A 56,583-nucleotide genomic window follows, 5' to 3' on the forward strand; every position below is an offset into this window, starting at 1 on the left:
GCTTCGCGCTGGCCTGGCCGCTCGCGGCGCTGGTGGCCGGCCTGTTCGCCATTGCCTATTTCGAAGATCAACAACGCACCGCAGAACTCGCCGATATCGACGCGGCCATGCTGAGCGACGACCTGCCGCTCACGGCCTATCTCGATCACGGGTTCAATGCGTACCTGACGCGCGCGCACTAAATAAAGCGGGGGATTGACGGGGTGAGTTACAAGCGCGGCCTGGCCGTTGTCATTGGATGCGTGGTCACGGCTTTGGTGTCGTATGCGGCGACGTATCCGCGCTTTCACCCCGAGGCATCCGCCCCGGATTCGGCGCTCGCGCCTGCCGCTCCCGCCCAGGGTCAGGCCGCGACGTCCGACGCCGCTGCGACGGCAGCGGCCACGCCCGCCGCGCCGGCCAACGACAATTCCGATAACCCGCTCTCCTGGACACGTCTGACCGACGCGCAGCGCACCGCGCTCGCGCCTTTCGCCAGCGAATGGGACAAGTTCAGCGATGCGCGCAAGCGTAAATGGCTGCGCATTGCCGCGCGTTATCCGAAGATGACGCCCGATGTGCAGAAGCGCCTGCAGGATCGCATGACCGAGTGGGTGCGCATGACACCCGAGCAGCGCCGCGTCGCACGCGAGAACTATCAGGTCTCGAAGGAACTGCCGCCGCAGGCCCGCCAGCGCGCCTGGAAGGCCTATCAGGAACTGTCCGAAGACCAGAAGGCCAAGCTCGCCGCCAGCGAACGCAAGCGTCGCACCGTCGTGAGCGCCCCGCCGAGCGGCAACAAGAGCGAGATCCGCGATATCGAGCGACTCGTGAACGAGCGCGAGCGTCGCGCACGCGCCCGTACGGCGTCCGGCGCTTCCGGACCGGGCAGCACGACTGCGCCGGCCGTCCCCGGCCAGCCCGGCACGTCCGGACAACTCGCCGAACCGCCCGCGACCGCGATGGCCGCCAGCATTCCGGCCGCAGGCAGCTTCGAACCGGCGATTCCGATTCCGGTTTCACCCGCCGAAGCGCCCGCCGCGTTCAAGGGCTCCTGAGCGCCTGATCGCGTCTCATCACGTTTCCCCGCGTTTATCGTCGCCGCGCTTCGCGGTTATGCTCACGGTGTCCCGTCGCTCCCGTTGATAACGCGCCACCGTGACCGAACACGCCACCGCAGTGCCCGCCGTCACCACCGCCGATGCTCGCGCGCCGCTTCCGGCCGCGTCGCCCATTGCCCCCGTCTCCCTGCGCCGACGCCTTGCCGCGCTCGTCTACGAAAGCGTGCTGCTATTCGGCGTGGTCTTCCTCGCGGGCCTCGCCTTCAGCCTCGTTCTCCAGCAGCGCAACGGCTACACGTATCACCGGTTGATGGCCGTATGGATCGCCTTTGTGGCCGGCGTGTATTTCGTCGGCTTCTGGCGACATGGCGGGCAGACCTTGCCGATGAAAACCTGGCGCCTGCGCGTAGTCGGCCCGGATGGCGAGCCGCCCACGATCGCGCGCGCCACGCTGCGCTACTTCGCCGCCTGGCTCTGGTTCCTGCCGCCGCTCGCACTGCATCCGCTGCTGCACCTCACTGTCCCGCATACGCTCGTGCTAGCGGCGCTCTGGTTCGCGCTCTGGGCTGCCAGCGCCCGGCTGAGCCGCGAGCGGCAATTTCCCCACGACCGGATCGCCGGCACGCGCATCGTTTCCGTGCTGCGCGCACCGCGCTGAACGTCCGCCAGGCCATCGTTTAACCGCGCCGTAGTCAGCGCACCACGTCATCAAAGCGTCACGCGGCCACGGGTGAAAGTGGCGTGCGCACGCATCGTCGCGGCGCGACCTAAGCCCCGCGCGGCTGCGGCCGCAGCCGCCCAACGCTGGCCGCGATCCCGTAACAAGACCTTCTTGTGAATGTCACGGCGCCGTCACGGCCTCATGGCGCAATGCGCGTATTGCAACCTGCCGCGTGAGCCATGGCCCAGAAGACGACCGCGACCCCACTTTTCCGGCAGACCTCCGGTCAGGACAGCGATCCCGCCGCCTTCCACTCCGGTCCGAGCGTCGCTGCGTTCACCACGCCGCCGCTACCGATCAAGGACACCGGTTCCTCCGATTCGCACGACGACGATCACCCCGCCCCGCATCGCTACCGCACGATCTGGCTATCGGATATTCACCTCGGCACCAATGGCTGCCAGGCGAACTATCTGCTCGACTTCCTGCGTCACAACGAGTCGGAATATCTGTACCTCGTCGGCGACATCATCGACGGCTGGCAGCTGCGCAAAGGCTGGTTCTGGCCGCAGGCGCACAACGACGTCGTGCAGAAGGTGCTGCGCAAGGCGCGCAAGGGCACCCAGGTGGTCTACATCCCCGGCAATCACGACGAAGGCGCGCGCCAGTTCCACAATCTCGCGTTCGGCGATATCCATGTGCGCGAAGAAGCGTTCCACACCACGCTCGCCGGCAAGCGCCTGTGGGTCGTGCACGGCGATCTGTTCGACGGCGTGATCCAGCATGCCAAGTGGCTCGCCTATCTGGGCGACTCGGCATACACGCTGATCCTCGTGCTCAACCGCTGGTTCAACCGCGTGCGCGCGCGGTTCGGCTTCAACTACTGGTCGCTCTCGCAGTACCTCAAGCATCAGGTCAAGAACGCGGTGAACTTCATCTCCTCGTTCGAACGCGTGATGACCGACGAAGCGCGTCGGCGCGGCTGTGACGGCGTGGTCTGCGGCCACATCCACAAGGCGGAGATCCGCGAGATCGACGGCGTGCTGTATTGCAACGATGGCGACTGGGTCGAGAGCCTTTCGGCGCTGGTCGAAACCTTCGAGGGCGAGCTGCGCATCGTCTACTGGACCGTGATGAAGTCGCCGGAAGCACAGGGCGCACCGCGCAAGGCGCGCGTGAGCGCGGCCTGAAGCGACACATCGCCCTGATTCTCAGCATTCGCTAACCCACTGCAACACCCGAACCCCGAGGGCCGACGACCGATGAAAGTGATGATCGTGACCGATGCATGGGAGCCGCAGGTCAACGGCGTGGTACGGACCCTGAAGAACACGACGCGCGAGCTGATCGCGCTCGGCCATCAGGTCGATCTGCTCACGCCACTGGAATTCCGCACGATGCCGTGCCCGACCTATCCCGAGATCAAGCTCTCGCTGTTCCCCAAGCGCCATCTGCGCGAGCGCATCGACGCCTTCGGCCCCGACGCGATTCACGTCGCCACTGAAGGGCCGCTCGGCCTCGCCGCGCGCAAATACGCGATCGAGCACGACCTGCCGTTCACGACCGCCTACCACACGCGCTTTCCCGAGTACGTCCAGGCGCGCTTTGGCATTCCGCTGTCGGCCACCTACCGCTTCCTGCGCTGGTTCCACAAGCCTTCGCTCGCCGTGATGGCGCCCACGCCCGTCGTGAAAACCGATCTCGAAAAATTCGGCTTCACCAATGTCGTGCTGTGGACGCGCGGCGTCGATCTGGAAATCTTCGAGCCGATGGATTCGAAGGTGCTCAACACGGCCCGCCCGATCTTCCTCTACGTGGGCCGCGTGGCCGTGGAGAAGAACGTCGAGGCGTTCCTCAAGCTCGATCTGCCGGGCTCGAAGTGGGTCTGCGGCGAAGGCCCGGCGCTCGCCGAACTGAAATCGCGCTATCCGCAGGCGAACTATCTGGGCGTGCTGAGCCAGCCGGAACTCGCCAAGGTCTACGCCGCCGCCGACGTGTTCGTGTTCCCGAGCAAAACCGATACCTTCGGCCTCGTGCTGCTCGAAGCGCTGGCCTGCGGCACGCCGGTGGCCGCCTACCCGGTGACGGGTCCGATCGACGTGCTCGAAGGCGGCAGCGCGGGCGCGATGAACAACGATCTGCGCGAAGCGTGTCTGGAAGCGCTCAAGATCGAACGCTCGACGGCGCGCGCCTGGGCCGAACGCTTCTCGTGGCGCGCCGCGTCCGAGCAGTTCGCCTCGCATCTCAAGCCGCGCACGCGCGCGTCGATGCAGGAAAGCAGCGCCGCGGCCTGAGCCACGCCCCCCCCCAGCTACGGACCGGAGTACGACGATGAACCGGCCCTGCGCCACCTCTGCCTCCCCCGTCTCTTCGATGCCGTCGACCGCCGACGGCATCGAAGACGAACAGGACGTGCTGACTGAACAGGCCGACGCCCCCGGTCACCCGGGCGCGGCATCATCAGACGTTTCCGGCGCAACGGGAAACAACGCGTGCGATACTGCGGCTTCAACCCGCACCGTTATGGCCCCACGTCCTTCGACACCATCGCACGCCTCTGCCGCGCCTCGCGATTCCGAGACGCCGCAAGCCACCCAGCCACCGACGCACGGCGGACCCACGTCCGTCCACGCGACCGGTGCCGCCAACGCGCCGCAGAATCCGCCCACCCCTCACAGGCCGGCGCAGGCCGAGCCGCCCGAGCCGCCGCATCTGCACGAACCGCTCGGCCCGGACGATCCGCTCGCGCCGCTGCCGTTCAACCCGTACAAGGGCAACCGCGGCATCACGCGCGCGTGGAAGGCGCTTCAGTACTCGATCAAGGGTTTTCGCACCGCGATCCACAACGAAAGCGCGTTCCGCCAGGAACTCACGCTCGCGGCCATCATGGTGCCGATCGGCATTTTCGTGCCGGTGGAACCGGTCGAGCGCGTGCTGCTGCTGGGATCGGTGATGCTGGTGCTGATCGTCGAGCTGCTCAATTCGAGCATCGAGAACGCCGTCGACCGCATCGGTCTCGAACGCAACGAACTCTCGGGCCGCGCCAAGGATCTTGGCAGCGCGGCGGTGACGGTCGCGCTCGTCACCTGCGTGATGACCTGGGGCTTGATCCTCGTGCCGCGTTTCGGCCCGACGCTGCTGCACTGGATCGGCGCGCGCTGACGGCACTGCACGGACTACACCGCGTGCGCAGGCGGCAAGCTCGCCTGCGCACGCCGATTTTCTTCATTCCCCGTTGGCCCCCTTCTCGCCCCTGGCGTCGGTTTATAATCGAACGACAGTCTTAAAAAACGACCAACCGCGTCCGGGCACCCACGCAGCAGCTTTGCAGCTATCTCAGGCTGCGGCGTTGTTCGCCCGACGCCGTACTTTCAGGGCCGGACGACATGGATGCCAAACCTCCCCGCCGCACACGTGAACGGATACTCGAACTGTCGTTGAAACTCTTCAACGAGATCGGCGAGCCCAACGTCACCACGACGACCATCGCCGAGGAAATGGAGATCAGTCCAGGCAACCTGTACTACCACTTCCGCAACAAAGACGACATCATCAACAGCATCTTCAGCCAGTTCGAGCAGGAGATCGACAAGCGTCTGCGCTTCCCGGACGACCATCGCGCCACCATCGACGAGATGTGGGCGTATCTGCAATACATGGTCGATTTCACGTGGCGCTACCGCTTTCTCTATCGCGACCTGAACGACCTGCTGGCGCGAAACCGCACGCTGGAGATGCACTTCAAGCAGATCATCAGCCACAAGGTGGCGTTCGCGAAGCAGTTCTGCGACCAGTTGAAGGAAGACGGCGAGATGGTCGCGACGCCGGAAGAAATCGCGGTGATCTCGACCAACATCGGCGTGATCGCCACGTACTGGCTTTCGTACCAGTTCGTGATGAACCCGCGCAAGTACAACGATCAGGAAGCGATCCGCGTCGAGTTGCACCAGGTGAGCGTGCAGATCGTTTCGCTGATGGCGCCGTATCTGCGCGGCCGCGCGAAGCAGCTGTTCGACGATCTGGTGTCGGGCAAGCACCCGCAGCGCGAGTTCTACGACTATCTGCCGCCGCGCGACGGCGCACCGAAGGACAGCAAGGAAACCCGCGAATGAAAGCCGTCTGCGTGTATTGCGGCTCCTCGTATGGAGCCAAACCGGTTTATAACGAAGCGGCGCAGGCGTTCGGTCGCGCGCTCGTGCAAGCCGATCTGGGCCTCGTCTACGGCGGCGGCAAGGTCGGCTTGATGGGCGTGATCGCCGATACCGTGATGGCCGAAGGCGGCCGCGCGATCGGCGTGATTCCCGAACTGCTGGTGGACAAGGAAGTGGGCCATAACGGCCTGACCGAACTGCACGTCGTGCCCGACATGCACCACCGCAAGAAGATGATGGCCGATCTTTCGGACGGTTTCGTTGCGCTGCCTGGCGGCGCGGGCACGCTCGAAGAACTGTTCGAAGTGTTCACGTGGGCGCAGCTCGGCTATCACCGCAAGCCGGTCGGCATCCTCAATATCGACGGCTTCTACGATCCGCTCATCACCCTGCTCGAACACACGGTCAGCGAGGGTTTCATGCGCCAGACCTACCTGGACATGCTGCAGATCGACAGCGATCCGGCCGCGCTGATCGGCAAGCTGCAGCGCTACCACGCGCCCGCAGCCGACAAGTGGGCGGTTCAGCGCGACAACGTTTAAGGCGCTGGGTTGAGGCGCAAAAGCCGGGAGAAAGTGCGATGGGCAAAGTCGTTCTGATCACCGGCGCGAGCCGCGGCATTGGCCGCGCCTGCGCCCGGCTGCTGGGCGCGCGCGGCTGGACCGTGGGCGTCAACTATCTGCATAACGCCCCGGCCGCCGAGGAAACCGCCGCCGAAGTGGGCCGCGCCGGCGGCCACGCACGCGTGCTGCACGGCGATGTGGCGAACGAGGCCGATGTGATCGCGATGTTCGATGCGCTCGAATCGGCCTATGGGCGCATCGATGCGCTCGTCAATAACGCGGGCATCGTCGCGCCCGGCAGCCAGGTCGCCGATATGGACGCCGCGCGTCTGAAACGCATGTTCGACGTGAACGTGTTCGGCGCGTTCCTGTGCGCGCGCGAAGCGGCGCGACGCATGTCGAAAGACCGCGGCGGCGACGGCGGCGCCATCGTCAATGTGTCGTCGGCGGCGTCGCGGCTGGGTTCGCCCAATGAGTACGTCGACTATGCGGCCTCCAAAGGCGCGGTCGATACCATGACGATCGGCCTCGCCAAGGAACTGGGCCCGCAGGGCGTACGCGTCAATGCGGTGCGTCCCGGCCTGATCGATACGGAAATCCACGCCAGCGGCGGACGCCCGGAGCGCGCCGCCGTGCTGGGCGCGCAGACGCCGCTCGGCCGTCCCGGCGGCGCGGACGAAGTCGCGGAAACCATCGTCTGGCTGTTGAGCGATGCGGCGTCCTACGTGACCGGCGCGTTGCTCGACGTGAGCGGCGGTCGCTGATTCGCCGCCCGATCTAGAACCGCGAGCCGGGCTGACGCAAAAACGCAGCCTCGGCTTCGCTGCTTTCACGGCCTAGCTGCGCATTGCGATGCGGAAAGCGACCGAAACGCGCGATGACATCGGCGTGGCGCTGCGCATAATCGAAATACCCCTTCGCCTGCGGATGCTCCGCCAGCGCACCGAATAGCCGCAGCGACTCGCGCTGCGCCTCGGCGGATTCGGCGTGTTCAAACGGCAGATAAGCGAAGGCGCGATGCTCGACGGTGGGCAGACGCAGATCGTCGCCGTTTGCGACCATGGCTTGCGCGATGGCAAGTGCCCGCTCATCGGCGGCGAAGGCGCGCGGCGTGTCGCGATGACAGTTGCGCGAGAACTGGTCGAGCACGATCACCAGCGCCAGCGCGCCTTCGGGCGTCGCGCACCAGCCATCGAGCGCGCCTGCACAGGCGGCGTCGAGCAGCGCGCCAAAGCGTTCACGCAACAACGCATCGAACGCCGCATCCTTCTTGAACCACATCTTGCGCTCGCGGCCATACTCCGCCGAATCCAGCACGCCGAACCAGAAGTCGAGCACCTCGCGGGCGCGCGGATCGAGCGCGTTCGACGTCATTCCACGAGTTCCAGCACGAGCCTGCGCGTGCGCGCGCTTTTCTTCTCCAGCTTCGCCACCCGCAGGCCGCCGATTTCGCGTGTGTTCTGCACGTGCGTGCCCCCGCACGGCTGCAGATCGACGCCTTCGATGCGCAACAGGCGCACGCGCCCCAAGCCCATGGGCGGCTTCACGCTCATCGTGCGGACGAGTTCGGGTCGCTGCGCCATGTCTTCATCGGTGATCCATTCGGTCGCCACCGCATGCGCGCCCGCGACCAGTTCCGCGAGGCGCGCCTCAACCTGCTCGCGCTCGATCGGTTCGACCGTGGCGAAATCCAGGCGCGCGTAATCGGCCGTGATGCTGCAGCCGTCCACGGCGTAGGGCAGCACGGCACACATCAGATGGCTGGCCGTATGCAGACGCATATGCCGATGGCGGCGCGTCCAGTCGATCTCGGCGCGCACGCGTTCGCCCACGGCGAGGCGCGCGATCAGCGCTTCCTGGCCAGGCGCGGGAAGATGCAGCGCGTCGTCGGGCGTCGCGCCTTCGAATTTCGCCTTGCGGGTATCGGCGATCTGGATGCGCGTGCCGTCCGCCAGCACCAGCGCGCCGGTGTCGCCCGCCTGTCCGCCGCCCAGCGGATAGAACACCGTCTGGTCGAGTTGCACGCCCTCCTCGCCCACGGCGAGCACGGTGGCGTCGCAGTGCGTCAGATAGGCGTCTTCGCGGAAAAGCGCGCGGGTGCGCGTGGGCGTGGCAGTCGTCATGGGGCGGTCTCCGGTTTGTCGTCGCCTTTCGGGCGCAGACGTCCATTATCGCGACGCGCGCGCAGTCGCAAAATACAGCCGAAACCGCCCATGCCCGGACTGTACCGGTCAGCTAACCGGGCCAGTCCGCAGCGAGACTTCAATCAACCCGGACGGTTGCGCATCCAGTCGGCGGTTTCGAAGAACGAATGCAGCAGGCGCTCGCGCAGCGGCTCGTCCAGGTCGATGTCCTGCATCGCCCACGCCATGCAGCGCAGCCATTGATCGCGCTCCGACGATCCAATCGCAAACGGCAGATGGCGCGCGCGCAGGCGCGGGTGGCCAAAGCGCGAAATATAGTGATCGGGGCCGCCCATCCAGCCGCACAGGAACCAGAAGGTCTTGTCGCGCGAGCCATCGAGCGTTTGCGGATGCAACGCGCGGATGCCTGCGAACTCGGGTTCGAGGTCCATCAGGTCGTAAAAGCGGTCGACGAGCTCGCGCAAGCGCGCCTCGCCGCCGACGAGTTCGAAGGCCGTGGGTTGTTGCGGCGCTTCGTCGGCTGGATCGGTCATACAGGGGAATCGGTACGGAAAACGGGGGCGGCAACGCGTTCAGGGATGCCGGGCAAGCGACCATTTTCGCATAGCCCAGGCGGCGCGACCTGCGCCGCCCCACCTTCCTCAAGCCCCTCAAGCGTCCCGCAGCGACTGCAACGCCGGCCGCGCCAGCACATGACGCAGACTGATCCAGCCGCCCACGCCCGCGCACGCCACGCCCGCGACGATGCCGGCAGGAATGAGCCACGGATCGAAGGGGAGATAGAACTCGAACACGCGCGTCGCCAGCACCGAGCCGACGATCTGCGCGCCCACCGCCGCCATCAAACCCGCGAGCGCGCCCACGGCCACGAATTCGGCGATCTGCACCGAGCGCACCTGGGCATGCGACGCGCCCAGCGCACGCAGCAGCGCCGATTCGCGCATGCGCTCGTCGCGCGTGCCCGCGAGCGCCGCGTAGAGCACCAGCACGCCCGCCGCGAGCGTAAAGAGAAACAGGAACTGCACCGCGCCGATCACCTGCTCAAGCATCCGCTGGATCTGCGCGAGAATCGGCCCGACGTCGATGGCGGTCACGTTCGGATACTGCGCGACCAGCCCGTCGATCACGGGGCGCTGCGACTCGGGCAGATGGAAACTCGTGATGAAGGTGGCCGGGAAATCGTGCAGCAACGCGGGCGGCATCAGCACGAAAAAGTTGACCTTGAACGAACCCCAGTCGAGCTTGCGCACGCTCGTCACGGGCGCGGTCACTTCGAGGCCGGTCACATCGAACGTCAGCACGTCGCCGGGCTTCACGTTGAGGATCTTCGCCAGGCCCTGCTCGATGGAAAGCTGCGGCGTGGCCGAATCGCCGTACCAGGAACCGGCTTCGATGCGGTTGTCGTCGGGCAACTGCGTGGTGTACGAGAGATTGAATTCGCGATCGACCAGACGTCGCGCATCTTCGCTCTTGTACTGGTCGGGATTCACGGGCTTGCCGTTGATCGTCGTGAGGCGGCCGCGCACCATCGGCTCCAGATCAGGATCGGCGATGCCATGTGCGCCCAGCCACGCGGCCACGGCGTCACGCTGCGCGGGCTGGATATCGATGAGGAATTCGTTGGGCGCGTCGGGCGGCGTGGATTTGCGCCAGCCGTCGATCAGATCGTTGCGCGTCATCGCGATCAGCAGCAGGCACATCAGGCCGATAGCGAGCGACGTGATCTGCAGCGCGCTCGCCCCGGGCCTGCGTTCCAGCGACGCCAGCGCATAGCGCCAGCCCACGCCCGCGCGCGAATCCAGACCATTGCGCTGGCTGCGCGCCACGCGCGCCGCGCCCCACAGCGCCACCCGCGCGATGACCGCGAACACCAGCAGCCCGAGCGCGAAACCGCCCGCCACGATTCCACCGAGCTTCAGTTCGCCTGCCGCCAATACCAACAGACCCGCAAACAGCACGATGCCGATGGCGTAGGCGGCCCAGGCGGTGCGGCTTTCGTCACCCCATTCGCGGCGCAACACGCGCACGGGCGGGACGCGCGTGAGCGGCAACAGCGGCGGCAACGCAAAGCCGAGCAGCAGCACCAGTCCCGCCGCGACGCCTTCGAGCGCGGGCAGCGGCCCCGGATACGGCAGCGCCACGTCGATCAGCGTACCCAGCCAGGCGAGCAGCGCGAGATGCCCCGCATAACCGAGCGCCACGCCCACCACCCCGCCGACCAGACCGAGGCCCGTGAATTCGAGCACGAAGATCGCGCGCAGCGTGCGCTGGCTTGCGCCGAGGCATCGCATCGCCGCGCAGGTGTCCAGATGGCGGCGCGTGTAGCGGTGCGCGGCCATCGCGATCGCCACCGCCGCCAGCAGCGCGGTCAGCAGCGAGACGAGCGTGAGGAAGTGGCGCGCGCGTTCGAGCGTCTGGCGAACCTGCGGCTGGCCGTCCTTGAGCGATTCGAGCGCGACGCCGCGCATCTTGGCGCGTGTCTTGTCGCCATCGACCTGTTCTCGCGCCCACGCAGAGAACCGCGCGACGGCGGGATCGGCGCCCGCCACCAGCAGCCGATAAGTGACACGGCTGCCATAGCCGGTGAGGCCCGTCGACGGCAGATCGGCCGCGTTGAGCATCAGACGCGGCGAGAAGTTGACGAAAGAGAAACCGCGATCGAGTTCGCGCGTGATGATCGCGCCGACCGTCAGCGTTCGGGTGCCGACCTTGACCGTGCCGCCCACATGAAGCTTGAGCGCGTCGAGCAGTTCGTCGTCGACCCAGACGGTGCCGGGCGGCGGAATGCCCTGCGCTTCATGGTCCGGCGCGCCGGGCGCGGACGCAATGCGCAGTGCGCCGCGCAATGGATAGCCCGGCGACACCGATTTGACAGCGGCAAGGCGCGCGGGCGTCTGCCCCGCCGCATCCGCAGCCGGAACGGTCACCATGCTCGGGAAAATCGCCGTGGTCGCGGTTTGCAGGGAAAGCGATTGCGCCGCGCGCGCGAACATCGGATCGAGCGGATGATCGGCACGCACGATGAAATCGGCGGCGATCATGCGTTTGGCGTCGCGCTCCAGCCCGCGTTGCAGCCGATCGGCGAGAAAACCCACGCTGGACAGCGCCGCCACGGCCAGCACCAGCGCCAGCAGCAACATGGTCAACTCACCCGCTCGCCAGTCGCGCGCGCTCATGCGCGCGGCGAGGCGCACGAGATCGAACCAGCTCAGGAAAGCGCGTGCGGGGACTGCCGCAGCAGAAGACGACGATGCAGACGGAGAAGGATTAGCGCCGTTCAATCGTGACGGCTCCGCAGTGAAAAGCGCGTGACCATATGCGTCGCCATGCCGCGAAAGCCGCCCTGCACGCCGCGCCACAGTCGCGGCAGCGCCCAGGTCGCCACCAGCAGGAAAGCCAACAGCATCACCAGGAACAGCAAGGGCACAAAAAACGCCAGCAGCACGCCAACGAAGGTCATGCCGTCCTCGGCGCTGGAGGTGACGACGTTCGACACCGGTTCAGGGGACAGATTGATGAGTGCGCGCGTGCCGGCCTTGGCCAGATGCGCGGTGCCGGCGAGCGTGCCGCCTGCCAGCGCGGCAATCGTCAGCACGGCCGGATCGGCGTGGCCGAGCGCACCGGCCGCCAGCACGGCGCCGGCCGGAATGCGGATAAAGGTATGCACGGCATCCCACAGCGAATCGAGCGCGGGGATTTTATCGGCGAGGAATTCGAGAACGGTGAACGCGGCGGCGAAGCCAATCACCCAGGGCGAAGACAGGATCGCGAGCGTATCGGGTAGATGGATGACGCCCAGGCGCTGCATCACGCCGGCCATCAGAACCGTCAGGTAGAGGCGCAGGCCGCTGCCCCAGGACAGGCCTGCGGCGAGAGATAAGGGTTCCAGCATGACTGCCTCCTCGCGCGAGGCTCGCGCGGCGCCGTTCCCCACGAAACGAGGCGTAGCGCGGCGTCCAGATTTGTCCGGCGCGGCCTAGAAAGCCGGGGACAAAAAGACAGCGGCGCTCGCGGCGTCCGCGGCGCTTGGGTGTTATCGGGTGGTGACCGTCTCATTATAGCCACGCACGCTGCGCCGCCGCAGTGCGCTTTTTGCGTTCTGGTGCGCCGAAACCACGCCTTTCACCCGATAAATGGCGCGAAAATGCGCGCCGCATCACACTGCGGCGCTCATCATCCGCCGGTTCCGCTCAGATCAGGCAGCCGACGAAAGCTTGAGACCGACAAGGCCGGCCACGATCAGCAACGCGCTCAGCACACGGGCCACGCTGACGGCTTCACCCATCACGACGATACCGAGCACGAACGCGCCAACCGCGCCAATACCCGTCCAGACCGCATACGCGGTACCCAGCGGCAACTGGCGCATGGCCAGCGCGAGCAGCCAGAAACTGCCGAGCGCCGTCACGATCGTAAACACCGACCAGCCGAGCCGCGTAAAACCTTCGGAAGATTTGAGACCGGTAGCCCACGCCACTTCGAGCAGGCCGGCAATGAGGAGATAGAGCCAGGGCATCAGGAACGCTCCATAAGCAAAATGGGGCCGTCCCCGAAAAAAAGAAGCGCAAGGTCGTCCTTACGCTTCTGTAAGTATAGCAAAGGGCGTCAAGCCCGGCTCACTGCACGCCCACGAGCCGATAACCCACGCCCGTTTCGGTGATGATGTGCTCGGGCTGGGCGGGATCGCGCTCCAGTTTCTGACGCAGATGCGCCATGTAGATCCGCAGATAGTGGCTGCTCTCCACATGCGACGGGCCCCAGACCTCGCGCAGCAGTTGCCGGTGCGTGAGCACGCGGCCCGCGTCGCGCACGAGCGTGGCGAGCAGCCGGTATTCGATCGGCGTGAGATGCACGGGCGCGCCCTCTCGGGTCACCTGGCGCAATCCCAGATCGACCGTCACCGCGCCAAAACTCACCTGCGGCTCCTCGTTCGCACCGCCCCGATTGCGGCGGCGCAGATGCGCACGGATACGCGCGAGCAGTTCGGATACGCCAAACGGCTTGGTCAGATAATCGTCCGCGCCTGCATCCAGTGCGGCGACTTTCTCGCTCTCCTGGGTGCGCGCGGACAGCACGATCACCGGCAGATCGCTCCAGCCGCGCAGTTCGCGGATCACGTCGAGACCGTCGGTATCCGGCAAACCCAGATCGACGATGACGAGATCGGGCTTGCGCGTGGCCGCTTCCACCAGCCCTTGCTTGCCGGTTTCGGCGTCATAGACGGCGATGCCCTCGCCTTCCAGCGACGCGCGCACGAAACGGCGGATCTGCTTTTCGTCTTCGATCAGAACAACGGCGAGACTCGGGTCACTCATGGGCGGCATTCGAATCGAGAGGTTTGGTAGTGGCAGCTTGGGGTGCTTGCGCTAGCGCGTCGTCGTGCGAGGCGTCATGCGCTTCGTCGTGTGCTTCGTCGTCTGCTTCGTCATGCGCTTCGTCCGGAACATCGGCGGGCAGCGGCGGTGGCTCTTCGACCGGCAGCGCGAACCAGAACGACGCGCCCAGCACATGGCCATCGGCATCGACGCGATTGGTCGCGCCGATTGTACCGCCGTGCGCCTCCACGATCGCGCGGCAGATCGCGAGTCCCAGGCCGATGCCAGGCTTGGCCGATTCCTTCTCGCCGCGCGTGAACTTCTCGAACACGCGCTCGCCCATGCCAGGCGGCAGGCCCGGTCCGCGATCGTCGATGCTCACGCGCACGAAGGGCTGGCCGCCCTCCTCGATGCGGCGCGCGGCGATGGTCAGCGGCGTATCGGCGGGCGTGTATTTCGCGGCGTTTTCCAGCAGATTCGAGAACAGCCGCTCCATCAGCACGGCGTCGAGCTGCAGCAGCGGCAGGTCTTCTTCGAGCTTCACCTGCACCGGATGGCGCGCCAGCACACGACGGCACGCCGCCAGCGCCGCGCCCACCGTTTCTTCCAGCAGCGTCCACTGGCGATTGAGCTTGAGACTGCCCGCCTGCAGGCGCGCCATGTCGAGCAGATTCGTGACGATGCCGGTCATGCGCAGCGCCTCATCGTGGATCGCCTCGATCAGTTCGCCCTCGCGCGCATTCTGCGGATCGGGCGCTTCGGTGCTCGGCTCGTGCGTCTGCGCCAGCATCGACGAAAAACCGACGATGGTCGTGAGCGGCGTGCGCAGATCGTGCGAGATCGCCGAGAGCAGCGAATTGCGCAACCGTTCGGACTCCATGTTGACGAGCGCGTCGCGCGCGATCTCCACGTAGTGCACGCGCTCTAGCGCCAGCGCGATCTGCGCGGCGAAGGCGTCGAGCATGCGCTGCTGCTCCGGCACCTGCAATTCGCGCGCGTCGCGCGTCACCACGGCCAGCACGCCGCGCGTGCGCATCGGCGCTTTCAGCGGCAGATAGCGCGCCGCCGCCGCGGGCAAGGTGTCGGTGCCGTGGCCGGCGGGCTTTTGCTGGTCGTAGACCCACTGTCCCACGTCGATATCGAGACTCGATGCGTCCAGCATGATCTGCGGATCGGGGTCCTCGATCTTCTGCTGGACCTTGTCGGCGCTATCGGGCAGCAGGATCGCCACGCGCGCGCCGAACACTTCGCTCACATGGCGGCTGCCGATCGCGACGATCTGCTCGGTCGCCAGCGCCGCCGCCAGTTCGCGCGCCATCGCGTACATCGCGCCGGTGCGCTGTTCGCGCCGCTGCGCGACGCTCGCTTCGCGACGCAGGCTCGACGTGAGATGGCTGATGACCAGCGACGTCAGCAGCATGCCAACAAAGGTCAGCAGATATTGCGTGTCGCTCACCGAAAACGACAGGCGCGGCGGCACGAAGAAAAAGTCGTAGGCCGCCACGCTCGCGAACGAGAGCAGCACGCCGGGACCGCGCCCGAGCTTCGTCGCCGTAAAAATCACGCCGAGCAGATACAGCATCACCAGATTGGCCAGCGCGATGCGCTCGTTCAACTGGTTCGCCACCAGCGTGATGCAGGCGCAGATCACCATCGCGGCCAGATAGGCGCGCGGCGGCGAGCGGTTCGCGCCGCCCTGCCCGATCGCCGCGCGCCAGGCGTTGGCCGCGCGCGCGGCCGCCGAGCCGCCTTCGAGTTCGCGGCCGTTGAGGCGGTCGATTTCGTTGCCGGTAGCTCGCACCAGCGTCAGATCGGCGTCGCCCGCTTTTTCGCCCAGGCGCTCGCCGAACGGACGCCTGAGCCAGCGCGACAGCCCCGAGCGCAGCGACGCGCCCGCGATCAGCTTCGAGACATTGCGCAGCCGCGCGTAACCGGCGAGCGTGACGGCGGCATCTTCGCCCGCCAGCGTCGAAGTTTCCGCGCCCAGTTCCGAGGCGAGCTTGAGCGCGCCCAGCGTGCGCTCGCGGATCGCGTCCGGCAGACGCTGGAGCCTGGGCGTTTCCACATACACGGCAATCCAGTCGGCGCGCAGGCTCGCGGCCAGCCGCGCCGCCGCGCGCACCAGCGCGGGCGCTTCCGGTCCCGGGCCGATGCACACCAGCAGCCGCTCGCGCGCCTGCCAGACATGCTGGATCGAGCGGTCGGCGCGGTACTCGTGCATCTGCGCATCGACACGGTCGGCGGTGCGGCGCAGCGCCAGCTCGCGCAGCGCAATCAGATTGCCCTTGCGGAAGAAGTTGCGCACCGCGCGCTCGGCCTGGGCGGGCAGATAGACCTTGCCGTCGCGCATGCGGTCGAGCAGTTCCTCCGCCGGCAGGTCAACCAGCGTGACCTCGTCCGCGCCGTCGAACACGCGGTCGGGCACTGTCTCCCACACGCGGATGCCGGTGATCTGCCCCACCACGTCGTTGAGGCTTTCCAGATGCTGGACGTTGACGGTGGTGTACACGTCGATGCCCGCGTCGAGCAGTTCGTAGACGTCCTGCCAGCGTTTGAGGTGGCGCGCGCCGGGCACGTTCGAATGCGCGAGTTCGTCCACCAGCACGAGTTGCGGCTTGCGCGCGAGCGCGGCGTCCAGATCGAATTCGTCGAGCATGCGCCCGCGATACGCCAGACGCTGGCGCGGCATCACGTCGAGGCCATTGGTGAGCGCCGCAGTTTCGCTGCGCCCGTGCGTTTCGACGATGCCGACCACCACGTCCACGCCGTCTTCGGCGCGGCGGCGTGCGGCCTGCAACATCGCATAGGTTTTGCCGACGCCCGCCGAGGCGCCGAAGAACACCTTCAGCTTGCCGCGGCGGCGTTTTTCTTCCTCGCGCTGCAGGCGGTCGAGGAGTTCGTCGGGATCGGGGCGGTTCATGCGGTTTTATGCCGGTTTTGTGCCGATTGATACATCGAAGTCATACGTTGCGCGCCAAAAGTCGATCCTCTCACTGCGGCACCAGAATGGCAAACCGCACGCCGCTTGCACGGCGTGCGGCGCACCCGTCTTGAGCCAGGACGCTTAGCTGACGTCCTTGCCGTCGAGCGCCAGATTCAGCTCCAGCACATTCACGCGCGGCTCGCCGAACAGGCCAAACTGGCGACCCTTCGTGTAGCGATCCACCAGCGCCTGCACCTCGCTCGGGTTGACGTTGCGCGCCTTGGCCACGCGTGCGACCTGGTACGCGGCGGCAGCCGGCGAAATCTCCGGATCGAGACCGCTGGCCGACGAGGTCACGAGATCGGCGGGAATCGGCTGCGAGACGTCGGTGCCCGCGGCTTTCAGGGCGTCGATGCGGCCTTTGACTTCATCGGCGAGCGCCGGGTTGGTCGGGCCGAGATTCGAGCCGCCCGAGCTTTGCGCGTTGTACGGCATCGGCGAAGTCGCCGACAGACGGCCCCAGAAATACTGGGGCGCGTCGAACTGCTGGCCGATCAGCTCGCTGCCCACCACCTTGCCGCCCACTTCCACGAGGCTGCCGTTGACCTGGCGATGGAACACCGCCTGGCCGAACGCCGTCATCACGGCGGGATAGACGAGACCGGTGATCGCCGAGAGCACGACGAACAGCACGATCAGAGGACGAAATTGCGCTTTCATATGCATTCCTGTCTAAAAAATCACGCGCGCGGCTCAAACCCAACCGAAGGCGGTCAGCACCATATCGATCAGCTTGATACACGGGAACGGCAACAGAATGCCGCCCAGGCCGTAAATCAGCAGATTGCGGCGCAGCAGCGTCGCGGCGCCGAGCGGACGGTACTTCACGCCCTTGAGCGCGAGCGGAATCAGCATCACGATAATCAGCGCGTTGAAAATCACCGCCGAAAGAATCGCCGATGCCGGCGAAGTCAGATGCATCACGTCGAGCACGCGCAGTTGCGGATACGTCGAAGCAAACGCGGCCGGAATGATCGCGAAATACTTGGCGACGTCGTTGGCAATCGAGAACGTCGTGAGCGAGCCGCGCGTCATCAACATCTGCTTGCCGATCTCGACGATCTCGATCAGCTTGGTCGGGTTCGAATCGAGGTCGACCATGTTGCCCGCTTCCTTCGCGGCCTGCGTACCCGTGTTCATCGCCACGGCCACGTCGGCCTGGGCGAGCGCCGGGGCGTCGTTGGTGCCGTCGCCCGTCATCGCCACCAGCTTGCCTTGCGCCTGATGCTCGCGGATGGTCGCCAGCTTCGTTTCCGGCGTAGCTTGTGCGAGGAAGTCGTCCACGCCCGCTTCGGCGGCGATCGCGGCGGCGGTCAGGCGGTTGTCGCCCGTCACCATCACGGTCTTGATGCCCATCTTGCGCAGTTCGGCGAAACGCTCCTTGATGCCGCCCTTCACCACGTCCTTCAGCTCGATCACGCCCAGCACGCGCGCCACGCCGTCGTTGAGTTCGGCGACCACCAGCGGCGTGCTGCCACGGCGCGCGACGTCATCGACGGCCGTGCTCACTTCCGACGGGAAGCGGCCATTGTGCTGCTCGACGTAATGCTTGATCGCATCGGCGGCGCCCTTGCGGATCTCGCGGCCCGGCATGTCCACGCCGCTCATGCGCGTCTGCGCGCTGAAGGCGAGGAACACGGCGTGCAGCGCCGCCATGTCGCGCTGGCGAATGTTGAAGCGCTGCTTGGCGAGCACGACGATGCTGCGGCCTTCCGGCGTTTCATCGGCGAGCGAGGCGAGTTGCGCGGCGTCCGCGAGCGCTTCCTCGTTCACGCCCGGCGCGGACACGAACTGCGATGCCTGACGGTTGCCCAGGGTGATCGTGCCGGTCTTGTCGAGCAGCAGCACGTCCACGTCGCCGGCGGCTTCCACGGCGCGGCCCGAGGTGGCGATCACGTTGGCCTGCATCATGCGGCTCATGCCCGCCACGCCAATCGCCGACAGCAGCCCGCCGATGGTGGTCGGAATCAGGCACACCAGCAGCGCGGTCAGCGCCGTGATGGTGACCACGTGCCCCATCTTCGCGGCTTCGACCGAGAACATCGAGAACGGCAGCAGTGTGGCGGTGGCCAGCAACAGCACGATGGACAGCGCGACCAGCAGAATCGTCAGCGCGATTTCGTTCGGCGTTTTCTGGCGCTTGGCGCCTTCGACCATCGCGATCATGCGGTCGAGGAAGGCTTCGCCAGGATTGGCCGTCACACGCACGACGATCCAGTCCGACAGCACGCGCGTACCGCCCGTGACCGACGAAAAGTCGCCGCCCGACTCGCGGATCACCGGCGCGGATTCACCCGTGATCGCGGATTCGTCAACCGAGGCGACGCCTTCGACCACTTCGCCATCGGCCGGAATCACGTCGCCGGTTTCGACCAGCACCACGTCGCCCTTGCGCAGATCGGTGGCGGTGGTGATGCGGATCGGCGACTTCGGATGCGGCTCGTTGAGCTTCTTCGCCATCACGTCGCGCTTGGCCTGGCGCAGCGATGCGGCCTGTGCCTTCGAGCGGCCTTCGGCCAGCGCTTCGGCGAAGTTCGCGAACAGCACCGTGAACCACAGCCACAGCGCGACCGCGAGAATGAAGCCCGCGGGCGCTTCGGCCTGGCCCATCAGCGCCGCGATCCAGAGGATCGTCGTGAGCACGCTGCCCACGTAGACGCAGAACATCACCGGGTTGCGCAACTGGGTGCGCGGCTTGAGTTTCCTGAACGAATCCACGATGGCCGGACGCACCAGCGCCGGATCGAACATGGACCGTGTTGCACTATGTTGTGTCATGTCGAAAAGTCCCCGTTCAATGCACGCCGAGCATGATCAGATGCTCGACACCCGGACCGAGCGCGAGCGCCGGCACATAGGTGAGCGCGCCCACCAGCAGCACGCAGCCGAGCAGCAGCACGACGAACAGCGGTCCGTGCGTGGGCAGCGTGCCGCCCGTCACGGCAATACGCTTCTTGCTCGCAAGCGAACCCGCGATGGCGAGCACCGGCACGATGGTGCCGAAGCGGCCGAACCACATCGCGATACCCAGCAGCCAGTTGTAGAACGGCGTGCTGACGGTCAGGCCCGCGAACGCGCTGCCGTTGTTGTTGGCGGCGGAGCTGAACGCGTAGAGGATTTCGGAGAAGCCATGCGCGCCCGGATTGGCGATGCCGGCCTTGCCCGCATCGGAGAGCACCGCAATCGAGGTGCCGAGCAGCACCAGCAGCGGCGTGAGCAGAATCACGATCGACACCATCTTCATCTCGAACGATTCGATCTTCTTGCCCACGTATTCCGGCGTGCGCCCGATCATCAGACCGGCCACGAACACGGCGAGCAGCGCGAACACCAGCATGCCGTACAGACCCGAACCCACCCCGCCGAAGATCACTTCGCCCAGCTGGATGAAGAGCATCGGCACGAGGCCGCCAATCGGCGTGAGCGAATCGTGCATGGCGTTAACCGCACCGCACGAAGCCGCCGTGGTCGCTACCACGAAGATGCCAGTCTGCGCGATGCCAAAGCGCGTTTCCTTGCCTTCCATGTTGCCGCCCGCCTGCAGCGCGCTGGCGTGCTGATCGACGTTGAGCGTCGTGAGCATCGGGTTGCCTGCCTGTTCGGCCGACAGTTCCACACCCACCGCTACGGCGAACGCAATCGTCATCACCGCGAGCACAGCGATGCCCTGCCTGCGGTCGCCCACCACATTGCCAAACACGAAGCACAGCGCCGCCGGAATGATCAGGATCGCCAACATTTCGACGAAGTTCGAGAACGGCGTCGGGTTTTCATACGGATGCGCGGAGTTCGCGTTGAAGAAGCCGCCGCCGTTGGTGCCGAGCATCTTGATCGCTTCCTGCGAAGCGACCGGGCCCATCGCAAGCGTCTGCGTCGTCACTTTCGTATCGACGGTGACGGGGTTGCCCTTGGCGTCCTTGATCGCGTTGCCTTGAGCGTCGAGCTTCGGTGCGGCGTAGGTCGTGGTTTGCAGCGTCGGCACGTCCTGATACGACTTGAAGTTCTGGATCATGCCCTGGCTCATCAGCAGCCCGGCGATGAGCGCCGACATCGGCACGAGGATGTACAGCGTCGTGCGCGTGAGGTCGACCCAGAAGTTGCCGATGGTTTGCACCGAATGGCGCGCGAAACCGCGGATCAGCGCGATCACCACCACAATGCCCGTCGCCGCCGAAAGGAAGTTCTGCACGGTCAGGCCGAGCATCTGCGTGAGATAGCTCACGGTCTGCTCGGGCGTGTAGTCCTGCCAGTTCGTATTGGTGACGAAGCTCACCGCCGTGTTGAACGCGCCGTCCGGCGTCATCGCGCTGAACGCCTGCGGATTGCCGGGCAGCCAGCCTTGCACGCGCAGCAGCACGTAAAGAAAGCCCACGCCCAGCACGTTGAACGAGATGGTGGCGAGCGCATAACGCTTCCAGTTCATCTCCGCGTTGGGATCGACGCCCGCGATGCGGTACAGCAGATTCTCCACGGGCGCGAACAGACGCACGACGCGCGAGCGCCCGTCGAGCACGCGCGTGATGTAGCCCGCGACCGGCACCGCCAGCGCAAGCAGAACGACGAGGAAAATACCCGTCTGCAGCAGATTATTGGCGTTCATTCGATCTCCTCCGCGCGCAGCAGCGCATGGACGAGATAGACGAACAGCAACAGCGTCGCCGCTCCCGACAGCCAGAAGATCCAGGTCATGAGCGCGCTCCCGTGGCCGTCTGATCGGCGCGACGGTACTGCATGAGCTTCCCGCAGCCGGCGATCAACGCGTAGGTGAGTGCGGCGAAGACCGCCAGCCCCCCGATATACAGCACATCCATTGTCGTGTTCTCCATTGATGGATGGCGGTAAGGTAAGGTTTATCGCGTTAAATCCGGATCAAAGCTTGGGGGGCGCGTATAAAAAACGCGTAAACAGGGCGTGTTTAGCCCGGAAATCACGCGGCGGCGGCGTCGAGAATCGCGTGAACGATGGGGCCGAGCGCGCTTGCGCGTGCGGCATCGCCGTTGGTATCGGCAGCGACGACGGCCGTCGTCAGCCACAGCGCACTGTAAAAATGCATCGCGCGGCGCGCTTCGCCCTGCGGCTGCCATCGATCGATGAGCGCGGCACCATAGGCGCGCGCAGCCTCGCTCTCCTGCACCGCCAGTTGCGCGAGCGTGTTACCGACCGCGAGCAGCGGATCGCCATAACAGGCGAAGTCCAGGTCGATCAGGCCACTCAATTGATCGCGATCGACGATGACGTTTTTCGTCGTCACATCGTCGAGAAAGCAGACCGGCTGGACCGACTGGAAATACGGTTCCAGATCGCGTCGCAAACCGCGCAGACGCACCCGCAGCAGATTGAGCGGCGTGGGCGGCTCGTCGAGCGGTTCTTCGACGGGACGCCCGAACATATCGCTCCAGCTTTTGCCCAGCGCCGGCCGCCCGATCGGCGCCCAGCCGAAGCCCTGTCCACGCGGCAACGCCGCCACACGTTGCTGACAGGCCGCCACCTTGTCGGCAAGCGCAGCGGCATGCGCGGCCTGCATCTGCGGCAGTTCGAAGGCGAGATCGCGCCCCGGCAGCCAGTTCATCACGACATATGACCCGCCCGACGACGCCCCGCCCGACGCCAGCACTGACTGAACCGGCACACCCAGTTCGCGCAGCGCGTTGAGGTTATGCGCGGTGTACGCGAACGCGCCGCGCAGCGGACTCATGCGCAGCACCACGGTCCGTCCGCCAGCCAGATCGACGCGAAAAACGACATTGCCGCTTTGCGACAAGGTTTGCTTTTCGAGCGACACCGCTTCGGCCTGCATCGCAGTCCGAATGATTATTTGCGCTTGTGCGAGCGCGCTGGATTCTTCGGCCGCTTGCGCAGTGGGCGCACTCGCGGCCGGAAGCGCTTCGAGCGGGCACGACGCTGGATTAATCGACATGAAAGAAAGCCCCCGATTTCATTGTGTAATCGGCACTGCCGCCGAATTGCGACGCAGTGTAGGGAGCCATCTTTTGGATCGGCTTTCGGTTGAAATTACATGTATTACCCGCCGTGACGATGCACCGCCGATGCTCGCTCAAGCATTACGGAACATTTCGTAGCGTTACCATTTATGAGAAGGCTGACGCATTCTGGTAAGGATCAGGCCTTCTTTACAGGCATATTCTTTCCTTACGAAAGTTTTATTAAGCCAGTGCGTGCACGGAGAAAGGGAATCTGGAAATAAGAAAGGCGCGCATGACTAGCATGCGCGCCCTGTTTTATTCCACCTTGAAATGGATCGATTTACGGCGTCAAGATCGTCGACCCCGTGGTGCGACGCGCTTCCAGATCGGCATGCGCCTCTCCCACGTCCTTGAGCGCATAACGCTGGTTGATCGAGGTCTTCACCTTGCCCGATGCAATCACCTCGAACAGTTCCGCCGTCATCGCTTCGTAGTCGCTGCGTTTGGCGATGTACGAGAACAGCGTCGGGCGCGTGAAGAACAGCGAGCCGCGCGAAGAGAATTCCGACGAGTCGATCGGCGGCAACGGACCCGACGCATTGCCAAAGCTCACGAACATACCCAGCGGCGCGAGGCAGTCGAGCGACTTCACATACGTATCCTTGCCGATCGAGTCGTACACCACCGGCACGCCCGCGCCATTCGTGATCTCGCGCACGCGCGCGGTGAAGTCCTCGCGCGTGTAGACGATCGGGTGATCGCAGCCGTGCGCCCTGGCGATTTCAGCCTTTTCATCGGAGCCCACCGTGCCGATGACCGTCGCGCCCAGCGCCTTGGCCCACTGGCACACGATCAGGCCCACGCCACCCGCGGCCGCCTGGATCAGGATCGTGTCGCCAGCCTTCACGCGATACGTGCGGCGCAGCAGATATTGCGCGGTGAGACCCTGGAGCATGACGGACGCGGCCTGCTCGTCGCTGATCGTATCGGGCAGACGGATCACCTGGTCGGCGCGCAGCACGCGCTCCTGCGCGTAAGCGCCGGGCGGGCGGCCCACATAGGCCACGCGCTCGCCTGCTTTCACGCCCGTCACCCCCGGGCCAACCGCCACCACGTCGCCCGCCGCTTCCATGCCGAGCCCGGCGGGCAGCTGCTGCGGATACAGCCCGGAGCGGAAATATACGTCGATGTAGTTGAGGCCGCACGCGCTCTGCTTCACGCGGATTTCGCCCTCGCCCGGCTCGCCCACTTCGACATCGACCCATTGCATTACTTCGGGGCCGCCAGTTCGGTCGTATCGGATTGCCTTGGTCATCATGTCTCCAGTCAAGAGATGGTCAGCGCCTGCGCACGCCGCACTCAGATCACGTCTTTCATCCGCAGCGTGAGCGCGTCGAGAATCATGCGCGCGGTGGAAATGTTGGTCGCACACGGCACGTCGTGCACGTCGCAGGCGCGCACGAGCGCGTTGATATCGGGTTCGTGAGGCTGCGGCGTCATGGGGTCGCGCAGGAAAATCACCACGTCGACATTGCCTTCGGCCAGGCGCGCGCCGATCTGCAGATCGCCGCCATGCGGGCCGGAGAGAAACCGTTCGACTTGCAGGCCGTGCGCGGCAGCGATACGGCCGCCCGTCGTGCCGGTCGCGAGCAGGACGCAGCGGCGCAACGTATCGACGTATTCGCCCGTCAGTTTGACGATGTCGTCTTTCTTGTGATCGTGCGCGATCAGTGCGACGCGGGTAAGCATGGGTTCGGCTCCTGGCTGTGTTTATCCGATTGGACGAGTCGTGCGCATCCTCGCACGTCAGAAGGTGCCCGGATAGGCGCCGCCGTCGATGAGCCAGTTCTGCCCCGTGATATAGCCCGCGTGGACGCTGCACAGGAACGCGCAGGCGCGGCCGAACTCGTCCGGCGTGCCGAAGCGCCCGGCCGGAATCGCCTTCATGCGGCGCGCGCGCACTTCTTCCAGCGACAGATCGCTCTTGCCAGCCTGGGCGGCGATCGTGGTCTTGATGCGATCGGTGTCGAACACGCCCGGCAGCAGGTTGTTGATCGTCACGCCCGTGCTCGCCACCTGGCGCGCCACGCCCGCGACGAAACCCGTAAGGCCCGAGCGCGCGCCATTCGACAGACCCAGCACGTCGATGGGCGCCTTCACAGAAGAACTGGTGATATTGACGATGCGCCCGAACCCGCGCGCGGTCATATCGTCGATCACGGCCTGGATCAGCGCGATCGGCGTGAGCATGTTGGCGTCGAGCGCGGCGAGCCACTGCTCGCGCGTGAAGCTGCGGAAGTCGCCCGGCGGCGGGCCGCCCGCATTGTTCACCAGAATATCCGGCGACGGACACGCCGCCAGCGCCTGGGCGCGCCCCGCTTCCGTGGTGATGTCGCAGGCCACGGCCTTGACCTCGACGCCGGTGCTCGCGCGGATCTGCGCGGCGGTTTCTTCGAGCGTGCTTTGCGTGCGCGCCACGATCGTCACGTTGACGCCTTCGGCGGCCAGCGCCTCGGCGCAGCCGCGCCCCAATCCTTTGCTGGCCGCGCACACCAGCGCGGTGCGTCCTGCGATACCCATGTCCATGGAGATCTTCCTCGTCGCTTGACTGCGGTTCTTGAATTCGATATCGGCGTCGGTCTGGCGGCGTCGCCCACCCCGCCCGATTTTTGCGATTCTAGAAGAATCGGCCAAAGCGCGTAGGGCGCGCCCCAGGAAGCCACTGCCCGCCGTTCCTGGATCAGTTCGTGGGTCGGTTCGCGCCGGCTTCCCGTATACTTGCGGCTGTAGCGCGGCCCGGCGCTGCCGCGAGCCGCCCCGGACTCCCCGTCCGACCCGCCTGCCGCGCGGCGGGCCCGCCCGAATCCCCCGATATCTCTTGCAGCCTTGTGCGCCCCGCCATGAAACAGGACAGCCGTTTTCCGAATCTCTTCATCCTCGATCACCCGCTGATCCAGCACAAGCTCACCCATATGCGCGACAAGGACACGTCCACGCGCACGTTCCGCGAGCTGCTGCGCGAGATCACCCTGCTGATGGGTTATGAAATCACGCGCGATCTGCCGGTCGCGTCGCGCCGCGTGCAGACGCCGCTCGTCGAAGTCGACGCGCCCGTGATTGCCGGCAAGAAGCTCGCCATCGTGCCGGTGCTGCGCGCGGGCGTGGGCATGTCGGACGGCCTGCTGGAGCTGGTGCCGTCGGCGCGCGTGGGCCACATCGGCGTGTATCGCGCCGACGACCACCGCCCAGTCGAATACCTGGTGCGCCTGCCGGACCTGGAAGACCGCACCTTCATCCTGTGCGATCCGATGGTCGCCACCGGCTACTCGGCTGCGCACGCCATCGACGTACTCAAGCAGCGCGGCGTGCCGGGCGATCGCATCCTGTTCCTCGCGCTGGTGGCCGCGCCCGAAGGCGTGGAGGTGTTCCAGAAGGCGCATCCGGACGTCAAGCTGTACGTGGCTTCGCTGGATTCGCATCTGGACAGCCACGCGTACATCATCCCGGGTCTGGGCGACGCGGGCGACCGCCTGTTCGGCACCAAGAACTGAGCTTTTCGGGGCTTAACAGGGCCAAACGGCCCCGGCGCGCGTGGATTGCCTGGGCCGAATGGCGAATCCGCGCGCAATCTCCCGGACCGCCGCAGCCGCGCAGGTGCGGCGTGATAAAATTCAGGTCCACCTGACGGTCGCGACGGCTAAAGCGCTACAACCCGGCTACAACCCAGGCTGCAACCGGGACGGCGGTCCGCGCCCAGAGCGCGCGAGCGCCCCGAGCCGCCCTCGCACACCGGGCGCGCAGGTCCTCCCGCGCTGCGAAGCACTGCGCAACGCACGGCGCACCGGCCCCAGGCGGACAGACACTCGAAGACATTGAGGCCGCATGGCGCGCGAAGCGCACCGTGCCGCGCCCTGTCATCGTGACTTGAGCACTGCGGCTTCGACACTGCAGCAACGACAATTGCACCATGCACGCAAGTAGCGTGCGACGGAGAAAGGTATGGCGGGTCATTCGAAATGGGCCAACATCAAGCACAAGAAAGCCGCTGCTGACGCGAAGCGCGGCAAGATCTGGACGCGCCTGATCAAGGAAATCCAGGTGGCGGCGCGCATGGGCGGGGGCGATATCGACACCAACCCGCGTCTGCGTCTGGCCGTCGACAAGGCTTATGACGCCAACATGCCCAAGGACAACATCAACCGCGCGATCCAGCGCGGCGTGGGCGGCGTCGATGGCGCGAACTACGAAGAAATCCGCTACGAAGGCTACGGCATCGGCGGCGCGGCTGTGATCGTCGACACCATGACGGACAACCGCACCCGCACGGTCGCGGAAGTGCGTCACGCGTTCTCGAAGTTCGGCGGCAATATGGGCACGGACGGCTCGGTTGCATTCATGTTCGATCACGTCGGCCAGTTCGTGTTCGCGCCGGGCACCCCGGAAGACGACCTCATGAACGCCGCGCTGGAAGCGGGCGCTGAAGACGTCGTGACCAACGAAGACGGCTCGATCGAAGTGGTCTGCCCGCCGTTCGAGTTCCAGAAGGTCAAGGACGCGCTCGAAGCCGCCGGCTTCAAGGCCGAAATGGCCGAAGTCACGATGAAGCCGCAGACCGAAGTCGAATTCACGGGCGACGACGCCGTGAAGATGCAGAAGCTGCTGGACGCGCTCGAAAACCTGGACGACGTCCAGGAGGTCTACACCAACGCGTCGATCGCCGACGAATAACGGCATCGGCGCGGCGCCGCGGCACGTTTCACGCCGCCGCGCGCCCCTCGCTTTTCACGGCTGACGCATCGTGCGTCAGCCGCAACTGTTTCTGGTTCTGGTCTTTCGGGGATTCTCATGAAGTTACTCGTCGTCGGTTCTGGCGGCCGCGAACATGCACTGGCGTGGAAACTCGCCCAGGCGCAACGCGTGCAGCTCGTCTACGTCGCACCGGGCAACGGCGGCACCGCGCAGGACGAGCGGCTGCGTAACGTCGATATCACGGACATCAACGAGCTCGCCGATTTCGCCGAGCGCGAACAGGTGGCCTTCACCGTGGTCGGCCCGGAAGCGCCGCTCGCAGCGGGCATCGTCAACGTGTTCCGTTCGCGCGGCCTGAAGGTGTTCGGCCCCACGAAGGAAGCCGCGCAGCTCGAAAGCTCGAAGGATTTCGCCAAGGCGTTCATGAAGCGCCACAACATCCCGACCGCCGCCTACGAGACGTTCTCGGACGCCGCCGCCGCGCACGCCTACGTCGACACGCACGGCGCGCCGATCGTCATCAAGGCTGACGGCCTGGCTGCGGGTAAGGGCGTAGTGGTGGCGATGTCGCTGGAAGAAGCGCATCAGGCGATCGATTCGATGCTGGCCGACAACAAGCTCGGCGACGCCGGCGCCCGTGTCGTGATCGAGGAATTCCTCGCGGGCGAAGAAGCGAGCTTCATCGTCATGGTCGACGGCAAGCACGTGCTGGCGCTGGCGTCGAGCCAGGACCACAAGCGTCTGCAGGACGCCGATCAGGGCCCGAACACGGGCGGCATGGGCGCCTACTCGCCCGCGCCCATCGTCACGCCGCAGCTGCACGCACGCGTGATGCGCGAAATCATCCTGCCGACGGTCGCGGGCATGGAGAAGGAAGGCATCCGCTTCACGGGCTTCCTGTACGCCGGTCTGATGATCGACGCGCAAGGCAACCCCAAGACGCTCGAATTCAACTGCCGCATGGGCGACCCGGAAACTCAGCCGATCATGGCGCGCCTGAAGGGCGACTTCTCGAAGGTGTTCGAGCACGCCATCGCCGGCACGCTCGACCAGGTCGAACTGGAATGGGACCGCCGCACGGCGCTGGGCGTGGTGCTGGCCGCGCACAACTATCCGGAAACGCCGCGCAAGGGCGACCGCATCAGCGACATCCCGGCGGAAACGGCCGATTCGGTCACCTTCCATGCGGGCACGCAGTTCGTCGACGGCAAGCTCGTGACCTCGGGCGGCCGTGTGCTGTGCGTGGTCGGTCTGGCCGATTCGGTGCGCAGCGCGCAGAACGTGGCGTATGAAACGGTGAACCGCATCTCGTTCGATGGCATGCAGTATCGCCACGATATCGGCTACCGCGCCGCGGGACGCAAGCAGTAAGTGTGACGGGTGCTGGCTCGCGGCTTGTGTCGCGGGCCAGCACCCGGCTCGCGGTGTGCCCATGCGGCTTGATGTTGCCGCCTGAATACCGCAGGACGCATGGGCACGCCGCGCGGTTGGGCTGATCTCCGTGATCGGCAACCCCGCGAACTCTCGAACGCCATCCGGCCCCAACAGGCGGCCGGAACGCCGCTCCAGGGCCGCACAAGGGGCTAAACCCGCGCAGATCGGCGTAAACTTCAGCAGAACGGATACTTTTTCGGTATCCGAACGCCGACAAAACCGCGCCACGCGCGGACTGCATTCCGAATCCGAAGCATTTCTGGCGCCGCACTGGCTTCAAGCCTCGCGCGTCCCTTTCATCGATGACCGAAACGATTCAATCCGGCGCGACGCCCGACGGCGCGACGCATGACAGCACTGCAGTGCGCAGCTGGCTTTCCGGCCTGCAGACGCGCATCGCCGACGCGCTCGGCGAATTCGACGGCACGCCTTTCGCGACCGACGTCTGGCAACGCGCGCCCGGCGAAAAGCTGCGCGGCGGCGGCTGCACGCGCATCCTCGAAAACGGCCAGTTCTTCGAGCGCGGCGGCATCGGCTTCTCGGACGTTCAGGGCGACGCCCTGCCGCCCTCGGCCACCGCCGCCCGTCCCGAGCTGGTCGGGCGCGGTTTCGAGGCGATGGGCGTGTCGCTCGTCATGCATCCGCGCAACCCGTTCTGCCCGACCGTGCACATGAACGTGCGCCTCCTGATGGCCACCAAGGCCGGCGAAGCGCCGGTGTTCTGGTTCGGCGGCGGCATGGATCTGACGCCCTACTACGGCTTCGAGGAAGACGCGCAGCATTTCCATCGCGTGTGCCGCGACGCGCTCGCGCCTTACGGCGACACGCTCTACCCGCGCTTCAAGCGCTGGTGCGACGAATACTTCTTCCTCAAGCACCGCAACGAAGCGCGCGGCGTCGGCGGCATCTTCTACGACGATTACGCCGATGGCGGCTTCGACCAGGCGTTCGCCATGATGCGCAGCGTCGGCGACGGCTTCCTGAAGGCCTATCTGCCGATCATCGAAAAGCGCCGCGTCACGCCCTATGGCGAAGCGGAGCGCGAATTCCAGGCGTACCGGCGCGGCCGCTACGTCGAATTCAACCTCGTCTGGGATCGCGGCACGCACTTCGGTCTGCAAAGCGGCGGGCGCACGGAATCCATCCTCATGTCGATGCCGCCGGGCGCGAGCTGGCGCTACGACTGGCAGCCGCAGGCAGGCACGCCGGAAGCGCGTCTTTACAGCGACTTCCTGCCGGTGCGCGACTGGATCTGACACCGTGACGACTTCGACAGTCATTCCGGCCTCGCAGGCGCCTGCCGCGCTTGAACGCCGTGTCGGCCTGCTCGGCGGCACCTTCGATCCGATCCACGACGGCCATCTCGCGCTCGCAAGCCATTTCGCGCGCGTGCTCGATCTGACCGAAGTGATCCTGCTGCCCGCCGGCCAGCCCTGGCAGAAGCCAGGCGTGAGCCCGGCCGCGCATCGCCTCGCGATGACGCGTCTGGCCGCCGCCACGCTCGACCTGCCGGGCGTGACGATCACCGTCGACGCCGACGAGATCGAGCACGACGGCCCCACCTACACGGTGGAAACGCTGCGTCGCTGGCGCGCAAAAAGCGCAAGCAACGCAAACGCCGCGCTCACGCTGCTGATGGGTGCGGATCAGCTGCTGCATCTGGATTCGTGGCACGAATGGCGCGAGCTGTTCGCGCTGGCGCATCTGGGCGTGGCGAGCCGTCCCGGTTTCGATTTCGCGGCGCTGCCGCCCGAAGTGGGCACGGCGGTTGCCGCACGCCGCGCCGACGCCGCCACGCTCGCGGCCACGCGCTGCGGCCATCTGCTGATCGACGAGACGCTTGCGCTCGATGTCTCGGCGACGGAAATCCGGCACGCGATTGGAACGAACAACGCGCCCGATAAAAACGGCGCGCAAACAACGACACCCGGCGGCCTGGCCGCCGGGAAGGTCCCCGCAACCGTGTGGGACTATATTCATCAACATCATCTGTACAGGCACCACGGGTAAATATGGACATCCGCAAACTTCAACGCACCATCGTCGACGCTCTGGAAGACGTCAAGGCGCAAGACATCCGCGTCTTCAACACGAGCCATCTGACCGAACTGTTCGACCGCGTGGTCGTCGCAAGCGGCACCTCGAACCGTCAGACCAAGGCGCTCGCCAATAGCGTGCGCGAAGCGGTCAAGGAAGCCGGCGGCGACATCGTCAGCACGGAAGGCGAAGACATCGGCGAATGGGTGCTGGTCGATTGCGGCGACGCGGTCGTGCACATCCTGCAACCGGCGCTGCGCCAGTACTACAACCTCGAAGAAATCTGGGGCGACAAGCCGGTGCGCCTGAAGCTGGCGGCCAACACGGGCTTCGTGGGCGCGCGTCCGAGCGAGCCGATGGACGAGGAAGACGAGGACGACGCTCCGGTCGCGGCCAAGAAGCCCGCCCGCAAGACGGCTGCGCGCAAGACCGCCAAGTAAGCGCCGCACTTTCGCACTGCCTGGCATATGAAACTGCACATCGTCGCCGTCGGCCACAAGATGCCGGACTGGATCGCCGAAGGCTTCGAGGAGTACACGAAGCGCATGCCGCCCGAGCTGCGCATCGAGTTGCGCGAAGTGAAGCCCGAGCAGCGCTCGTCGGGCCGGTCCGCCGAAAGCGTGATGGCCGCCGAGCGCACGCGCATTGAAGCGGCCTTGCCGAAGAACGCGCGCATCGTCGCGCTCGATGAACGCGGCAAGGACTGGACCACGATGCAGCTCGCCCAGGCGCTGCCCGGCTGGCAGCAGGACGGGCGCGACGTGGCCTTCCTGATCGGCGGCGCGGACGGGCTCGACCCGCAGCTCAAGGCGCGCGCCGACACGCTGCTGCGCCTGTCCTCCCTCACCCTGCCGCATGCGATGGTGCGCGTGCTGCTCGCCGAGCAGCTTTACCGCGCCTGGACCATCACGCAGAATCACCCCTATCATCGCGTTTAAGCGCGCCTGAAGCACGTAGCGGGCCATGCACGCCGCATCGCGGTGCGCACGGCCGGTACGCGCACGTCCAGGCGCTGATCCGAACTCCGTCTTCTCTGACGTCACTACGCCCGATGAACCATTCCGCGACTTATCCGTTCGTCTATCTGGCATCGCAAAGCCCGCGCCGCCAGGAACTGCTGCAGCAGCTCGGCGTGCGTTTCGAGCTGCTGCTGCCGCGTCCCGACGAAGACGCTGAAGCGCTCGAAGCGGTGCTGCCCGGCGAGACCGCCGCCGTCTACGTCGAGCGCGTATGCGCCGCCAAGGCCGACGCCGCGCGCGCCCGGCTGGTGGCGGGCGCGCATGCCCACGCGCCGATCCTCACCGCCGATACGACCGTGAGCATCGACGGCCACATCCTCGGCAAGCCGCACGACGCCGCCGACGCCTACGCGATGCTCGAACGCCTCGTCGGGCGCGAACACGAAGTGCTCACCGCCGTGGCCGTGGTCAACGCCGAAGGCGTGTGCCTGCCAGTGGCGGTGTCGCGCTCGCACGTGCGCTTCGCACCCGCCCTGCCCGCCGCCATCGCCCACTATGTGGCCAGCAAGGAGCCGTTCGGCAAGGCCGGCGCCTACGGCATCCAGGGCCGCGCCGCCGAATTCATCGAGCGAATCGACGGTTCCTATTCGGGTATCATGGGTTTGCCGCTTTTCGAAACAGCCGCCCTCCTGCGCGCCGCGGGCATCGACTTCTAAAACCAATCATGAATGAAGAAATCCTGATCAACGTCACGCCTCAGGAGACGCGTGTCGCGTTGGTCCAGCAAGGCGCAGTACAGGAGCTTCACGTCGAGCGCACGCTGTCGCGCGGACGCGTCGGCAACGTCTATCTCGGCAAGGTCGTGCGCGTGCTGCCGGGCATGCAGTCCGCGTTCATCGACATCGGTCTGGAGCGCGCCGCCTTCCTGCACGTGGCCGATATCTGGCATCCGCGCCTCGCGGGCGAACCGCATACGAGCGCCCATCATCAGCCGATCGAAAAGACCGTTTTCGAAGGCCAGACGCTGATGGTGCAGGTCGTGAAAGATCCGATCGGCACCAAGGGCGCGCGCCTGTCGACGCAGGTGAGCATCGCGGGCCGCACGCTCGTGTATCTGCCGCAGGAACCGCATATCGGCATCTCGCAGAAGATCGAGAGCGAGGCCGAACGCGAAGCCGTGCGCGCGCGTCTGACCGCCGTGCTGCCCGCCGATGAAAAAGGCGGCTACATCGTGCGCACGATCGCCGAAGACGCGACCAGCGAAGAGCTTGGCGCCGACGTGGCCTATCTGCGCAAGACGTGGGCGACCATCCTCGCGCAGGCGCAGCGCCTGCCCGCGACCAGCCTGCTCTACCAGGACCTGAACCTGGGCCAGCGCGTGCTGCGCGACTTCGTCAACGACGAGACCACGCGCATTCAGGTCGATTCGCGCGAGACGTTCCAGAAGCTCAGCGAATTCGCCACCGAATTCACGCCGGCCGTGCAGCCCAAGCTGCATCACTACACCGGCGAGCGTCCGCTCTTCGACCTCTACAACATCGAGGCCGAAATCCAGCGCGCGCTGTCACGTCGTGTGGATCTGAAGTCGGGCGGTTACCTGGTCATCGACCAGACCGAGGCGATGACGACGATCGACGTGAACACGGGCGGCTACGTGGGCGCGCGCAATTTCGACGATACGATCTTCAAGACCAATCTCGAAGCGGCGCATACGATCGCGCGCCAGTTGCGCCTGCGCAATCTGGGCGGCGTGATCATCATCGACTTCATCGACATGGAGAACATCGAGCATCGCGATCAGGTGCTCGGCGAGCTGAAGAAGGCGCTGTCGCGCGATCGCACGCGTGTGACGGTGAACGGCTTCTCGCAGCTCGGTCTGGTGGAGATGACGCGCAAGCGCACGCGCGAATCGCTCGCGCATGTGCTGTGCGAGCCGTGCCCGACGTGTCTGGGCAAGGGGCAGGTGAAGACGTCGCGTACGGTGTGCTATGACGTGCTGCGCGAGATTCTGCGCGAGTCGCGCCAGTTCAATCCGCGTGAGTTCCGCGTGGTGGCGTCGCAGCAGGTGATCGACCTGTTCCTTGAAGAGGAATCGCAGCACCTGGCGATGTTGATCGACTTTATCGGCAAGCCGGTTTCGCTACAGGTGGAGTCGAATTTGAGTCAGGAGCAGTATGACATTGTGTTGATGTAACGCACCTGGCATCACCCGCCTCACCGGAGCACCGCAGTTGAATCACCAGCGCGTCACCCTGTCCCAGCTCGGCGAATTCGACGAAGTCGTCGATGTGCGCACGCCGCTCGAATACGCCGAGGATCACATCCCCGGCGCGATCAACGCCCCCGTTCTGAGCAACGAAGAGCGCGTACTCGTCGGCACGCTCTACAAGCAGTCGCCGTTCGACGCAACGCGCGTGGGCGCGGCCATCGCCGCGCGCAATATCGCGCTGCATCTGGACACCACCTTCGCCGACCGGCCGCGCAACTGGCGCCCGCTCATCTACTGCTGGCGCGGCGGCAAGCGCTCGGGCTCGATGACGGCCATGTTCAACATGATCGGCTGGCGCGCGCGGCAACTGGAAGGTGGCTACAAGTCATATCGACATAGCGTGCTCGAAGCCCTGGACACGCTGCCTGCGCAGTTCCGCTTCATCGTGCTCACCGGTCCGACGGGCAGCGGCAAGACACGTCTGCTGCATGCGCTAAGCGGTGCCGGTGCGCAAGCACTCGATCTGGAGGCGCTCGCCGCGCATCGCGGCTCGCTGCTCGGCGCGATGCCCTCGCGCGCACAGCCTCCGCAGAAGGCCTTCGACACCTCGCTCATGCAGGCGCTGCGGGGATTCGATCCGGCTCAGCCGGTTTTCATCGAGGCCGAGAGCCGGCGCATCGGCGCGATCACTCTGCCGATTGCGCTGGTCGATGGTCTGCACGGCGCGCCGTGCGTCGTGGTGGACGTCGCACGCGACGAACGCGTCGCGCTGCTGCTGGAGGAGTACGGCCATCTGCTCAACGAGCGCGAATACTTTCGCGAGCAGTTGCTCAAGCTCACGCCGCTGCATGGACGCGAGCGCATCGCGGCGTGGTGCCAGTTGCTCGACGAGGACCGCCGCGCCGAGTTGTCCGAGGCGCTCGTCACGCAGCATTACGATCCGGCCTATACGCGCAGCACGCGCAAGCACTTCGGGGCGCTCGCCCGCGCGCCGCACTTCACGTTCCATCCGATGTCAGCGGATCCCGTCGAGGAAGCGCGTTCACTGCTTGCGCAACTCGAGAGCCACGCCGCGCACGCCAGCGTTTCCAACAGCCCATAGCGCAACGAAAAACACATCGGAAAACGCAGCGAAGCGCGCACCGAAACGCGCACCGCACATGCACGAAGGCCGCCAGCAACAACGCCCGGCGGCCTTCAGGAAAAAGCGCCCGGACACCCATTCCGTGTCCGGGCGAAACCATCGGAGTGGCCGATGGTGGAGGTATCTTTCGATGGGTCCCGGGTGGGTAGCGTGCTGAGCCGGTGTCTTCACACCACACCGCTCCCGCCCGGCCACTCGCGCCGCGTCGCCCTCCAGCGATACGCCGCGCGCTCAGTCAGCGATGCGCTTAGCGCGTGTACATCGCGTTCCAGTCTTGCTGCGACACCGTAGCGCCGCGCACGCCCGATTCCGACGCATTGGCGACACCGCCGTAGGCGCTGGCGCCGTTACGCGCGGCAACCTTGGCTTCGGCTGCCTGGATGGCTTCCGGGTAGTGAGCCTGGTCGCCATCGCCAACGTGGTAACCGACTTGCTGGAGTTGAACCAGTTCGGCGCGCACCGAGGCGCGGGTGACGGGTGCCTGCTGGGCGAACGAAGCAACCGGAACGATAAGGGCAGCGGCAACAGCAACGGCTTGAATCAGGGACTTCATGATACGACCTCCAGTTTGGACTGAGCGGTCGACGTGCGACGGTATGTGCATGCGACCGATGTACGCATCCTAGGCTTCTCGATCCCTAGGGTTAACCCCTAAATCCAAACAAGACTTTTCCATCTCGTGGAAGGATCGCGGGAAAGCCCGCTGGACGGGCGATTGCGGAGGGTCGGATGGAGTGGCGCCCGCAGGAAGCGGGCGCGGCAGGCCGTTATCGTGACGAAACGATGTCGGTCGCGAGACCGAGCAGCGCGTCGACGTGAGCGGTCACACTCGCGTCGTAGCGGATGGCGGGGTGCAGTCCCGGCGTGGCCTGTCCGGCACTGCCAACGATGCGCCGGCCGCGCGCGGCAAGCGCTGCGTCGAGCGCGAGGCGCAGATCGGCGGCGTCATCGGGACGGAACACATATTTGGCGTCGTCGGCGATGGCATCGGCGCAACCGATGTTCGACGAAAAGATCACCGGCGTGCCGCACATCACCGACTCGATGCCAACGAGGCCAAACGGCTCGTACTTCGAGGCGAGAATCGTGTAATCCGCCGCGCGATAGGCGTTCTCCAGATCCTTCACGTAGCCGATGTAGCGCACGCGCTCGCTGGTGCGCTCCGGCGGCCGCCCCGCCACCGCTACGACCACGGGCGCATCGAGCGCCTCCACCACCGACTGGATCAGCGGCAAGCCTTTGCGCTCGTGGCTGCTCGACGGAAACAGCAGCACGGTTTCGTGTTCGCCAAAGCCATATTGCTGGCGCAGTTCCGCGCGCCTGGCGTCGTCGACGGGCGAAAAGCGCGTGCCGTCGACTGGCGGGCACAGCACGCGGATCTTCGCGTCATCCACGCCGTAGAGTTCGAGCAGCTCTTCGCGCATCAGCGCAGAATGCGCGACGATCACGCGCGATCGCGCATATTGACGGCTTTCGAGTTCGATCTGGCGCTGGTCCGAGCGGCGCGTCGGACGCCCGGTCGCGCGCAAAAAACCACGGTGCGTGCCGCCGCAGATCGCGATCTCCGACGAGTCGATCCGGTTGCAGCCGATCAGCACGTCCACACCGGCGCGACGGCGCAGCGCGGCCACCCGGCGCGAGAACCAGCTATCACGCCACTTGCCCGGCAGCAGCGAGACGTTGATGCGATGCGGTTCGACCAGCGCGTATTCGGCCAGAGACGGGTCGAATCTGCGCGCGAAAAACGCCGGCCGCTGGCGCCGCGCGGCCAGTCCCTGGACCAGGTCCATCGCATACCGTTCGAGCCCGCCGCTGTGCTTGAGCGCGTTTGCGGAAATACCAACCTTCATGAACCGTCCGACATGTGAATTTTTGTGCATAAATCGCGTGGGCCGATTATATAGCCCCACATCCAGGCATCGCCGAAGGAAAGCCGCCGTAATGCCCGCCCCCGCGCGCCGCCCGGCCCGACCCGCGTGGGCAAAAGGCCCTCCGGTATAATCGACCGGCTTTGAGCATGACTTTGGGCACTAAAGCGTCCATCCCTGGCCGCCCGGCGTCGGCAACGCGCCACCGGCTACATCGACATAAAAATTGACTGCCCTTCCGATTTGCGCCGGCCGCCATGAATCACGAAACAACCACCCTCCCTCGCCGCCTGGCTCCCATCGTTTCCCTGCTGCTGGTGCTCGGCCCCGCCACCAATCTGGTCTGGCGCGGCGGCACCGGCTACTGCTTTTTCCTGCTGCTGGCATTTGCGCTGTGGGGCCTGTACGCCTGCCGGCGCGAGCCCAGCTACTTCACCCCGTGGCGCGAGTACCGCTGGTACACCGCCGCCATGCTGGTGCCGCTGGTGGTGATCGTCGTCCAACAGGTCTTGATGGGTTACTGGGCGCCGCATCAGTTCGATGCGCTGTCGCGCTTCACGCTGGCGCTGCCGGTCTTCCTGCTGCTTAGCCGGGTGCCGTCGCGCAATCTCACCGCCGTCGGCTGGGGCTGCGCATTGGGCGCGCTCGCGGCCAGCGCGTGGGTCTTCGTCGATCGCCCGGTGGGCGGCTGGAGCGATGCGGAACGCCTGAACAACTACTACACGAACGCGATTCCGTTCGGCGATACGGCCCTGCTTTTCGCCTTCCTCGCCGTGTTCACGTTCGGCTGGGATCGCAAGGCACGTCCGCTCGCGCTCGTCGTCAAGCTTGCCGCGCTGCTCGCGGGCGGCTTCGTGTCCTATCTCTCGGGCACGCGCGGCGGCTGGGTCGCGATCCCCGTCTTCATGTTTCTGCTGGGCGTGCAGTACGGCTGGTTCACCCACTGGAAGCGCGTGGTGGTGGCCGTGGCGCTGGTGGCGGTGGCGGCCGGCGCGCTGCTGTCGACTGAGCGTGTGCGGCACCGTTTCGAGGATGTCAGTTCCGATGTCACGCGCATGCACCACGGCGACGAGGACTCCTCGACCGGCCTGCGTCTGCAACTCTGGAGCGCGTCGATCCGCCTGTTCGAGCGCCATCCGGTCTATGGCGTCGGCAAGGGCCATCTGGAAGCGGCGCTCGGCGATCTGGCGAGCCACGGCGAAGCGGCCCAGGCCATCGTCAACGAGCGTGCGCACAGCGACTTCTTCTCGGCCATCGCCGAAATGGGCACGATTGGCGCACTGAGCCTGCTGACGATCTACTTCGGCACCTCCGTGTACTTCTGGCGCGCGCGCCGCGACGCCGATGCGGTGATCCGCACGGCGGCGTGCAGCGGTCTTGCCGTTTCGTTCAGCACGATCCTGTTCGGCCTCACCATCGACGTGCTGGTGCCCATTCAGGTGATGGTGCTGATCTCGCTGCTCACCGCGACCTTCCTCGCGACCATCGTGTCGCGCCGGCGCGAGATCGCAGCCGGCAACTGATCCGCCGCTGCTTCTGCGGCCTCGGATCGAGCCGATAAAAAAAACGGCCCATCGCGTTTAACGCGATGGGCCGTTTGTCTTTGTGCAGCGCTTAAGCCGCGCTCTGCTGGAACTGGATCTGGTGCAGATGCGCGTAGAGACCGCGCTGTTCGAGCAGTTGCTGGTGCGAACCGCGCTCGACGATACGACCGGCTTCCATCACGAGGATGCGGTCGGCGCGCTCGATCGTCGACAGACGGTGCGCGATCACGAGCGTGGTGCGCCCCTTCATCAGCGTCTCCAGCGCCGCCTGCACGTGGCGCTCCGACTCCGAGTCCAGCGCCGAGGTCGCCTCGTCCAGAATCAGGATCGGCGCGTCCTTGTAGATCGCGCGCGCGATCGCCAGACGCTGGCGCTGACCGCCCGAAAGCTTCATGCCGTTGTCGCCGACCAGCGTGTTGACGCCTTCCGGAAGCGCCGCAATCGTGTCCCACAGATTGGCCGCGCGCAGCGCGCGTTCGACGCGTTCGAGGTCGGCGGTTTCGCCATAGGCAACGTTGTTCCCGACCGTGTCGTTGAACAGCGTGACGTCCTGGCTCACCATCGCGATCTGGCTACGCAGCGCATGCACGTTGTAGTCGGAAACCGGCACGCCATCGACAAGAATCTGACCGCCGCTCGGATCGAAAAAGCGCGGCAGCAGGTTCACGAGCGTGGTCTTGCCGCTACCCGAAGGGCCCGCCAGCGCGATCATCTCGCCCGGCGCCGCGGTGAAATGCACGCTTTCGAGGATCGGACGCCCTTCCGGCCCGTAGGCAAACGAAACATTGCGGAACTCGATTTCGCCGCGCGCGTGTTCGAGCGGCTTGCCGCCGCCTTCGGGTTCGGCGGGTTCGTCGATCAGGCCGAAAATCAGCTCGGCGGCCGTCATGCCGCGTTGCAGCGGCTGGTTCACGTCGATCAGGTGCTTGAGCGGCGAGATCACCAGCAGCATCGCCGTGACGAAGGACACGAAGCCGCCCACCGTGGTCTGGTCGTGCGATGCCTGAACCACGGCGATCGTCACCACGACCGCGAGCGCGATCGAGGCGAGGAACTGCGTGATCGGCTGGGCCAGACCGCCGGAGACCGTCATGCGCATCTGGTAGCCGCGCAGCCGCTTGCTGAGCTCGGTGAAACGGTCGATCTCGTACTGCTCGCCGTTGTGCACCTTGACCACCTTGTAGCCGCCCACCGTCTCTTCGACGATGTACGACAGGTCGTTGGTGAGCAGCTGGTAATCGCGGTTCAGGCGGCGCAGACGGCGGTTGATCTTGCTGACGAGCCAGCCGATCAGCGGCAGCAGCACGGCCACGATCAGCGTGAGACGCCAGTTGAGAATGAACAGGTAGCCGAGCAGGAAGACCACCGTGAGCGAATCGCGCACGGAAGTCACCAGCACCGACATCAGCACGTTCAGGATCTGGTTGACCTCGAACACGATGGCGTTGATGACCGTGCTCGCCGTCTCGCGCTGGAAAAAGCCAACGCTCGCGTGGATCATGCGCTCGAACATCTTGAGGCGCAGCTCCAGCAGGATGCGGTTCGACACGTACTGCAGCAGATAGCCGGACGCATATTGCGCGAGGCCCCGCACCAGCGAAAGGCCGATCACGGCGACCGGCACGATCCACGTGGCGCTCGGGCTGCCCTTGGTGCCGAAGCCGTGGTCGAGCAGCGGCTTGAGCAGCGCGGGAATGCCGGCCTCGGTCGCGGCCACGATGGCCAGCGTGGCGATGGCGCCGAGCGCCACCCAGATGAGCGGCTTCAGATACGGCCACAGCCGACGGCCGACGGAGCCGGGGTTCGAGGCCTCACCTTCGCCGATCGGCTTGCTGAGGGTGGATTGTCGGGGCTGCTCGCTCAAGGAATCCTCTGGAAAGCGTGTTCTGAAAACGGGGCGCGGCGGCGTCGGGAGGACGCCGCGTCAGCGCGGTACGCATTGTATACGGTTGGCGGGAGCGCCCGGCATACCCGCGAAGGCCGCGCGCCGGCGGACGCGGTGTGTATACTGCCTGCCGGCGCACGCGCCTTTGCGCGCGCCTCGACTCTCTCACCGCTGCATGACACAGACCACGCTCGGCGTCGCCATCATCACGAAAAACGCCGCGTTGCGGCTCGCTCAATGCCTCGACGCGCTGTCGTTCGCCGACGACATCGTCGTGATCGACGGCGGCAGCACCGACGGCACCGCACAGATCGCCCGCGCTCACGGCGCACGCGTCATCGAGCAAACCGACTGGCCGGGCTTCGGCCCGCAGAAAAACCGCGCGCTCGACGCCCTCGCCACCGACTGGATCCTGTCCATCGACGCCGACGAAATCGTCTCGCCCGAACTCGCCGCGTCAATGCGCGCGGCCATTGCCGCACCGCAAACGGACGTGTATGCGGTAGATCGCCTGTCGAGCTTCTGCGGCACGTGGATCCGCCACAGCGGCTGGTATCCCGACTGGATCCCACGCCTGTTCCGGCGCGGCGCCGCCCGCTTCTCGGACGATCTGGTGCACGAACGGCTGGTGTTCAGCGCGAGCGCCCAACGCCTCGAAGGCAAACTGTTGCACTACTCCTACGAGGATTTCGACGGCGTGCTACGCAAGCTCGACGCCTATTCGAGCGCCGGCGCCGCCCAGCGTGCCGCCGCCGGCAAGCGCGGCAGCTTCGGCAAGGCCGTGGCGCGGGGCGCGTGGGCCTTCGTGCGTACCTATGTGCTGCGCGCGGGCTTTCTGGACGGCCGCGCGGGCTTCATGATCGCGGTGTTCAACGCGGAAACGGTGTACTACCGCTTCCTCAAGCTCGCGCTGCTCAACCGCCGCAGCGCGTCCCCGGATCAATAAACGATCTCGATCGAACTGCCGGCGAACTCGCCGCGCAGCGCGGCCAGCAGATCGTCGGTGGGCTTGACGCGCCAGGCGTCGCCCAGACGCACTTCGCCTTGCGCGCGCTCGTTGCTGTAGACGATCTGCACCGCGAGGCCGTTCGGGATCACCACCTGTTCGCGCTCGCGGCCACGGCCGCCGCCGTATCCACCACCGCCGCCATCGCGACCGCCGCGTCCGCGCGTTTCGACCACCGGCGCGGGCAGCGAGTCATCCGGCTTGGCGCGATGCGCTTCGAGCACCGAACGCAGCGCGAGCGCATCGGCGTTGCCGTTCATCTGCAGCTTCACGGCCTGCGCGTAGCGGCTGCGCGCGCGCTCCAGATCCATCACGGTATCGACGGTAAAGCGGATGCCGCCCGTGAACGCATCGTTACGCGCGCCGCCTTGCACCACCAGCAGCTCGTCTTCCTTGAAAAGCGCCTTGTGCGCCTCGTACTGCTCGTTGAACACCGTCACTTCGCACTGGCCGGTGCCATCGTCGAGCAGCGCGATCAGCATCTTGCCGCGCTGGGTCATCTGCGTGCGCAGCGAGGCGATCACGCCCGCCACCAGTTTGTCGCGGCCTTCCTTCAGTTCGCCGATCTTCTGGCGCACGAAGCGGCGCACTTCGTTCTTGTAGGCGTCGAACAGGTGGCCCGACAGATAAAAGCCGAGCGCGCCCTTCTCTTCCTGGAGCTTGCGCTTTTCTTCCCACGCCGGTTCGTCGACGAGTTCGTGCGCCGCCAGCGGCGCGTCGCCCATGTCGAACAGACCCGCCTGCATGGCGTTGGCGCTCGCCTGATCGGCGGCTTCCATCGCCATCGGCACGGAGGCGATCAGTTGCGCGCGATTGGCGTGAATCGTGTCGAACGCGCCCGCACGGATCATCGCCTCGACCGTACGGCGATTGACCAGGCGACGGTCGATGCGCTCGCAGAAGTCGAACAGATCCTTGAACAGACCGCCCTCTTTGCGCGCGCGCAGAATTTCTTCGATGGCGTTCTGGCCGCTGCCCTTGATCGCACCCAGACCGTAACGGATGGTGCGCGAGCGCTTGCCTTCGGCCACGTGTTGATCGGCGACCGGCTCGAAGCGATACGCCGACGCGTTGACGTCCGGCGGCAGCACCTTGAGGTTGTTGGTCGCGCAGTCTTCGAAAAGGATCTTGACCTTGTCGGTGTCGTCCATGGCGAGCGACATATTCGCCGCCATGAATTCGGCCGGATGGTGCGCCTTGAGCCATGCCGTGTGATACGCGAGCAGTGCGTACGCGGCCGCGTGCGACTTGTTGAAGCCGTAGCCCGCGAACTTTTCCATCAAGTCGAAGGTTTCGTCGGCTTTCTCGCGCGTGAGGCCGTTTTTCGCCGCGCCTTCCGCGAAAATTTCGCGGTGCTTGGCCATTTCCTCGGGCTTCTTCTTACCCATCGCGCGACGCAGCAAGTCGGCGCCGCCCAGCGAGTAGCCGCCGATGATCTGCGCCATCTGCATCACCTGCTCCTGATAGACCATGATGCCGTAGGTCTCTTTCAGAACAGGTTCGACACGCGGATCCGGATACTCCACCACTTCGCGGCCGTGCTTACGCGCGCAGAAGCTGGGGATCAGGTCCATCGGGCCCGGACGATACAGCGCCACCAGCGCGATGATGTCCTCGAAGCGGTCAGGCTGCGCGTCCTTCAGCATGCCCTGCATGCCGCGGCTTTCCAGCTGGAACACGGCGACCGTATTCGCTTTCTTGAGGATCTGGAACGACGGCGCGTCGTCGAGCGGCACCTGCGCGAGCGACCAGTCCTGCTTCGACGGATCGAGCATGCGGATATAGCGCTCGGCCCAGTCGAGAATCGTCAGCGTGGTCAGACCCAGAAAGTCGAACTTCACGAGGCCGACGGCTTCCACGTCGTCCTTGTCGTACTGGCTCACGACGCCGCTTTCGTCGCCCTGCGTGTAGAGCGGGCAAAAATCTGTGAGCTTGCCGGGCGCGATCAGCACGCCGCCCGCGTGCATGCCGACGTTACGCGTGAGACCTTCCACGAGCTGCGCGAGGTCGAGCAGCTGGTGCACTTCGTCTTCGTTGTCGTAACGCTCCTGCAGCAGCGGCTCTTCCTTCATCGCATCGGCGATGGTGACGTGCTTGCCCGGCTTGAACGGAATCAGCTTGGCGACGCCGTCGGTGAAGTTGTAGCCGAGGTCGAGCACGCGGCCGATGTCGCGCACCGCCGCCTTCGCCGCCATCGTGCCGAAGGTGGCGATCTGCGAAACCGCATCCGCGCCGTACTTTTCCTTCACGTACTGAATGACGCGGTCGCGGCCGTGCTGGCAGAAGTCGATGTCGAAGTCGGGCATCGAGACGCGTTCCGGATTCAGGAAACGCTCGAACAGCAGGTTGTAGCGCAGCGGGTCCAGATCGGTAATGCCGAGCGCGTACGCGACCAGCGAACCCGCGCCCGAACCCCGGCCCGGACCGACCGGCACGCCGTTGTTCTTGGCCCAGTTGATGAAGTCCGCGACGATCAGGAAGTAGCCCGGGAAGCCCATCTTGATGATGGTGCCGCACTCGAATTCCAGGCGTTCGTTGTAGCGCGCGCGTTCGTTTTCGCGCTCGGCTTCGTTCGGATAAAGCTGAACGAGGCGGCTTTCCAGCCCTTCTTTCGACAATTGCACGAGGTAGTCGTCGAGCGACATGCCGTCGGGCGTCGGGAACAGCGGCAGCTTGGGCTTGCCGAGTTCGAGCGTCAGATTGCAGCGCCTGGCGATTTCGATGGTGTTCGCGATCGCCGAGGGAATGTCCGCGAACAGCGCGGCCATTTCTTCCTGGGTGCGAAAACGCTGATCGGTCGTGAAGCGCTTCTGACGGCGCGGATTGGCGAGGATGTCGCCTTCCGAAATACACACGCGCGCTTCGTGCGCGGTGTATTCCTCGCCCGTCATGAACTGCATCGGGTGTGTGGCGACCACCGGCAGTTGCAGATCCGCCGCCAGCGCGACAGCCTGTTCGATGTATTGCTCGCCGCCGGGCTGGCCGCAGCGCTGCAACTCGATGTAGTAGCCGTTCGGGAACAGCGTCGCCCAGCGCTGCGCGTGACGCTTCGCGCTTTCGACGTTGCCCGCGGCAAGCGCGAGACCCACGTCGCCCTGCTGCGCGCCCGAGAGCGCCAGCAGCCCTTCGCCCAGGCCGTTTTCGAGCCACGCGACATCGACTTCCGCACGGCCGCGATGCTGGTTCGTGAGCCAGGCCTTGGACAGCAGTTCGCACAGATTCAGATAACCGGTCTTGTCCTTCACGAGCAAAAGCAGGCGCGAAGGTTTGTCGCGGTCGTCCGGATTCATGATCCAGACGTCGCAGCCGGCAATGGGTTTGACCCCTTTGCCACGGGCTTCCGAATAAAAACGAACGAGGCCGAATGCGTTGCCGAGGTCGGTGAGCGCGAGCGCGCCCTGGCCGTCTTTGGCCGCCGCCTTGACGAGGTCGTCGAGGCGCACGATGCCGTCGGCAATCGAGAATTCGGAGTGGACGCGGAGATGGACGAAGCGGGGATCTGACATGGGCGTCATTGTACCTCTACGGTCCGGCGATTTTCGCCGCCGGCGGCGTGGGCAAAGCTGCCTGGGCGTGTGCTACATCAGCGCGCGACGCGGCCAGGCCTTACCAGGCGCTGCCAAGGACTTGCGCGCCGTCAGCGCCATGCGACACTGCCGCCGCCAGGACAACGCGCTGCAGGCGACTCGTCGCCCGGTTGAGGGATAATAGCGGATTGCGCCCGCCTCACTGACTGATTCACTGAGTGCTTCACTGACTGCGGGCCCGTCCGATTCAGCTTTGAGTGTTTGTTGGCCATGCGTATCCTCAACCTTTCCTCCTACCAGTTCGCAACGCTTGAGAAGACCGCCGAATGGCGTCCGCACGTGCTCGCGCGCTGCAATGAACTCGATCTTCGGGGCACGATCCTGCTCGCGCCCGAAGGCATCAATCTGTTCGTCGCCGGCGATGAGCCGAACGTGCGCGCCTTCATGGACTATGTGCGTACCGACCCGCTTTTCGAAGGCAAATTCGCTACGCTCCAGTTCAAGGAAAGCTTTTCCGAGGACCGTCCCTTTAATCGCATGCTCGTGCGTCTCAAGCGCGAGATCATCACGATGAAAAAGCCGGCGATCCGCCCCGAAGAAGGTCGCGCGCCGTCGGTTGCGCCGGTCGTGCTCAAGGCATGGCTCGATCGCGGCTTCGACGATGAAGGACGTCCGGTCGTCATGCTCGACACGCGCAACGACTTCGAAATCGATGTGGGCACCTTCGACCAGGCGCTCGACTACCGCCTCACTAAGTTCAGCGAATTCCCCGGCGTGATCGAGGCGAACCGCGGCGATCTCGAAGGCAAGACCGTGGTGTCGTTCTGCACGGGCGGCATCCGCTGCGAAAAGGCCGCCATTCACATGAAGGAAGTGGGGATCGAGCACGTTTATCAGCTCGAAGGCGGCATTCTCAAGTACTTCGAGGAAGTGGGCGGCGCGCATTACAACGGCGACTGCTTCGTGTTCGACCAGCGCACCGCGCTGAACCCGCAGCTCGAACCCACCGACAAGGTGCAGTGCTTCGCCTGCCGCGCCGTGGTGTCGGCAGAAGAACAGGCTTCGCCGCTGTACGAAATCGGCAAGAGCTGCCCGGCGTGCCATCCGGCGCGCGCGCAGTCCGCCGATCAGGCTTCGGACGCCGCCGCAGCGCACGCTGCGTAATCTGCGCGTGAGCGCATATCGCGGGCGCTTCGCGCCCTCGCCCACCGGCCCTTTGCACTTTGGCTCGCTGGTTTCGGCGCTGGCGAGCTGGCTCGACGCGCGGGCGCATGACGGCACGTGGCTCGTACGGGTGGAAGATATTGACGGCCCGCGCACCGTGCCCGGCGCGGCTGAAGACATTCTCGCCACGCTCGAACGCTTTGGCTTTCACGCCGATGAACCGCCCGTGTGGCAAAGCCAGCGCATCGGCCTGTATCGTGAGGCGCTCGATGCGCTGATCGCTTCGCATCATGTCTACCCATGCGGCTGCACCCGCAAGGAAATCGCCGATTCGCAATTGCACGCGCACCGGCGCAATACCACACTGATCTATCCCGGCACCTGCCGCGACGGCCTGCACGGCAAGACCGCGCGCGCGTGGCGTCTGCGCGTGCCGGACGATAGTCCCGCAGCATCCGCCGATAACCCCGCGCTGATCCGCTTCAACGATCGCTGGCAAGGTCCGCAGCACCAGGATCTGGCGAATGAAGTGGGCGATTTCGTGCTGCTGCGCGCCGACGGACAGTGGGCGTATCAACTCGCCGTGGTCGTGGACGATGCCGCGCAGGGCATCACGCACATCGTGCGCGGCGCGGATCTGCTCGACTCCACCGCGCGCCAGATCTGGCTGCAGCGGTGCCTGAAGGTGTCAACGCCTTCGTATCTGCACGTCCCCGTCGTCACCAACGCCGATGGCGAGAAGCTCTCGAAGCAGACTGGCGCGCAGGCGCTCGACGCCTCGCGCCCGCTGGAATCCTTGCTCGCAGCGGCAAAGCATCTGGGGCTCGAGCTGCGCGAACCCGCGCCCGCCTCGCTCGACGCGTTTCAGGCCGATGCGATCGACGCCTGGAAGCGCCGTCTCACGCACCTGCCAGCATAAAAACGCAGACAAAAAAAAACGGCGTGCCGGGCTAAAACCCGCACGCCGTGTTTGCGTTTGAAGCGCGTTTGAAGCGCGTCAGATTACGACGACGAGGACGACGTCGGCTTGTTGCGCCACGACGAACCCAGACCGCCCAGCAGCGCGGCCAGCGGCTGCTTCGACTTTTGCGGCGCTGCGGCCGGTTCCGGCTTGTTGTTCTCGGTCTTGCTGCGCGCGGCAGCCGAGGGCTCGTACGGCTTCAGGAAGAAGTCGTCGATGGGCTGCGAACGGTGGTGATGCGGACGCTCGAAGCTGCCCGTGCGGCGATGACCGCGCTCGGCACGCTCCGAACGCTCAGCGCGCTCGCTGCGTTCGCCGCGCGCTTCGCGGCTTTCACGGCCTTCGTGACCGTCGCGCCCATCACGTTCCCGACGGCGGCTGCCGCCTTCGTGATGCGCCACCGGCGTGTCGACCACCAGATGCTCCACCGTCAGCGGACGCTTGATGAGCTTCTCGATATCGGCGAGTTGCTTTCTCTCGTTCGAGCTGCACAGCGACAGCGCATCGCCCGTCGCGCCCGCGCGGCCGGTACGGCCGATACGGTGCACGTAGTCTTCGGCGTTGAACGGCAGGTCGAAGTTGATGACGGCCGGCAGTTCGGCGATGTCGAGACCGCGAGCGGCTACATCGGTGGCGACCAGCGCTTCGATCTCGCCGCGCTTGAAGGCGTCAAGCGCCTGCATACGCTCGTTCTGCGAACGGTCGCCGTGAATCGCGGCGGCCACGATGCCGGCCTTCTCGATCTGACGCGCCAGACGGCTTGCGCCGATCTTGCTGTTACAGAACACGATCACCTGCTTGAGCCCGCGCGAACGGATCAGTTGCACGACCGCGCCGGTCTTGTCGCCTTCAGCGACTTCATAAACGATCTGCGTGACGTTCGCATTCGTCGAGTTGCTGCGCGCGACTTCGATGGTCTGCGGCGTGCGCAGGTACGTCGCGGCGAGCTTCTTGATTTCCGGCGAGAACGTGGCCGAGAACAGCAGCGTCTGACGCTCCTTGGGCAGCAGGTTCAGGATGCGCTGCAGGTCCGGCAGAAAGCCCATGTCCAGCATGCGGTCGGCTTCGTCGAGCACGAGCATCTGGACCTGGCCAAGCTGGGTGGTCTTCTGCTGGACGTGGTCCAGCAGACGGCCCGGCGTGGCGATCAGGATCTCGACGCCGCGGCGCAGCTCTTCCGATTGCGGATTCATGTCGACGCCGCCGAACACCACGGCGCTGCGCAGCGCCGTGTGCTGCGCGTAGGTACGCACGTTGTTGGCGACCTGGTCGGCCAGCTCGCGCGTAGGCGTGAGGATCAGCGCGCGCACCGGATGGCGGGCAGGCGATGCGCTCGTGCTCGCCATCGGCAGCAGGCGTTGCAGGATCGGCAGCGAGAAGCTGGCCGTCTTGCCGGTGCCGGTCTGGGCGGCGCCCATCACGTCACGGCCCGTGAGGACCACGGGAATGGCCTGCGCCTGGATCGGCGTGGGCGTCGTGTAGCCCTGCTCCTGGATCGCCTTGAGGATGTCGGGCGCGAGGCCGAACTGATCGAAGGTCGCAGTGCTGGGCTTGACGTCGGTGTCGGACATGGTGGGTTTCGCTATAAAGGCGCTAGGCGCACGAGGCGCCATGCGCCTCAAATAATCACTGCGGGACTGCGGTGGTGCTGGCAGATGCTGCAAGGCTCGTGGCCCTGGCTCTCTCTGGATTGCCCGGGAGCGACCGGCAGGACCGGTCGTGGCGGACAGCTTGCGGAACGGGCCGCTTGCGCGGACGGGAGCGCTCTGGTACGGGGTGCGCTGGCGTGCTGCCGCGCTCGACCCGCGCTTTTAGACGCGTGCTCCACTCACCCGGTGAGATCACCGTGGCTCGTTCCCTTATTTACACGCCGATGCGCGGTCTGGACGTCGCGCGCATCTGTTGCATGGCGGCACGTGCTGACTGGCCCGGCCGCTTCGGTGTCACCGGCACAGCGCCCAGGCGCAAGCAGGCGCAATCCGGCGAAAGGCCGGTATTGTAGCACCTCGGCATAAATCCCTATGGCCCCAAGGGCGGCCTTCTGCAAAGGCTAGGCGCGGCTGGTCGGGCCCTTTGGGCTGCCTGCGCGTCCCGTGCGAAACACCGCCCTCTTCAAGCGCAGCAAAGAATCACCACGTTTCGCGCGTCACCATCAGCCGCAACTCGGTCATATCCTCGATGGCGTAGCGCACGCCCTCGCGGCCCAGGCCCGAATCCTTCACGCCGCCATACGGCATGTTATCGACGCGAAATGACGGAATATCGTTGATGACCACGCCGCCCACATCGAGCCCATCCCACGCGCGATGCGCATTGGCTAGCGAATCGGTGAACACGCCCGCCTGCAGGCCAAAATCGCTGTTATTAACGATGTCGAGCGCCTGGCCGAAATCGTCGAAGCGTTCGAGAATCGCCACCGGCCCGAAGGCTTCGCGCCGATACAGATCGGTACCGCGACCCACGTCTTCCAGCAGCGTCGCCTCGAACATCGCGCCGTCCACCTTGCCGCCCGCGATGATCTTCGCGCCCGCCAGCACCGCGCTCTCCATCCAGCCCGCGAGGCGCTTCGACTCCGATTCCGAAATCATCGGCCCGACGAAAGTGCTTTCGTCCTTCGGATCGCCCATTTTCAGCGTCTTGACCTTGGCGATCAGCTTGTCGCGCACCGCGTCGTAAAGCGACGCGTGCACGAGAATGCGCTGCACGCCGATACAGCTTTGCCCCGACTGGTAGTACGCGCCAAACGCGAGCCGGTCCACCACGTAATCGAGCTTCGCGCCCTGATCCGCATCGACGATGGCCGCCGCATTGCCGCCCAGTTCCAGCACCACCTTCTTCTTGCCCGCCTTCGCCTTCAGATCCCAGCCCACTGCGGGCGAGCCGGTAAAGGACAGCAGCTTGAAGCGCTCGTCGGTGGTGAAGAGATCGGCGCCGTCGCGATGCGCGGGCAGGATCGAAAACGCGCCCTTGGGCAAATCCGTTTCCGCCAGAATCTCGCCGATGATGAGCGCGCCCACCGGCGTGCGGCTCGCGGGCTTCAGCACGAAGGGCACGCCCGCCGCCAGCGCGGGCGCGACCTTGTGCGCGGCCAGATTGAGCGGAAAGTTGAACGGCGAGATAAACGAACACGGCCCGATCGGCACGCGCTTCACGTAACCGTGATAGCCCTTGGCGCGCGCCGAAATTTCCAGATTGATGATGTCGCCGTCGATACGCACGCTTTCTTCAGCGGCCACGCGGAAGGTGTCGATCAGGCGCGTGACCTCGCCGCGCGAATCGTTGATCGGCTTGCCCGCTTCGATGCACAGCGCCATCGCCAGTTCGTCGAAGCGCTCGCGAAAGCGCGCCACGCAATGGTCGATCACGGCCTGGCGCTTGAACGGCGGAAAGGCGCGCAGCGCGGGCATGGCGGCCTCGGCGGCGGCGATGGCTTTGTCGATCGCCTTCGCATCGGCCATTGCCACGCGCGTGGCGACTTCGCCGCTGTATTTATCGGTGACTTCGAGATCGGTATTGGCGGCGACGGCCTCGTTCGCCAGATAGTACGGATAAGTCGCTTTGAGCATGACGCGTTCTCCGGAAAGACGCGGCGCGCCACGTCACAGCAGGTCAGGCCGCGCCGACGGTTTGTGCAATTCGTTTGCGATTCTTGGGCGATACCGATGCAAGGCTTAAAGCTGCGCGCTCAGCCGTTTGATCTCGCGATTGAGCACGCGCTCGTTGTCCGAATAATCGATCGGCACGTCGATCACATGCACGCCCGGCTCGGCGAAACAGCGCGTGATGAGCGGCCCGAATTCGTCCGCCGCCGTCACGCGATGCCCGTGCGCGCCATAACTGCGCGCGTAATCGACGAAATCGGGGTTCTGCAGCGTCATGCCGTAATCGGGGAAATTCATGTTTTCCTGCTTCCAGCGGATCATGCCGAAAGCGTCGTCGCGCAACAGCAGCACGACGATGTCGAGCTTCAGGCGCACCGCCGTCTCCAGTTCCTGCGAATTCATCATGAACCCGCCGTCGCCGCACACAGCCACCACCTTGCGCTCGGGATGCACGATCTTGGTCGCAATCGCCGAAGGCAGGCCCGCGCCCATCGAGGCCAGCGCATTGTCGAGCAGCACCGAATTCGGCTCGCGCGCCCGGTAATACCGCGCGAACCAGATCTTGTACATGCCGTTATCGAGACACAGGATGCCGTCCTCGGGCATCGCCTGATAGACGTCGTGCACGAGGCGCACCGGATAGATCGGAAAACGTTCGTCGTGCTGGCCTTTGGCGAGATGGGCGTCGAAGTGGCGCTTGATCTCTTCGAAGCGCGTGAAATCCCACGCGTGCTCGCGCGACTTGAGCGCTTCCTTCAGTTGCCAGACGGCGTTGGCGATATCGCCCACCACCTCGATCTGCGGGAAATACACCGGATCGACTTCCGCGCCCAGGAAGTTCACGTGGATCACGGTCTTGCCTTCAGCGCTGCGCATGAAGAACGGCGGCTTTTCGATCACGTCGTGGCCGACGTTGATGATGCAGTCGGCGTGCTCGATGGCGCGGTGCACGAAGTCGCCATCCGAAAGCGTTGCGTTGCCAAGCCACAGCGGATGCGACTCGTCGATCACGCCCTTGCCCATCTGCGTGGTGAAAAACGGGATGCCGGTCTGATCGACGAATTCGCGCAGCACGTTGCGCGTGGTCTTGCGATTGCCGCCCGCACCGATCATCAGCACCGGATGCCGCGCCGAACAGATCGCCGCCACCGCATGCGCGACCGCTTTCTCCTCGGCGACCGGGCGGCGGCTGAAACTCTTGGGAATGGGCTTGCCGTCGCCCTCTTCATCGGCGACATCCTCGGGCAGTTCCAGATGCACCGCACCCGGACGCTCCTGCTCGGCCTGCCGGAACGCCTCGCGCACCAGCGCCGGAATATTGCCGATGGAAACAATCTGGCGTGCGTACTTGGTGAGCGGTTCCATCATGCGCACCACGTCGACGATCTGGAAATGGCCCTGCTTGCTGGATTTGATGGGCTTCTGGCCCGTGACCATCAGCATCGGCATGCCGCCGAGCTGCGCATAGGCGGCGGCCGTCACGAAGTTGGTCGCGCCGGGGCCGAGCGTGGCGAGACACACGCCGGTGCGTCCCGTCAGCCGCCCATAGGTGGCGGCCATGAAACCGGCGGCCTGCTCATGGCGCGTAACGATCAGACGGATCTTCGAGCGCCGCAGCGACTCCAGCAGATCGAGATTTTCCTCGCCGGGAATGCCGAAGATGTACTCCACGCCCTCGGCTTCGAGCGCCCTCACGAACAGATCCGATGCCTTCATCGACCACCTCGCAGAAAGGGGCGAGGGCCGCCGCCCTTCGCATGGCCGACAGATTACTCCCGCAGGACGGAATGCGTCGTGAAGCGCGCAGGTCTGAAGGCGGGACTAGCGCATGATCGTCGCGCAGCCCGCGACGATGGGTTTGGCGTTGGGGTCGGCCATGGTGTCGTAGAGATCGCCGCCGGGGCCTTTGGTCCACCACGCGTAACGGTCGCCGACATATTTCACGCCCGAGGCCGCCACCACGCCGACGAGCAGCACCTTGCGGCCGTCAACCGGCACGAGCGCGAAGCTCTGGCCGTTGGACGCGTTGAAATAGCTGACCTTGAAGGTCTTGCCGCTGGCGCAGGTGTAACTGAAGGTCTGACGCGACTGGACGTGGATGTCACGAATGGCGAGCGGCGCGCCGTCATGGCCGTTGCCCGACGCCGCGTGTGCGGCGGGGATCGCGATTGTGACAAGCGCCACGAACGCGCCACAGAGCGCGCCACCGAGCGCGAGGAAACGGGATACACCGTTGCGAGCATCGATCAAGGCGAACTCCTGACGTGCCAAACCGGTTGGAAGAAAGATCGGAAACCGCAGATCAAGGATCGATCACATCGGCGCAGGCATCGGTGGGCGCGGCTGCGACGTGGCCGACCAGCGGCACGATCTTCAGTCCCGCCGACGCCACGCGGCAAGGCGCGGCCGCCAGCCCGCAACCCGACAGCGCAAAAACGCACGACAACGCGCTCATCCAGCACGTAAGACGCAGCACACGCGATCTGCTCATACCCACCTCCCAGCCTCAGCCTGACACGATAACCCGCGTTACGCCGGCGGGGTGTTGCGGTGCTGCGCTGCTGCACATTCGCGCGCGCGAGCGGCAACGATCAGACGCTGCCGCTCGACTTTGGTTCGATCGGGGTGTGCCCTTACTTCGACGCCTCGCCCGCCACCGGGCGCACCGCCGCCGCAGCGGCCCGTGCGCGTGCGCGTGCTTCTTCGAGATCGGCGCCCGTCGCGAGCGCCACGCCCATGCGGCGCTTTACGAAGCTTTCCGGCTTGCCGAACAGGCGCAGGTCCGCGCCCGGCACGGCCAGCGCATCGGCGATGCCTTCGAAGGCGATGCCGCGCGCGTCCATGCCGCCGTAGATCACCGCCGACGCGCCCGGGCCGCGCGCCGTCGTATCGACCGGCAGGCCGAGAATCGCGCGCGCGTGCAGTTCGAATTCCGAAAAGCGTTGCGACGCCAGCGTCACCAGCCCCGTGTCATGCGGACGCGGGCTGACTTCCGAGAACCACACTTCGTCGCCGCGCACGAACAGTTCGACGCCGAACAGACCACGCCCGCCCAGCGCCTCGGTCACCTTGTGAGCGATCTCGCGCGAGCGTTCCAGCGCCTTCGCGCTCATCGGCTGCGGCTGCCACGACTCGACGTAATCGCCGTCCACCTGCTTGTGGCCGATCGGGTCGCAGTAATACGTCTGCACCTGGCCGCTGCCCGAATCCGTCGCGCGCACGGTGAGTTGCGTGATTTCGTATTCGAAGTCGATAAAGCCTTCAACGATCACGCGGCCGTGATTCACGCGGCCGCCCGCGAGCGCGTATTGCCACGCGTGCTCGACATCGGCGTCGCTGCGCAGCACCGACTGCCCCTTGCCCGACGAGGACATCACCGGCTTCACCACGCACGGGTAGCCCACCTTGGCGATGCCGGCCTTCAGCTCGTCGAGCGAATCGGCGAACGCGTACGGAGACGTGGGCAGACCGAGCTCTTCGGCGGCGAGGCGGCGGATGCCTTCGCGGTTCATCGTGAGCTGGGCGGCGCGCGCCGTGGGGATGACTTCGGCCACGCCTTCGGATTCGACCGCGGCGAGGGCATCGGTAGCGATGGCCTCGATTTCCGGCACCACGAGGTGCGGACGCTCGGCGTCGATCAGCGCGCGCAGCGCCTTGGGATCGGCCATGTCGATGACGTGCGCGCGATGCGCGACCTGATGGCCGGGCGCGTTCTCGTAACGGTCGACGGCGATCACCTCGACGCCAAGGCGCTGCAACGCGATGATCACTTCCTTGCCGAGCTCGCCAGCGCCGAGCAGCATGACACGGGTGGCGGAAGCGGAAAGCGGCGTGCCGATGCGGGGGCCGGTCTGCATGATGTCTCCAGAAATCACGGTGAATGAATGACGATGAGGCGCGACGCTCGCGCGCTTCATGGATGACGCACGAATGCGAGGAAGCGTCGATGTTAACACGCGCACCCCATGCGTTTTGCCTGGCCGGATGGCCAACGCGGATGCTTTGCGGGTGCAATGACGCCCGCCGCGGCTCACTCCCGCTCGTTTCCAACTAACTGTTACAGGTGAAGGGCTTTCGCGCGAAGAAGTCACCATTTAGCGAACGTTTGCGCTCGCATGGCGTCTCCTGGTGCGTTACGCTTACGCCTTCGCCAGTTACGAGGAAATGCGATGTCCCACCGCTTGAGCACACGCCCCGCCGGGCACACGATGACGCGCCTGCTCGCGTCGCGCGCGGCGCCGCTCGCGGCCGCCATCGGCGCAGCACTGATGCTTGCCGCGTGCAAGCTGCCGGTTCACCAGGACGCGTCCGCACCCGCGCCCGACCCGTTCAATCCCGCCGCCACGCAGTTGCTCGACAACACGCAATGGCAGCTCGTCGAATGGAAGCGCGCCGACGGAACGCTGCGCGCCATTCCGGGCGCCAACGCCGATGCCGGCGCCGCAGCCGCGCCGGGCGCGCGCCCGCTCACGCTCGATCTGTCCACCGCGAACGGCCAGCGCCGCGCCAGCGGTTTCTCGGGCTGCAACCGCTACATGGGCCGTTACACGCTCAAGGACGGCCTGCTGTCGTTCGACCAGCTCGCGGGCACGCGCATGGCATGCGTCGGCGCGGGCGGCGAGATCGAAGGCCCGTATCTGGACGCGCTCGCGCATATCGCTCGCACCGGCGTGCAGATGCGCTCGCCGCAGGCGCTGCTGCTCATTCTGGAAAACGGCGATCACCTGACGTTCGCGCAGGCTGGCGCGGCCGTCCCCGCAGCGGCATCCGCGACGCAAGGTCAGCAGGGTCAGTGAAGCGCTAGCGCACTGCCCCGTAGCCGCGCGCTCATCCCGCGCGGCTGTTTTTTTGCTGCTGACTGTTGCTGACTGCTGCTGACTATTTGTCGCGTTTTGCCCGCGCGTTTTCCCGATTCGCGTCGACTGGCCGACCGCTCCCCTGACGATGCCCCCCGCCAATGCAGCGCCGCGACAACGCGCATGGCGGCGCACCAGGGTCGAGCGGTTACACTCGACACCTTGCCCAAACTTTCATCGTAGATCTCTGGCATGCACACGGTAGTTCCTGGCTGGTTCGGCTTATCGGCCGTCTGGTTCATCCCTCTGATCTGGCGTCTCGTGAAGTCGGTGCTGCCCGGCGGCGCGGGACTGCGCGGCCCCGGCACGATCCGCCTGTGGCTCGGCTTCTTCTGCGTGCTGCTGTCGAGCTGCGCGCTCGAAGCCTCGCTCATGAATATCGAGGGCTTCGATGCGCTCGGCCACGCGCTGGGCGGCGGCCTGAGCAAACTGATCGGCCACGTCGCCGCCCCCCTCGCGATGACGGCGCTGTTCTTCATCAGCCTGCCGTGGCTGATCGAGTTCCGCTGGCGCGACTTCTTCGTCTGGGCCGACGTCTCGCTCGGCCTTGGCCTGAACATCCGCCCGTCCAATGACGACGATGAGGACGGCGAGCGCGTGTCGCGCCGCAGCCGCCGCGCGTCGCAAGACAGCGCGAAGGCGTCAAGCGCATCGACCGGCATGAGCGCCGGGCTCGCCGGGCTGGGCAGTCTGGGCAGCGCGCTTGGCCTCGGCGGCGGTCTCGCCGCGGGCGAAGGCCCGAATATCGGTTCGGGCGCGGGCACCCCCGCACCGCACGACGACCCGCCGCGCAAGCGACCGACGGTCTGGCGTCCGCAGATGCTGGGCAAACGCGCAGCGGCGAGCGCCGCCGCTGC

The 56,583-nt window shown here is 65.7% G+C and carries 51 protein-coding genes and 1 pseudogene; 25 read left to right on the forward strand and 27 right to left on the reverse strand.

Features of this window, described 5'->3' with window-relative positions; genetic code table 11:
- From F3J17_RS33315 to F3J17_RS33355, 9 genes are all read left to right on the forward strand, one after another.
- On the forward strand, window positions 1-182 hold a 182-nt coding region (locus F3J17_RS33315; protein WP_167069669.1), incomplete at its 5' end, for a DUF3619 family protein.
- A gap of 21 nt (window positions 183-203) precedes the next feature.
- On the forward strand, window positions 204-1,037 hold the full coding sequence (locus F3J17_RS33320; protein WP_167069671.1) for a DUF3106 domain-containing protein: 834 nt from the start codon (window positions 204-206) through the stop codon (window positions 1,035-1,037).
- A gap of 121 nt (window positions 1,038-1,158) precedes the next feature.
- Entirely contained in the window at window positions 1,159-1,698 is a 540-nt protein-coding gene (locus F3J17_RS33325) for an RDD family protein (protein WP_167069752.1), read from the forward strand.
- 242 nt (window positions 1,699-1,940) lie between these two features.
- A complete protein-coding gene (locus tag F3J17_RS33330) occupies window positions 1,941-2,891 on the forward strand; it encodes a UDP-2,3-diacylglucosamine diphosphatase (protein ID WP_167069673.1) in 951 nt (316 codons plus the stop codon).
- A gap of 72 nt (window positions 2,892-2,963) precedes the next feature.
- Window positions 2,964-3,995 carry a glycosyltransferase family 1 protein gene (locus tag F3J17_RS33335; RefSeq protein ID WP_167069675.1) on the forward strand — a complete coding sequence of 344 codons (1,032 nt, stop codon included), beginning with the start codon at window positions 2,964-2,966 and terminating at the stop codon, window positions 3,993-3,995.
- A gap of 229 nt (window positions 3,996-4,224) precedes the next feature.
- On the forward strand, window positions 4,225-4,863 hold the full coding sequence (locus F3J17_RS33340; protein ID WP_167069754.1) for a diacylglycerol kinase: 639 nt from the start codon (window positions 4,225-4,227) through the stop codon (window positions 4,861-4,863).
- Window positions 4,864-5,087: 224 nt separating this feature from the next.
- Window positions 5,088-5,813, forward strand: a complete 726-nt coding sequence (locus F3J17_RS33345) for a TetR/AcrR family transcriptional regulator (RefSeq protein ID WP_167069677.1) — start codon at window positions 5,088-5,090, stop codon at window positions 5,811-5,813.
- Window positions 5,810-6,394, forward strand: a complete 585-nt coding sequence (locus F3J17_RS33350) for a TIGR00730 family Rossman fold protein (RefSeq protein WP_167069679.1) — start codon at window positions 5,810-5,812, stop codon at window positions 6,392-6,394. The genes F3J17_RS33345 and F3J17_RS33350 overlap by 4 nt, the downstream gene beginning before the upstream one ends.
- Window positions 6,395-6,432: 38 nt before the next feature.
- Complete coding sequence (locus F3J17_RS33355; protein ID WP_167069681.1) at window positions 6,433-7,179, forward strand: SDR family oxidoreductase; 747 nt, start codon at window positions 6,433-6,435, stop codon at window positions 7,177-7,179.
- Window positions 7,180-7,192: 13 nt separating this feature from the next.
- On the opposite strand, the gene F3J17_RS33360 is transcribed toward F3J17_RS33355, so the two are convergent.
- The 17 genes from F3J17_RS33360 to F3J17_RS33440 all read right to left on the reverse strand — a co-directional run bounded on the left by F3J17_RS33360 (window position 7,193) and on the right by F3J17_RS33440 (window position 25,367).
- Entirely contained in the window at window positions 7,193-7,789 is a 597-nt protein-coding gene (locus F3J17_RS33360) for a DUF924 family protein (protein WP_167069683.1), read from the reverse strand.
- A complete protein-coding gene (locus F3J17_RS33365) occupies window positions 7,786-8,538 on the reverse strand; it encodes an alanyl-tRNA editing protein (RefSeq protein WP_167069685.1) in 753 nt (250 codons plus the stop codon). Before F3J17_RS33365 ends, F3J17_RS33360 begins: the two co-directional genes overlap by 4 nt.
- Window positions 8,539-8,681: 143 nt before the next feature.
- The gene (locus tag F3J17_RS33370; protein ID WP_167069686.1) at window positions 8,682-9,092 is read right to left on the reverse strand and encodes a group II truncated hemoglobin; all 411 of its coding nucleotides are present in this window, start codon (window positions 9,090-9,092) and stop codon (window positions 8,682-8,684) included.
- 117 nt (window positions 9,093-9,209) lie between these two features.
- Complete coding sequence (locus F3J17_RS33375; RefSeq protein ID WP_167069756.1) at window positions 9,210-11,735, reverse strand: FtsX-like permease family protein; 2,526 nt, start codon at window positions 11,733-11,735, stop codon at window positions 9,210-9,212.
- A 101-nt stretch (window positions 11,736-11,836) separates the two neighbouring features.
- A complete protein-coding gene (locus F3J17_RS33380; RefSeq protein WP_167069688.1) occupies window positions 11,837-12,451 on the reverse strand; it encodes a DUF4126 domain-containing protein in 615 nt (204 codons plus the stop codon).
- Between the two features lie 303 nt (window positions 12,452-12,754).
- Window positions 12,755-13,075, reverse strand: coding sequence for a multidrug efflux SMR transporter (locus F3J17_RS33385; RefSeq protein WP_167069690.1), 321 nt, complete (start codon window positions 13,073-13,075; stop codon window positions 12,755-12,757).
- Between the two features lie 100 nt (window positions 13,076-13,175).
- Complete coding sequence (kdpE, locus tag F3J17_RS33390) at window positions 13,176-13,874, reverse strand: two-component system response regulator KdpE (protein ID WP_167069692.1); 699 nt, start codon at window positions 13,872-13,874, stop codon at window positions 13,176-13,178.
- Window positions 13,867-16,794, reverse strand: coding sequence for a sensor histidine kinase KdpD (locus tag F3J17_RS33395; RefSeq protein WP_167069694.1), 2,928 nt, complete (start codon window positions 16,792-16,794; stop codon window positions 13,867-13,869). Before F3J17_RS33395 ends, kdpE begins: the two co-directional genes overlap by 8 nt.
- 144 nt (window positions 16,795-16,938) lie before the next feature.
- A complete protein-coding gene (kdpC, locus tag F3J17_RS33400) occupies window positions 16,939-17,517 on the reverse strand; it encodes a potassium-transporting ATPase subunit KdpC (RefSeq protein ID WP_167069696.1) in 579 nt (192 codons plus the stop codon).
- Between the two features lie 33 nt (window positions 17,518-17,550).
- A complete protein-coding gene (kdpB, locus tag F3J17_RS33405) occupies window positions 17,551-19,635 on the reverse strand; it encodes a potassium-transporting ATPase subunit KdpB (protein WP_167069698.1) in 2,085 nt (694 codons plus the stop codon).
- 16 nt (window positions 19,636-19,651) lie between these two features.
- Window positions 19,652-21,457 carry a potassium-transporting ATPase subunit KdpA gene (gene kdpA, locus F3J17_RS33410; RefSeq protein WP_167069700.1) on the reverse strand — a complete coding sequence of 602 codons (1,806 nt, stop codon included), beginning with the start codon at window positions 21,455-21,457 and terminating at the stop codon, window positions 19,652-19,654.
- Entirely contained in the window at window positions 21,454-21,546 is a 93-nt protein-coding gene (gene kdpF, locus F3J17_RS33415) for a K(+)-transporting ATPase subunit F (RefSeq protein WP_028218560.1), read from the reverse strand. Before kdpF ends, kdpA begins: the two co-directional genes overlap by 4 nt.
- A complete protein-coding gene (locus tag F3J17_RS33420; RefSeq protein WP_167069702.1) occupies window positions 21,543-21,668 on the reverse strand; it encodes a potassium ABC transporter ATPase in 126 nt (41 codons plus the stop codon). Before F3J17_RS33420 ends, kdpF begins: the two co-directional genes overlap by 4 nt.
- A 116-nt stretch (window positions 21,669-21,784) precedes the next feature.
- Window positions 21,785-22,774, reverse strand: coding sequence for a phosphotransferase (locus tag F3J17_RS33425; protein WP_167069704.1), 990 nt, complete (start codon window positions 22,772-22,774; stop codon window positions 21,785-21,787).
- Window positions 22,775-23,121: 347 nt separating this feature from the next.
- A complete protein-coding gene (locus F3J17_RS33430; protein ID WP_167069706.1) occupies window positions 23,122-24,096 on the reverse strand; it encodes a quinone oxidoreductase in 975 nt (324 codons plus the stop codon).
- Between the two features lie 44 nt (window positions 24,097-24,140).
- Window positions 24,141-24,530, reverse strand: a complete 390-nt coding sequence (locus tag F3J17_RS33435; protein WP_167069708.1) for a methylglyoxal synthase — start codon at window positions 24,528-24,530, stop codon at window positions 24,141-24,143.
- A 57-nt stretch (window positions 24,531-24,587) separates the two neighbouring features.
- Entirely contained in the window at window positions 24,588-25,367 is a 780-nt protein-coding gene (locus F3J17_RS33440; protein WP_167069710.1) for an SDR family oxidoreductase, read from the reverse strand.
- A 314-nt stretch (window positions 25,368-25,681) separates the two neighbouring features.
- Between F3J17_RS33440 and upp the strand changes: the two genes are divergently transcribed.
- The 10 genes from upp (at window position 25,682) to mnmH (ending at window position 35,271) form a co-directional block, all read left to right on the forward strand.
- Complete coding sequence (gene upp / locus F3J17_RS33445; RefSeq protein ID WP_167069712.1) at window positions 25,682-26,332, forward strand: uracil phosphoribosyltransferase; 651 nt, start codon at window positions 25,682-25,684, stop codon at window positions 26,330-26,332.
- A 448-nt stretch (window positions 26,333-26,780) separates the two neighbouring features.
- Window positions 26,781-27,509 carry a YebC/PmpR family DNA-binding transcriptional regulator gene (locus F3J17_RS33450; RefSeq protein WP_167069714.1) on the forward strand — a complete coding sequence of 243 codons (729 nt, stop codon included), beginning with the start codon at window positions 26,781-26,783 and terminating at the stop codon, window positions 27,507-27,509.
- Between the two features lie 117 nt (window positions 27,510-27,626).
- Entirely contained in the window at window positions 27,627-28,901 is a 1,275-nt protein-coding gene (gene purD / locus F3J17_RS33455) for a phosphoribosylamine--glycine ligase (protein WP_167069716.1), read from the forward strand.
- Window positions 28,902-29,266: 365 nt separating this feature from the next.
- Window positions 29,267-30,220: an oxygen-dependent coproporphyrinogen oxidase gene (gene hemF / locus F3J17_RS36390; RefSeq protein WP_240161246.1), complete on the forward strand. Its 954-nt coding sequence runs from the start codon at window positions 29,267-29,269 to the stop codon at window positions 30,218-30,220.
- A gap of 67 nt (window positions 30,221-30,287) precedes the next feature.
- Window positions 30,288-30,974, forward strand: a complete 687-nt coding sequence (locus tag F3J17_RS33460; RefSeq protein WP_240161247.1) for a nicotinate-nucleotide adenylyltransferase — start codon at window positions 30,288-30,290, stop codon at window positions 30,972-30,974.
- A gap of 2 nt (window positions 30,975-30,976) precedes the next feature.
- The gene (rsfS, locus tag F3J17_RS33465) at window positions 30,977-31,441 is read left to right on the forward strand and encodes a ribosome silencing factor (RefSeq protein WP_167069720.1); all 465 of its coding nucleotides are present in this window, start codon (window positions 30,977-30,979) and stop codon (window positions 31,439-31,441) included.
- Between the two features lie 27 nt (window positions 31,442-31,468).
- Entirely contained in the window at window positions 31,469-31,939 is a 471-nt protein-coding gene (gene rlmH / locus F3J17_RS33470; protein ID WP_103701478.1) for a 23S rRNA (pseudouridine(1915)-N(3))-methyltransferase RlmH, read from the forward strand.
- A 113-nt stretch (window positions 31,940-32,052) separates the two neighbouring features.
- The gene (locus F3J17_RS33475; protein ID WP_167069722.1) at window positions 32,053-32,676 is read left to right on the forward strand and encodes a Maf family protein; all 624 of its coding nucleotides are present in this window, start codon (window positions 32,053-32,055) and stop codon (window positions 32,674-32,676) included.
- An 8-nt stretch (window positions 32,677-32,684) separates the two neighbouring features.
- The gene (rng, locus tag F3J17_RS33480; protein ID WP_167069724.1) at window positions 32,685-34,154 is read left to right on the forward strand and encodes a ribonuclease G; all 1,470 of its coding nucleotides are present in this window, start codon (window positions 32,685-32,687) and stop codon (window positions 34,152-34,154) included.
- Between the two features lie 37 nt (window positions 34,155-34,191).
- The gene (gene mnmH / locus F3J17_RS33485) at window positions 34,192-35,271 is read left to right on the forward strand and encodes a tRNA 2-selenouridine(34) synthase MnmH (RefSeq protein ID WP_167069726.1); all 1,080 of its coding nucleotides are present in this window, start codon (window positions 34,192-34,194) and stop codon (window positions 35,269-35,271) included.
- 289 nt (window positions 35,272-35,560) lie between these two features.
- Here mnmH and F3J17_RS33490 read toward each other — a convergent pair whose 3' ends face one another.
- A complete protein-coding gene (locus F3J17_RS33490) occupies window positions 35,561-35,866 on the reverse strand; it encodes a DUF4148 domain-containing protein (protein ID WP_167069728.1) in 306 nt (101 codons plus the stop codon).
- Window positions 35,867-36,080: 214 nt separating this feature from the next.
- Complete coding sequence (locus tag F3J17_RS33495) at window positions 36,081-37,163, reverse strand: glycosyltransferase family 4 protein (RefSeq protein ID WP_167069730.1); 1,083 nt, start codon at window positions 37,161-37,163, stop codon at window positions 36,081-36,083.
- 275 nt (window positions 37,164-37,438) lie between these two features.
- Here F3J17_RS33495 and F3J17_RS33500 point away from each other — a divergent pair, with 275 nt between their 5' ends.
- Window positions 37,439-38,704, forward strand: coding sequence for an O-antigen ligase family protein (locus F3J17_RS33500; protein ID WP_167069732.1), 1,266 nt, complete (start codon window positions 37,439-37,441; stop codon window positions 38,702-38,704).
- A gap of 91 nt (window positions 38,705-38,795) precedes the next feature.
- Here F3J17_RS33500 and msbA read toward each other — a convergent pair whose 3' ends face one another.
- Window positions 38,796-40,589, reverse strand: coding sequence for a lipid A export permease/ATP-binding protein MsbA (gene msbA, locus F3J17_RS33505; RefSeq protein WP_167069734.1), 1,794 nt, complete (start codon window positions 40,587-40,589; stop codon window positions 38,796-38,798).
- A gap of 196 nt (window positions 40,590-40,785) precedes the next feature.
- Here msbA and F3J17_RS33510 point away from each other — a divergent pair, with 196 nt between their 5' ends.
- Window positions 40,786-41,556 carry a glycosyltransferase family 2 protein gene (locus tag F3J17_RS33510; protein ID WP_167069735.1) on the forward strand — a complete coding sequence of 257 codons (771 nt, stop codon included), beginning with the start codon at window positions 40,786-40,788 and terminating at the stop codon, window positions 41,554-41,556.
- Here F3J17_RS33510 and dnaE read toward each other — a convergent pair.
- Window positions 41,550-45,131, reverse strand: coding sequence for a DNA polymerase III subunit alpha (dnaE, locus tag F3J17_RS33515; protein ID WP_167069737.1), 3,582 nt, complete (start codon window positions 45,129-45,131; stop codon window positions 41,550-41,552). The two genes, F3J17_RS33510 and dnaE, sit on opposite strands and share 7 nt — an antisense overlap.
- A gap of 282 nt (window positions 45,132-45,413) precedes the next feature.
- Here dnaE and F3J17_RS33520 point away from each other — a divergent pair, with 282 nt between their 5' ends.
- Together F3J17_RS33520 and gluQRS are read left to right on the forward strand one after the other, a co-directional pair.
- Complete coding sequence (locus F3J17_RS33520) at window positions 45,414-46,307, forward strand: sulfurtransferase (RefSeq protein ID WP_167069739.1); 894 nt, start codon at window positions 45,414-45,416, stop codon at window positions 46,305-46,307.
- A gap of 7 nt (window positions 46,308-46,314) precedes the next feature.
- On the forward strand, window positions 46,315-47,226 hold the full coding sequence (gene gluQRS, locus F3J17_RS33525; RefSeq protein WP_167069741.1) for a tRNA glutamyl-Q(34) synthetase GluQRS: 912 nt from the start codon (window positions 46,315-46,317) through the stop codon (window positions 47,224-47,226).
- 83 nt (window positions 47,227-47,309) lie between these two features.
- On the opposite strand, the gene F3J17_RS33530 is transcribed toward gluQRS, so the two are convergent.
- The 6 genes from F3J17_RS33530 to purT all read right to left on the reverse strand — a co-directional run bounded on the left by F3J17_RS33530 (window position 47,310) and on the right by purT (window position 54,727).
- Window positions 47,310-48,839: a DEAD/DEAH box helicase gene (locus tag F3J17_RS33530; RefSeq protein WP_167069743.1), complete on the reverse strand. Its 1,530-nt coding sequence runs from the start codon at window positions 48,837-48,839 to the stop codon at window positions 47,310-47,312.
- A gap of 558 nt (window positions 48,840-49,397) precedes the next feature.
- Window positions 49,398-50,834 (reverse strand): aldehyde dehydrogenase family protein, encoded by a 1,437-nt coding sequence (locus F3J17_RS33535; RefSeq protein WP_167069745.1) that lies wholly within the window; start codon window positions 50,832-50,834, stop codon window positions 49,398-49,400.
- A gap of 105 nt (window positions 50,835-50,939) precedes the next feature.
- Window positions 50,940-52,586: an acetolactate synthase large subunit gene (locus tag F3J17_RS33540; protein ID WP_167069747.1), complete on the reverse strand. Its 1,647-nt coding sequence runs from the start codon at window positions 52,584-52,586 to the stop codon at window positions 50,940-50,942.
- A gap of 105 nt (window positions 52,587-52,691) precedes the next feature.
- The gene (locus F3J17_RS33545; RefSeq protein ID WP_205195075.1) at window positions 52,692-53,120 is read right to left on the reverse strand and encodes an MliC family protein; all 429 of its coding nucleotides are present in this window, start codon (window positions 53,118-53,120) and stop codon (window positions 52,692-52,694) included.
- Window positions 53,121-53,172: 52 nt separating this feature from the next.
- Entirely contained in the window at window positions 53,173-53,325 is a 153-nt protein-coding gene (locus tag F3J17_RS33550) for a DUF6726 family protein (protein WP_345891283.1), read from the reverse strand.
- 178 nt (window positions 53,326-53,503) lie between these two features.
- Window positions 53,504-54,727 (reverse strand): formate-dependent phosphoribosylglycinamide formyltransferase, encoded by a 1,224-nt coding sequence (gene purT / locus F3J17_RS33555; RefSeq protein ID WP_167069750.1) that lies wholly within the window; start codon window positions 54,725-54,727, stop codon window positions 53,504-53,506.
- A gap of 351 nt (window positions 54,728-55,078) precedes the next feature.
- Here purT and F3J17_RS33560 point away from each other — a divergent pair, with 351 nt between their 5' ends.
- Entirely contained in the window at window positions 55,079-55,666 is a 588-nt protein-coding gene (locus F3J17_RS33560) for an META domain-containing protein (RefSeq protein WP_167069760.1), read from the forward strand.
- Between the two features lie 252 nt (window positions 55,667-55,918).
- Window positions 55,919-56,583 (forward strand): annotated as a pseudogene (locus F3J17_RS33565) (DNA translocase FtsK 4TM domain-containing protein); the annotation flags it as partial.

It is taken from the genome of Burkholderia sp. Ax-1719 (assembly GCF_011753055.1).
Taxonomy (GTDB): domain Bacteria; phylum Pseudomonadota; class Gammaproteobacteria; order Burkholderiales; family Burkholderiaceae; genus Paraburkholderia.

Coding starts and splice junctions, on each gene's coding strand:
- F3J17_RS33330 (WP_167069673.1), top strand. CDS start 1,941: ATGGCCCAGAAGACGACCGCGACCCCACTTTTCCGGCAGACCTCCGGT.
- F3J17_RS33335 (WP_167069675.1), top strand. CDS start 2,964: ATGAAAGTGATGATCGTGACCGATGCATGGGAGCCGCAGGTCAACGGC.
- F3J17_RS33340 (WP_167069754.1), top strand. CDS start 4,225: ATGGCCCCACGTCCTTCGACACCATCGCACGCCTCTGCCGCGCCTCGC.
- F3J17_RS33345 (WP_167069677.1), top strand. CDS start 5,088: ATGGATGCCAAACCTCCCCGCCGCACACGTGAACGGATACTCGAACTG.
- F3J17_RS33350 (WP_167069679.1), top strand. CDS start 5,810: ATGAAAGCCGTCTGCGTGTATTGCGGCTCCTCGTATGGAGCCAAACCG.
- F3J17_RS33355 (WP_167069681.1), top strand. CDS start 6,433: ATGGGCAAAGTCGTTCTGATCACCGGCGCGAGCCGCGGCATTGGCCGC.
- F3J17_RS33360 (WP_167069683.1), bottom strand. CDS start 7,789: ATGACGTCGAACGCGCTCGATCCGCGCGCCCGCGAGGTGCTCGACTTC.
- F3J17_RS33365 (WP_167069685.1), bottom strand. CDS start 8,538: ATGACGACTGCCACGCCCACGCGCACCCGCGCGCTTTTCCGCGAAGAC.
- F3J17_RS33370 (WP_167069686.1), bottom strand. CDS start 9,092: ATGACCGATCCAGCCGACGAAGCGCCGCAACAACCCACGGCCTTCGAA.
- F3J17_RS33375 (WP_167069756.1), bottom strand. CDS start 11,735: ATGAGCGCGCGCGACTGGCGAGCGGGTGAGTTGACCATGTTGCTGCTG.
- F3J17_RS33380 (WP_167069688.1), bottom strand. CDS start 12,451: ATGCTGGAACCCTTATCTCTCGCCGCAGGCCTGTCCTGGGGCAGCGGC.
- F3J17_RS33385 (WP_167069690.1), bottom strand. CDS start 13,075: ATGCCCTGGCTCTATCTCCTCATTGCCGGCCTGCTCGAAGTGGCGTGG.
- kdpE (WP_167069692.1), bottom strand. CDS start 13,874: ATGAGTGACCCGAGTCTCGCCGTTGTTCTGATCGAAGACGAAAAGCAG.
- F3J17_RS33395 (WP_167069694.1), bottom strand. CDS start 16,794: ATGAACCGCCCCGATCCCGACGAACTCCTCGACCGCCTGCAGCGCGAG.
- kdpC (WP_167069696.1), bottom strand. CDS start 17,517: ATGAAAGCGCAATTTCGTCCTCTGATCGTGCTGTTCGTCGTGCTCTCG.
- kdpB (WP_167069698.1), bottom strand. CDS start 19,635: ATGACACAACATAGTGCAACACGGTCCATGTTCGATCCGGCGCTGGTG.
- kdpA (WP_167069700.1), bottom strand. CDS start 21,457: ATGAACGCCAATAATCTGCTGCAGACGGGTATTTTCCTCGTCGTTCTG.
- kdpF (WP_028218560.1), bottom strand. CDS start 21,546: ATGACCTGGATCTTCTGGCTGTCGGGAGCGGCGACGCTGTTGCTGTTC.
- F3J17_RS33420 (WP_167069702.1), bottom strand. CDS start 21,668: ATGGATGTGCTGTATATCGGGGGGCTGGCGGTCTTCGCCGCACTCACC.
- F3J17_RS33425 (WP_167069704.1), bottom strand. CDS start 22,774: ATGTCGATTAATCCAGCGTCGTGCCCGCTCGAAGCGCTTCCGGCCGCG.
- F3J17_RS33430 (WP_167069706.1), bottom strand. CDS start 24,096: ATGACCAAGGCAATCCGATACGACCGAACTGGCGGCCCCGAAGTAATG.
- F3J17_RS33435 (WP_167069708.1), bottom strand. CDS start 24,530: ATGCTTACCCGCGTCGCACTGATCGCGCACGATCACAAGAAAGACGAC.
- F3J17_RS33440 (WP_167069710.1), bottom strand. CDS start 25,367: ATGGACATGGGTATCGCAGGACGCACCGCGCTGGTGTGCGCGGCCAGC.
- upp (WP_167069712.1), top strand. CDS start 25,682: ATGAAACAGGACAGCCGTTTTCCGAATCTCTTCATCCTCGATCACCCG.
- F3J17_RS33450 (WP_167069714.1), top strand. CDS start 26,781: ATGGCGGGTCATTCGAAATGGGCCAACATCAAGCACAAGAAAGCCGCT.
- purD (WP_167069716.1), top strand. CDS start 27,627: ATGAAGTTACTCGTCGTCGGTTCTGGCGGCCGCGAACATGCACTGGCG.
- hemF (WP_240161246.1), top strand. CDS start 29,267: ATGACCGAAACGATTCAATCCGGCGCGACGCCCGACGGCGCGACGCAT.
- rsfS (WP_167069720.1), top strand. CDS start 30,977: ATGGACATCCGCAAACTTCAACGCACCATCGTCGACGCTCTGGAAGAC.
- rlmH (WP_103701478.1), top strand. CDS start 31,469: ATGAAACTGCACATCGTCGCCGTCGGCCACAAGATGCCGGACTGGATC.
- F3J17_RS33475 (WP_167069722.1), top strand. CDS start 32,053: ATGAACCATTCCGCGACTTATCCGTTCGTCTATCTGGCATCGCAAAGC.
- rng (WP_167069724.1), top strand. CDS start 32,685: ATGAATGAAGAAATCCTGATCAACGTCACGCCTCAGGAGACGCGTGTC.
- F3J17_RS33490 (WP_167069728.1), bottom strand. CDS start 35,866: ATGAAGTCCCTGATTCAAGCCGTTGCTGTTGCCGCTGCCCTTATCGTT.
- F3J17_RS33495 (WP_167069730.1), bottom strand. CDS start 37,163: ATGAAGGTTGGTATTTCCGCAAACGCGCTCAAGCACAGCGGCGGGCTC.
- F3J17_RS33500 (WP_167069732.1), top strand. CDS start 37,439: ATGAATCACGAAACAACCACCCTCCCTCGCCGCCTGGCTCCCATCGTT.
- F3J17_RS33510 (WP_167069735.1), top strand. CDS start 40,786: ATGACACAGACCACGCTCGGCGTCGCCATCATCACGAAAAACGCCGCG.
- dnaE (WP_167069737.1), bottom strand. CDS start 45,131: ATGACGCCCATGTCAGATCCCCGCTTCGTCCATCTCCGCGTCCACTCC.
- F3J17_RS33520 (WP_167069739.1), top strand. CDS start 45,414: ATGCGTATCCTCAACCTTTCCTCCTACCAGTTCGCAACGCTTGAGAAG.
- F3J17_RS33530 (WP_167069743.1), bottom strand. CDS start 48,839: ATGTCCGACACCGACGTCAAGCCCAGCACTGCGACCTTCGATCAGTTC.
- F3J17_RS33535 (WP_167069745.1), bottom strand. CDS start 50,834: ATGCTCAAAGCGACTTATCCGTACTATCTGGCGAACGAGGCCGTCGCC.
- F3J17_RS33540 (WP_167069747.1), bottom strand. CDS start 52,586: ATGAAGGCATCGGATCTGTTCGTGAGGGCGCTCGAAGCCGAGGGCGTG.
- F3J17_RS33550 (WP_345891283.1), bottom strand. CDS start 53,325: ATGAGCGCGTTGTCGTGCGTTTTTGCGCTGTCGGGTTGCGGGCTGGCG.
- purT (WP_167069750.1), bottom strand. CDS start 54,727: ATGCAGACCGGCCCCCGCATCGGCACGCCGCTTTCCGCTTCCGCCACC.
- F3J17_RS33560 (WP_167069760.1), top strand. CDS start 55,079: ATGACGCGCCTGCTCGCGTCGCGCGCGGCGCCGCTCGCGGCCGCCATC.